59 protein-coding genes, 2 tRNA genes and 3 pseudogenes are annotated in these 54,836 nt (G+C 65.6%); 26 read left to right on the forward strand and 38 right to left on the reverse strand.

Annotation, left to right across the window (positions count from 1 at the left end):
* The 7 genes and pseudogenes from BLT27_RS11405 to BLT27_RS11435 form a co-directional block, all read right to left on the reverse strand.
* Window positions 1-235: pseudogene (locus tag BLT27_RS11405) on the reverse strand (IS5/IS1182 family transposase); the annotation flags it as partial.
* 74 nt (window positions 236-309) lie between these two features.
* Window positions 310-513 (reverse strand): annotated as a pseudogene (tnpA, locus tag BLT27_RS11410) (IS200/IS605-like element ISHal1 family transposase); the annotation flags it as partial.
* A 322-nt stretch (window positions 514-835) separates the two neighbouring features.
* A complete protein-coding gene (locus BLT27_RS11415) occupies window positions 836-1,963 on the reverse strand; it encodes a tyrosine-type recombinase/integrase (protein ID WP_089733980.1) in 1,128 nt (375 codons plus the stop codon).
* Window positions 1,964-2,308: 345 nt separating this feature from the next.
* A tRNA-Glu gene (locus BLT27_RS11420) sits at window positions 2,309-2,383 on the reverse strand.
* A 75-nt stretch (window positions 2,384-2,458) separates the two neighbouring features.
* Complete coding sequence (locus tag BLT27_RS11425) at window positions 2,459-3,700, reverse strand: helix-turn-helix transcriptional regulator (RefSeq protein WP_089733983.1); 1,242 nt, start codon at window positions 3,698-3,700, stop codon at window positions 2,459-2,461.
* A 34-nt stretch (window positions 3,701-3,734) separates the two neighbouring features.
* On the reverse strand, window positions 3,735-4,907 hold the full coding sequence (locus BLT27_RS11430) for a metal-dependent hydrolase family protein (RefSeq protein WP_089733985.1): 1,173 nt from the start codon (window positions 4,905-4,907) through the stop codon (window positions 3,735-3,737).
* A complete protein-coding gene (locus tag BLT27_RS11435; RefSeq protein WP_089733987.1) occupies window positions 4,904-5,269 on the reverse strand; it encodes a YegP family protein in 366 nt (121 codons plus the stop codon). Before BLT27_RS11435 ends, BLT27_RS11430 begins: the two co-directional genes overlap by 4 nt.
* Window positions 5,270-5,662: 393 nt before the next feature.
* Here BLT27_RS11435 and BLT27_RS11440 point away from each other — a divergent pair, with 393 nt between their 5' ends.
* The gene (locus BLT27_RS11440; RefSeq protein WP_089733990.1) at window positions 5,663-6,022 is read left to right on the forward strand and encodes a winged helix-turn-helix transcriptional regulator; all 360 of its coding nucleotides are present in this window, start codon (window positions 5,663-5,665) and stop codon (window positions 6,020-6,022) included.
* A gap of 138 nt (window positions 6,023-6,160) precedes the next feature.
* Here BLT27_RS11440 and thyX read toward each other — a convergent pair whose 3' ends face one another.
* A complete protein-coding gene (gene thyX, locus BLT27_RS11445; protein ID WP_089734184.1) occupies window positions 6,161-6,904 on the reverse strand; it encodes an FAD-dependent thymidylate synthase in 744 nt (247 codons plus the stop codon).
* Window positions 6,905-7,012: 108 nt separating this feature from the next.
* Between thyX and BLT27_RS11450 the strand changes: the two genes are divergently transcribed.
* Together BLT27_RS11450 and BLT27_RS11455 are read left to right on the forward strand one after the other, a co-directional pair.
* Entirely contained in the window at window positions 7,013-7,939 is a 927-nt protein-coding gene (locus tag BLT27_RS11450; protein ID WP_089733991.1) for an HhH-GPD family protein, read from the forward strand.
* Between the two features lie 90 nt (window positions 7,940-8,029).
* On the forward strand, window positions 8,030-8,689 hold the full coding sequence (locus BLT27_RS11455; RefSeq protein ID WP_089733993.1) for an AIM24 family protein: 660 nt from the start codon (window positions 8,030-8,032) through the stop codon (window positions 8,687-8,689).
* Between the two features lie 55 nt (window positions 8,690-8,744).
* Here the strand turns inward: BLT27_RS11455 and BLT27_RS11460 are convergent, their stop codons facing one another.
* Complete coding sequence (locus BLT27_RS11460; RefSeq protein ID WP_089733995.1) at window positions 8,745-9,011, reverse strand: hypothetical protein; 267 nt, start codon at window positions 9,009-9,011, stop codon at window positions 8,745-8,747.
* 127 nt (window positions 9,012-9,138) lie between these two features.
* Complete coding sequence (locus tag BLT27_RS11465; RefSeq protein ID WP_089734186.1) at window positions 9,139-10,428, reverse strand: MFS transporter; 1,290 nt, start codon at window positions 10,426-10,428, stop codon at window positions 9,139-9,141.
* 189 nt (window positions 10,429-10,617) lie between these two features.
* Between BLT27_RS11465 and BLT27_RS11470 the strand changes: the two genes are divergently transcribed.
* Complete coding sequence (locus BLT27_RS11470) at window positions 10,618-11,352, forward strand: helix-turn-helix domain-containing protein (RefSeq protein ID WP_089733998.1); 735 nt, start codon at window positions 10,618-10,620, stop codon at window positions 11,350-11,352.
* Between the two features lie 81 nt (window positions 11,353-11,433).
* Here BLT27_RS11470 and BLT27_RS11475 read toward each other — a convergent pair whose 3' ends face one another.
* Entirely contained in the window at window positions 11,434-13,959 is a 2,526-nt protein-coding gene (locus tag BLT27_RS11475; RefSeq protein WP_089734000.1) for an efflux RND transporter permease subunit, read from the reverse strand.
* Between the two features lie 145 nt (window positions 13,960-14,104).
* On the opposite strand from BLT27_RS11475, the gene BLT27_RS11480 reads away from it, so the two are divergent.
* Window positions 14,105-15,346: a hypothetical protein gene (locus BLT27_RS11480; protein ID WP_089734002.1), complete on the forward strand. Its 1,242-nt coding sequence runs from the start codon at window positions 14,105-14,107 to the stop codon at window positions 15,344-15,346.
* A gap of 12 nt (window positions 15,347-15,358) precedes the next feature.
* On the opposite strand, the gene BLT27_RS11485 is transcribed toward BLT27_RS11480, so the two are convergent.
* Window positions 15,359-15,757, reverse strand: coding sequence for a DUF7975 family protein (locus BLT27_RS11485; RefSeq protein ID WP_089734005.1), 399 nt, complete (start codon window positions 15,755-15,757; stop codon window positions 15,359-15,361).
* Between the two features lie 423 nt (window positions 15,758-16,180).
* On the opposite strand from BLT27_RS11485, the gene gcvT reads away from it, so the two are divergent.
* From gcvT to BLT27_RS11510, 5 genes are all read left to right on the forward strand, one after another.
* Window positions 16,181-17,284 (forward strand): glycine cleavage system aminomethyltransferase GcvT, encoded by a 1,104-nt coding sequence (gene gcvT / locus BLT27_RS11490; RefSeq protein WP_089734007.1) that lies wholly within the window; start codon window positions 16,181-16,183, stop codon window positions 17,282-17,284.
* 2 nt (window positions 17,285-17,286) lie between these two features.
* Window positions 17,287-17,670 (forward strand): glycine cleavage system protein GcvH, encoded by a 384-nt coding sequence (gene gcvH, locus BLT27_RS11495; protein ID WP_089734008.1) that lies wholly within the window; start codon window positions 17,287-17,289, stop codon window positions 17,668-17,670.
* 290 nt (window positions 17,671-17,960) lie between these two features.
* A complete protein-coding gene (gene gcvPA, locus BLT27_RS11500) occupies window positions 17,961-19,301 on the forward strand; it encodes an aminomethyl-transferring glycine dehydrogenase subunit GcvPA (protein ID WP_089734011.1) in 1,341 nt (446 codons plus the stop codon).
* Window positions 19,298-20,716, forward strand: a complete 1,419-nt coding sequence (gcvPB, locus tag BLT27_RS11505; protein ID WP_089734012.1) for an aminomethyl-transferring glycine dehydrogenase subunit GcvPB — start codon at window positions 19,298-19,300, stop codon at window positions 20,714-20,716. Before gcvPA ends, gcvPB begins: the two co-directional genes overlap by 4 nt.
* Window positions 20,717-20,781: 65 nt before the next feature.
* On the forward strand, window positions 20,782-21,372 hold the full coding sequence (locus BLT27_RS11510) for an NADPH-dependent FMN reductase (RefSeq protein WP_089734014.1): 591 nt from the start codon (window positions 20,782-20,784) through the stop codon (window positions 21,370-21,372).
* Between the two features lie 372 nt (window positions 21,373-21,744).
* Here the strand turns inward: BLT27_RS11510 and sod are convergent, their stop codons facing one another.
* The 3 genes from sod to BLT27_RS11520 all read right to left on the reverse strand — a co-directional run bounded on the left by sod (window position 21,745) and on the right by BLT27_RS11520 (window position 23,043).
* A complete protein-coding gene (gene sod / locus BLT27_RS11515) occupies window positions 21,745-22,347 on the reverse strand; it encodes a superoxide dismutase (protein WP_089734016.1) in 603 nt (200 codons plus the stop codon).
* A gap of 252 nt (window positions 22,348-22,599) precedes the next feature.
* On the reverse strand, window positions 22,600-22,767 hold the full coding sequence (locus BLT27_RS19770; RefSeq protein ID WP_175526439.1) for a DUF7838 family putative zinc beta-ribbon protein: 168 nt from the start codon (window positions 22,765-22,767) through the stop codon (window positions 22,600-22,602).
* 45 nt (window positions 22,768-22,812) lie between these two features.
* Window positions 22,813-23,043 carry a hypothetical protein gene (locus BLT27_RS11520; RefSeq protein WP_139172317.1) on the reverse strand — a complete coding sequence of 77 codons (231 nt, stop codon included), beginning with the start codon at window positions 23,041-23,043 and terminating at the stop codon, window positions 22,813-22,815.
* Window positions 23,044-23,469: 426 nt separating this feature from the next.
* Between BLT27_RS11520 and BLT27_RS11525 the strand changes: the two genes are divergently transcribed.
* Window positions 23,470-24,003, forward strand: a complete 534-nt coding sequence (locus tag BLT27_RS11525) for a cob(I)yrinic acid a,c-diamide adenosyltransferase (RefSeq protein WP_089734020.1) — start codon at window positions 23,470-23,472, stop codon at window positions 24,001-24,003.
* Here BLT27_RS11525 and BLT27_RS11530 read toward each other — a convergent pair.
* The 4 genes from BLT27_RS11530 to BLT27_RS11545 all read right to left on the reverse strand — a co-directional run bounded on the left by BLT27_RS11530 (window position 24,000) and on the right by BLT27_RS11545 (window position 28,304).
* The gene (locus tag BLT27_RS11530; RefSeq protein WP_245707730.1) at window positions 24,000-25,169 is read right to left on the reverse strand and encodes a signal peptidase I; all 1,170 of its coding nucleotides are present in this window, start codon (window positions 25,167-25,169) and stop codon (window positions 24,000-24,002) included. The two genes, BLT27_RS11525 and BLT27_RS11530, sit on opposite strands and share 4 nt — an antisense overlap.
* A 78-nt stretch (window positions 25,170-25,247) precedes the next feature.
* A complete protein-coding gene (locus tag BLT27_RS11535) occupies window positions 25,248-26,771 on the reverse strand; it encodes a CARDB domain-containing protein (protein WP_089734022.1) in 1,524 nt (507 codons plus the stop codon).
* A 334-nt stretch (window positions 26,772-27,105) separates the two neighbouring features.
* Complete coding sequence (locus BLT27_RS11540; RefSeq protein WP_089734024.1) at window positions 27,106-27,741, reverse strand: hypothetical protein; 636 nt, start codon at window positions 27,739-27,741, stop codon at window positions 27,106-27,108.
* An 11-nt stretch (window positions 27,742-27,752) separates the two neighbouring features.
* The gene (locus BLT27_RS11545) at window positions 27,753-28,304 is read right to left on the reverse strand and encodes a DUF1102 domain-containing protein (RefSeq protein ID WP_089734026.1); all 552 of its coding nucleotides are present in this window, start codon (window positions 28,302-28,304) and stop codon (window positions 27,753-27,755) included.
* A gap of 440 nt (window positions 28,305-28,744) precedes the next feature.
* Between BLT27_RS11545 and BLT27_RS11550 the strand changes: the two genes are divergently transcribed.
* The gene (locus tag BLT27_RS11550; RefSeq protein WP_089734028.1) at window positions 28,745-29,329 is read left to right on the forward strand and encodes a DUF7344 domain-containing protein; all 585 of its coding nucleotides are present in this window, start codon (window positions 28,745-28,747) and stop codon (window positions 29,327-29,329) included.
* Window positions 29,326-29,826 (forward strand): hypothetical protein, encoded by a 501-nt coding sequence (locus tag BLT27_RS11555; protein ID WP_089734030.1) that lies wholly within the window; start codon window positions 29,326-29,328, stop codon window positions 29,824-29,826. Before BLT27_RS11550 ends, BLT27_RS11555 begins: the two co-directional genes overlap by 4 nt.
* Before the next feature lie 18 nt (window positions 29,827-29,844).
* On the opposite strand, the gene BLT27_RS11560 is transcribed toward BLT27_RS11555, so the two are convergent.
* The gene (locus BLT27_RS11560) at window positions 29,845-30,795 is read right to left on the reverse strand and encodes an MBL fold metallo-hydrolase (protein ID WP_089734032.1); all 951 of its coding nucleotides are present in this window, start codon (window positions 30,793-30,795) and stop codon (window positions 29,845-29,847) included.
* A gap of 308 nt (window positions 30,796-31,103) precedes the next feature.
* Between BLT27_RS11560 and BLT27_RS11565 the strand changes: the two genes are divergently transcribed.
* The 9 genes from BLT27_RS11565 (at window position 31,104) to BLT27_RS19180 (ending at window position 36,600) form a co-directional block, all read left to right on the forward strand.
* Window positions 31,104-31,331 carry a hypothetical protein gene (locus BLT27_RS11565; RefSeq protein ID WP_089734034.1) on the forward strand — a complete coding sequence of 76 codons (228 nt, stop codon included), beginning with the start codon at window positions 31,104-31,106 and terminating at the stop codon, window positions 31,329-31,331.
* Window positions 31,332-31,380: 49 nt separating this feature from the next.
* Window positions 31,381-31,455, forward strand: a tRNA-Val gene (locus tag BLT27_RS11570).
* A gap of 173 nt (window positions 31,456-31,628) precedes the next feature.
* Window positions 31,629-31,865, forward strand: coding sequence for a hypothetical protein (locus tag BLT27_RS11575; RefSeq protein ID WP_139172318.1), 237 nt, complete (start codon window positions 31,629-31,631; stop codon window positions 31,863-31,865).
* Window positions 31,865-32,047 (forward strand): hypothetical protein, encoded by a 183-nt coding sequence (locus BLT27_RS19170; protein ID WP_139172319.1) that lies wholly within the window; start codon window positions 31,865-31,867, stop codon window positions 32,045-32,047. Before BLT27_RS11575 ends, BLT27_RS19170 begins: the two co-directional genes overlap by 1 nt.
* The gene (locus tag BLT27_RS11580; RefSeq protein ID WP_089734038.1) at window positions 32,044-32,430 is read left to right on the forward strand and encodes a hypothetical protein; all 387 of its coding nucleotides are present in this window, start codon (window positions 32,044-32,046) and stop codon (window positions 32,428-32,430) included. Before BLT27_RS19170 ends, BLT27_RS11580 begins: the two co-directional genes overlap by 4 nt.
* Window positions 32,427-34,043, forward strand: a complete 1,617-nt coding sequence (locus BLT27_RS11585) for a DUF7845 domain-containing protein (RefSeq protein ID WP_089734040.1) — start codon at window positions 32,427-32,429, stop codon at window positions 34,041-34,043. The genes BLT27_RS11580 and BLT27_RS11585 overlap by 4 nt, the downstream gene beginning before the upstream one ends.
* Before the next feature lie 387 nt (window positions 34,044-34,430).
* A complete protein-coding gene (locus tag BLT27_RS19175; RefSeq protein WP_139172320.1) occupies window positions 34,431-35,012 on the forward strand; it encodes a hypothetical protein in 582 nt (193 codons plus the stop codon).
* 90 nt (window positions 35,013-35,102) lie between these two features.
* Window positions 35,103-35,579, forward strand: coding sequence for a type III secretion system chaperone family protein (locus BLT27_RS11595; RefSeq protein ID WP_089734044.1), 477 nt, complete (start codon window positions 35,103-35,105; stop codon window positions 35,577-35,579).
* A gap of 271 nt (window positions 35,580-35,850) precedes the next feature.
* Window positions 35,851-36,600 carry a hypothetical protein gene (locus BLT27_RS19180; RefSeq protein WP_139172321.1) on the forward strand — a complete coding sequence of 250 codons (750 nt, stop codon included), beginning with the start codon at window positions 35,851-35,853 and terminating at the stop codon, window positions 36,598-36,600.
* Window positions 36,601-36,773: 173 nt separating this feature from the next.
* Here BLT27_RS19180 and BLT27_RS19185 read toward each other — a convergent pair whose 3' ends face one another.
* The 8 genes from BLT27_RS19185 to BLT27_RS19190 all read right to left on the reverse strand — a co-directional run bounded on the left by BLT27_RS19185 (window position 36,774) and on the right by BLT27_RS19190 (window position 43,553).
* Window positions 36,774-37,256 carry a hypothetical protein gene (locus BLT27_RS19185; protein ID WP_139172322.1) on the reverse strand — a complete coding sequence of 161 codons (483 nt, stop codon included), beginning with the start codon at window positions 37,254-37,256 and terminating at the stop codon, window positions 36,774-36,776.
* Window positions 37,257-37,577: 321 nt separating this feature from the next.
* Window positions 37,578-37,958 (reverse strand): PD-(D/E)XK family putative nuclease, encoded by a 381-nt coding sequence (locus BLT27_RS11600; RefSeq protein WP_089734046.1) that lies wholly within the window; start codon window positions 37,956-37,958, stop codon window positions 37,578-37,580.
* A gap of 160 nt (window positions 37,959-38,118) precedes the next feature.
* On the reverse strand, window positions 38,119-39,327 hold the full coding sequence (locus BLT27_RS11605) for an ATP-binding protein (protein WP_089734048.1): 1,209 nt from the start codon (window positions 39,325-39,327) through the stop codon (window positions 38,119-38,121).
* On the reverse strand, window positions 39,324-40,148 hold the full coding sequence (locus BLT27_RS11610) for a hypothetical protein (protein ID WP_139172323.1): 825 nt from the start codon (window positions 40,146-40,148) through the stop codon (window positions 39,324-39,326). The genes BLT27_RS11605 and BLT27_RS11610 overlap by 4 nt, the downstream gene beginning before the upstream one ends.
* Window positions 40,141-40,722, reverse strand: coding sequence for a DUF8063 family protein (locus tag BLT27_RS11615; protein WP_139172324.1), 582 nt, complete (start codon window positions 40,720-40,722; stop codon window positions 40,141-40,143). The genes BLT27_RS11610 and BLT27_RS11615 overlap by 8 nt, the downstream gene beginning before the upstream one ends.
* The gene (locus BLT27_RS11620; protein ID WP_089734053.1) at window positions 40,719-42,254 is read right to left on the reverse strand and encodes an Env/VP5 family phage fusion protein; all 1,536 of its coding nucleotides are present in this window, start codon (window positions 42,252-42,254) and stop codon (window positions 40,719-40,721) included. The genes BLT27_RS11615 and BLT27_RS11620 overlap by 4 nt, the downstream gene beginning before the upstream one ends.
* 261 nt (window positions 42,255-42,515) lie before the next feature.
* Window positions 42,516-42,905 (reverse strand): DUF8023 family protein, encoded by a 390-nt coding sequence (locus BLT27_RS11625; protein WP_089734056.1) that lies wholly within the window; start codon window positions 42,903-42,905, stop codon window positions 42,516-42,518.
* Between the two features lie 75 nt (window positions 42,906-42,980).
* Window positions 42,981-43,553, reverse strand: a complete 573-nt coding sequence (locus BLT27_RS19190; protein ID WP_217639138.1) for a hypothetical protein — start codon at window positions 43,551-43,553, stop codon at window positions 42,981-42,983.
* Window positions 43,554-43,800: 247 nt separating this feature from the next.
* On the opposite strand from BLT27_RS19190, the gene BLT27_RS11635 reads away from it, so the two are divergent.
* Window positions 43,801-44,049, forward strand: a complete 249-nt coding sequence (locus BLT27_RS11635) for a hypothetical protein (protein ID WP_089734060.1) — start codon at window positions 43,801-43,803, stop codon at window positions 44,047-44,049.
* On the opposite strand, the gene BLT27_RS20420 is transcribed toward BLT27_RS11635, so the two are convergent.
* Entirely contained in the window at window positions 44,050-44,181 is a 132-nt protein-coding gene (locus BLT27_RS20420; RefSeq protein WP_281241458.1) for a hypothetical protein, read from the reverse strand.
* A 502-nt stretch (window positions 44,182-44,683) separates the two neighbouring features.
* Between BLT27_RS20420 and BLT27_RS11645 the strand changes: the two genes are divergently transcribed.
* Window positions 44,684-45,754 (forward strand): tyrosine-type recombinase/integrase, encoded by a 1,071-nt coding sequence (locus BLT27_RS11645; RefSeq protein ID WP_089734064.1) that lies wholly within the window; start codon window positions 44,684-44,686, stop codon window positions 45,752-45,754.
* Window positions 45,755-46,200: 446 nt separating this feature from the next.
* On the opposite strand, the gene msrA is transcribed toward BLT27_RS11645, so the two are convergent.
* Complete coding sequence (gene msrA, locus BLT27_RS11650; protein ID WP_089734066.1) at window positions 46,201-46,848, reverse strand: peptide-methionine (S)-S-oxide reductase MsrA; 648 nt, start codon at window positions 46,846-46,848, stop codon at window positions 46,201-46,203.
* 157 nt (window positions 46,849-47,005) lie between these two features.
* On the opposite strand from msrA, the pseudogene BLT27_RS11655 reads away from it, so the two are divergent.
* Window positions 47,006-48,353: pseudogene (locus BLT27_RS11655) on the forward strand (cytochrome P450).
* A gap of 59 nt (window positions 48,354-48,412) precedes the next feature.
* Here BLT27_RS11655 and BLT27_RS11660 read toward each other — a convergent pair.
* Both BLT27_RS11660 and BLT27_RS11665 read right to left on the reverse strand, forming a co-directional pair.
* Window positions 48,413-49,000, reverse strand: a complete 588-nt coding sequence (locus BLT27_RS11660; RefSeq protein WP_089734068.1) for a response regulator — start codon at window positions 48,998-49,000, stop codon at window positions 48,413-48,415.
* A 161-nt stretch (window positions 49,001-49,161) separates the two neighbouring features.
* Entirely contained in the window at window positions 49,162-49,464 is a 303-nt protein-coding gene (locus tag BLT27_RS11665; protein WP_089734070.1) for a Sec-independent protein translocase subunit TatA/TatB, read from the reverse strand.
* A 115-nt stretch (window positions 49,465-49,579) separates the two neighbouring features.
* On the opposite strand from BLT27_RS11665, the gene BLT27_RS11670 reads away from it, so the two are divergent.
* Complete coding sequence (locus BLT27_RS11670) at window positions 49,580-50,620, forward strand: DNA-methyltransferase (protein ID WP_089734072.1); 1,041 nt, start codon at window positions 49,580-49,582, stop codon at window positions 50,618-50,620.
* Window positions 50,621-50,639: 19 nt separating this feature from the next.
* Here BLT27_RS11670 and BLT27_RS11675 read toward each other — a convergent pair whose 3' ends face one another.
* The 6 genes from BLT27_RS11675 to BLT27_RS11700 are packed head-to-tail and all read right to left on the reverse strand — an operon-like array spanning window position 50,640 to window position 54,511.
* Window positions 50,640-51,365, reverse strand: a complete 726-nt coding sequence (locus tag BLT27_RS11675; RefSeq protein ID WP_089734074.1) for a YIP1 family protein — start codon at window positions 51,363-51,365, stop codon at window positions 50,640-50,642.
* 52 nt (window positions 51,366-51,417) lie between these two features.
* The gene (locus tag BLT27_RS11680) at window positions 51,418-52,020 is read right to left on the reverse strand and encodes a YIP1 family protein (protein WP_089734076.1); all 603 of its coding nucleotides are present in this window, start codon (window positions 52,018-52,020) and stop codon (window positions 51,418-51,420) included.
* A 1-nt stretch (window position 52,021) separates the two neighbouring features.
* The gene (locus BLT27_RS11685) at window positions 52,022-52,609 is read right to left on the reverse strand and encodes a thymidine kinase (protein WP_089734078.1); all 588 of its coding nucleotides are present in this window, start codon (window positions 52,607-52,609) and stop codon (window positions 52,022-52,024) included.
* Between the two features lie 56 nt (window positions 52,610-52,665).
* On the reverse strand, window positions 52,666-53,250 hold the full coding sequence (locus BLT27_RS11690) for an NADPH-dependent FMN reductase (protein ID WP_089734080.1): 585 nt from the start codon (window positions 53,248-53,250) through the stop codon (window positions 52,666-52,668).
* A gap of 58 nt (window positions 53,251-53,308) precedes the next feature.
* Window positions 53,309-54,082 (reverse strand): helix-turn-helix transcriptional regulator, encoded by a 774-nt coding sequence (locus BLT27_RS11695; RefSeq protein ID WP_089734082.1) that lies wholly within the window; start codon window positions 54,080-54,082, stop codon window positions 53,309-53,311.
* A 60-nt stretch (window positions 54,083-54,142) separates the two neighbouring features.
* The gene (locus BLT27_RS11700) at window positions 54,143-54,511 is read right to left on the reverse strand and encodes a 2Fe-2S iron-sulfur cluster-binding protein (RefSeq protein ID WP_089734083.1); all 369 of its coding nucleotides are present in this window, start codon (window positions 54,509-54,511) and stop codon (window positions 54,143-54,145) included.
* Window positions 54,512-54,836 lie beyond the last annotated feature (325 nt).

The following is a 54,836-nucleotide window of genomic DNA, read 5'->3' on the forward strand; positions in this document are numbered from 1 at the left end:
GGAACTCGCCGCGCTCGAGAACGAGCGCGGCTCGTACCCGCTCCATCTCCTCGGCCCAGTCGAGGACTTCTTGGAGCGTTGCGTCCATGTGAAGCCGGAGAAAGTGCAGGACGGCGTGCTTCCAGCCGGCAACCCCGTTGCCGGCTGGATGGCTGATCTGCATTAGCGCAGCATCAGTAAGTTTTCGTGCTATCGAGACAGCTTGTTTAACGAAGCGGAAGAGGACCTTTTGCACAACTGTACTCTCCCGCTTCACTTCCAACGTTCTGACGGCTCGTCCCTACGCCGTCCGTGGATTCAATAGAGCCCTGTGAACAGAATGTGAACGTGGTCGCTCCCGCCGTTGACGTTCTGGATGTTCACGCCGAAGTCCTCGGAGATGTCGCTGGCAATCTCACCGATGCGTTCGGCTATCTCGTCGGTGAGGAGGTCCGCGCGGTACTTTGTGACGGTCACAAAGTGATATTGAAGCGCGTAGACCGTGTGGGACCCTTTTTCGAGGTTGTACTTCATTTGACCGTGCTGATTTCTACATACCCAATTCTAATAAGGATTTGCCGTCGTGGGGTATTCGGCCTGGAACCGACGGTGGAATATAAGACAGTTGTCGGCTTCACGCCCGCCCTAAAGGACGGGATTCTCGCCTTGAAAAAAGATAGTCGTTGCTATGGGGGCGGCGAGCAATCGTCAGATATCCGCCGGGGAGCGTGATGAGTGGGGACATGTGGACTGGAAATTCACAGTGAACGGGCTGACCCACGCACAAATTCTGCAGGCGATAATATTATCGAGTGCATAATGACCCCGATCCAACCGACGCAGTCGGAGGACCGCGTCACCCCATCCGGTCGAGTGCGTCCTGACGGTCCTCAAGGGGGGCCTGATCGTATTTCATGGTGGTCTCCGGACTCTTGTGCCGCAATTGTGTTTGCGCTGCGGCGAGATCTTCCTCCCTGGTCATGTAGGTGCCAGTGGAGTGGCGTATGGAGTACCAGCTCATCTGGCGGTTCTCGTAGTCGATGCCGGCTTCGTCGCAGAGGCGGCGGAGCACGTTCCGGAGCGACGACGAGCCGTAGGTGTTCCCGAAGCGGGTCAGCCAGAGCTTGTCGGTGTCGTCGTACTTGGGGTTGGCCTCGCGTTGTTCCAGCCAGCGGCCGAGGGTCTCTGCAGTGCGGTCCTGGAGGCCGACGATCCAGTGGCCGGTGTTCTTCGATGAATCCTCTTTGGGGATGCGGAGGACGGCGTTCTCTATGTCGACCCAGCTGGTGACGGCGCGTTCGACCTCGATAGGCCGGAGTGCGGCGTCGAGGCTGACCGAGACGATGCTGGGGACCTTCCACCCGTTCGCTCGGTCCCAATCCTCGGCCGTCACCGCTCCTTTCGGCTTCTCGAAACGCTGTGCGAGGTAGGCGTTCCACCGGTCGCGCTCCTCCGCGCTGAGTCCGCTGCGGGCCGGGACGCTGCCGTATTCGAGCGCCGCCTCGCGGATGAGACCGCGCTCTTCGCGGGTGAGGTAGTCCCGTGGCGCAGTCGTCTTGTGCCCGGTGCTGAACGAGATTTCGGGGTCCCACTCGTCTAGGCCGTGCTCGTGTTCACGCCACTTGTACAGCATCTGGAGGGCCTTCTTGCAGTTGTCCTTGTGCGCGTTGCTCTTGTCCTGTCTGGCGAGGTGTCTGAGGTAGGCGTCCGCGTGCTCGTGGGTGACGTTCGTCGTGTAGCCGTTCTCTTCGCTCCACATCCACCGGTAGAACTGGTCCATCCGGTGACTCCGGTTCTTGACCGTGCTGTGCGCGTAGCCGTCCGCTTGCTTCGGGTCCTTGCCAAAGACGAGCAGCCAGTCGAGGCACTGCTCGCGCTGGCTCCGGTAGTCGATCTGCTGGCGTTCGTTGAGGACCTCGGCGGACGGTTCGGTGACGACCGAGATGTCCGCGAGGGGGTTCGTTGCCTCGTCGGCGGACTTCATTGCCGGGCCTCCTGCTGGGAACCCTGTTGCTTGCCCACCCGTTTCACCCAATCGCAAGAGGGCGTGGGTTTGAGCCTATCTAACGTCCTTGCCCTCGAAATATAGCGAATCGCACGAGGGCGAGGGGTTCTGGCGGTCGAAACTATCGGCTTGCCCGTGAGCATGGTTTTGTTTCGTCGTTTTTCACGGACGAAAACTGCCGGACGGGAAGGAGTTGAAAGTGCTCCGTCAGGGATTCGAACCACGGTCGCTCCACTTCGTTCCGCTCTCTGATTCGAATCCCTTCCGTCCGCGCTTCTGTCCGCGAAACCGCTCGCTGTCGTTCGCGGTTTGCGCCTGAAGAAGTGCTCCGTCAGGGATTCGAACCCTGGTCCTTGCCGTGAGAGGGCAAGATGATTGGCCGGACTACACTAACGGAGCCCGTCGTTGCTTCGCATTACCGGGTTATGCTGGTATAATTAAAACCCTTGCGTTTCAGCCTCGCCGTGGGGCGGTTTAGCGTCCGTCGTCCGCGTCCTCCTCGTCCTCGAACGGGGAGCCGACGGCGTCGGGTTCGTGGCCGGCGAGGCTGACGATGTTCTCGCGGCCGACGCGGAGCTTGCTGATGCTGCCGTCGTCCTCCATGTCGGAGAGCAGCATGCTGACCTTGGACTTCGACCAGTCGGTCTCGTCGACGATGTTGGACTGGCGCATCCGGCCACCGTTGTCGTTCAGCAGTTCGAGGACGCGGTCCTCGTCGGTGAGCAGCTCCTCGTCGGGCACGCTCGGCCCCCCGGTCGCCGACGCGGTCGTCGCTCCGGCCTCGTCGGACGGCTCGTCGGCGGTCACCGTAGCGGCTTCGTCGCCGTCGTCGCGACGGCGGAGCCAGACGACTGCGCCGGCGAGGCCGACGAGGACGAGTCCGACCATGACTGGCAGCATCGGGAACGAGCTGTCGGTGCTACCCTGCCCGGGAGTGGTCGCGGTTGCGGTCGTCGGACCGGTGGTCGCCGTGGTCCGCCCGCCGGCGGTGGTCCCGCCGCCATCGTCGGTCGTCGCCGTGGTCGCCGGCTCGGGGGCGTAGACGACGCGCGGGCGCTGGTCGGAGAAGCTGCGCTCGCCCTGCCAGGTGACGCTGTCGCTCCCTGCCGGCGTGGGTGCGGAGAACTCACCGGCCGGGGTGACGTTCTCGAACACGAGCCCGTCGCCCGTGAGGAAGACGAGCGACTGCGCGGGACCGATGTAGAAGCCGCCCTCGAACACGTCCGCGACGACGACACGGTCGCCGGTCGTCTGTGCGAACGCGGTCCAGCGGAAGGACATGGTGACGATGCCGACGTGGCCGTCGAACGTGGGCTCCTCGCTGGCGCTGCGGCGGAACGCCGTCGCGGTCATCTCACGACCCGTCTCGTTGCGGCCGAACGCCACCAGGTTCCGCGCGCGGCGCTCGAAGTTGCTGTACAGCTCGGTCTCGTTGGACTCGAACTCGTCCGCGAACGTCTGGAACCGCTCGCGCTCGGTCTCGTTCGAGAGCTGGCGCTCGTAGCGTATCGCAAAGCGCGCGGAGCCGTTCTCGAAGACGCGGATCTGGAACTGTGTGCGGTCGAACTCCTGTGCACTGCCGAGCGGGCCAGACGCATTCGGGGGGGCGTGGACCGACTCGTTGGGGGCGGGTGCGGCCGCTGTGGCACCGCCGGCGAGCACGACTGCGCTCACCGCGAGCAGGACGAGCGCTCCGACACCGAGTAGCCGACGCATTCGTCCCCCCTTACTCGGGGAGGGATTAAGAACGCTAGGTCCGCGGGTCGAACTGCCGACCCCGTGCGACGACGGTCTCTATCTCCGACCAGACCTCGACGGAGGTCCGCGGATCGTCCGGAAGCAGCACCAGGTCGGCACGCAGCCCCGGTTCGACCTGGCCGGCGTCGACGCCGACGAGGTCGGCGGCGGTCCGCGTTGCGGCCTCGAACGCCGCCGCCGGGGACATGCCGTACTCCACCATCAGCGCGAGCTCGTTCGGGATGTCCGCGAACGTGTTGAACGGGGTGCCCGCGTCGGTCCCCATCGCGATGGTCACGTCCGCGGCGAGCGCGTGCTCGAACGCCTCCTCGAACGCGTCCCGTGCCTCCCGGGCCTTCTCGACGGCGTAGTTCGGGATGGGTGCGTCGTCGGCGTTCTCGACGATGCCGGCGAGCGCGCTCGCGGTCGGCACCCAGTACGTGCCGGCCTCGGCCATCTCCTCGGCGGCTCTGGCGTCCATGAACGTGCCGTGTTCGATGCTGTCGATACCGGCCTCGACGGCGTTCCGGATGCCCGTCGTCCCGTGGGCGTGTGCGGCCGTGGGGACGTTCTTCGCGCCCGCGGTCTCGACGAGGGTCTCGAGTTCGTCGGGTGCGAGCTCCGGCGCGCCGGTGTTCGCGCCCGGCGTGAGGACGCCCCCGGTGGCCATGCACTTCACCACGCCGGCCCCGGCCTTGAGCTGCTCGCGTACGGCCTTGCGCACCTCGTCGCGGCCGTCGGCCTCGCGACCGAACCAGTGACCATGGCCGCCGGTCATCACGACGTTCCGACCGCAGGCGACGACCCGGGGGCCGGGGAGGACGCGCTCGTCGACGGCGGCCGCGGCCTCGAGTGCGATGCCGTCGGGTGCACCGAGGTCACGGACTGTCGTGACGCCCGCGGCGAGGGCGTCGCGGAGGTTGCTGGCCGCGCGGTAGGTCAGGGAGGCGGTCGAGCGGTCCACGTCGCTCGCCGGGTCGGGGCCGGCGTCCATCATCAGGTGGACGTGCGCGTCGACCAGGCCGGGTGCGACGTACGCGCCGTCGGCGTGGATGGTCTCGTCCGCCTCCACCTCGGTGGCGGGTTCGACGCGGGTTATCTCGCCGTCGCGAACGACGACGTCGGCCTCGCGTGCGCCCCGGTGGTCGACGACGGTGCCGCCACGGATGAGGAGCGTGTGGCTCACGCGTCGTCCAGCTCCGTTGTCTCCGCGTCGGTCGCACGCTGCTTGACACGTGCCGCCGCGTCACGTGCGCCGTGCTTGCTCGCGTAGCCCTCGCCGCTGTCGGCGAGAATGCGGCCGTTGTCGCCGACCAGTCGCCAGCGGTACTCGTCGGCCCTGTCGCGGAACACCTCGAAGTGGGTGTCCTCGAACGACGGGACGGCGGCGCCGGGCGCGCGCTCGCGGATGCGTCCGATGGCCTCGCGCGCACCCGACCTGGTACTGTAACCTTCGCCGCTGTCGGCGATGATCTCGCCGTTACTTGCGACCAGTCGCCAGCGATACTTCCCGGCACGGTCCTCGTATAGTTCGAAGGTCGCGACCATACCGGTGGTTCGACGAGGGGTCACAAAAAACTGGACCCGCGCGGGATGACGGATCGCACGGGACGTCCAGTCGACGCGTAGAGTGGTGGTGGTGGATTGGCGTCGGGGTGGTGGTTGGGTGTGCCTCTGACCAGAGTTGCGATGGGGGGTTGGGTGGGGGTCGTCCAGTCAGGGTGGATGGCAGCAGACGAACGGGTAATCCGGGTCTGCCGTCACACCCTATCATCACGTCTGTCCTACACATACATAAAATTACCGCAAAAAATCGCTATTGGTTATCAAACCCCGGTCTGGCGGGGGACCAATGGTCATGCACCGCTCGAATTGCCATTAGATAGAAATAAAAGGAGCGCCCATATAGTAGATACAAGCCGAAACTCGGAGCGTGTTACCATGAGACTACGACAACCCACTGACTTCCTGATACTCGAAGCACTGCAGGCGCAGGGTCGCAACGTCGCGACGAACCTCGCCCACCACACCGACAAGAGCCGCAAGAACATCAACAGCCGACTCCCGGTGCTGGCCGACTACGGTCTCGTCGAGAAGATCGGGCCGGCACAACGGTCCGGGCTCTACGAGATCACCAAGAAGGGCCGCATCGCGCTGATGTACCAGGACAAGTACGACGAGGTCGAGGACTTCGGCTCCCTCATCGAAGGTCCCCACGCGAGCGACCCGCAGCCCGACGGCCAGGGCCAGACGGCGCTCGTCCGCGGCGCCGACGAGGACGAGGAAGAAGACGACGAGTAACGGCGGTTCGAGTCGTTCCGACCCGGAGTGACGACGCAGCTCCCGCCTGACATCCCCCGCGCTCCTGGGTTCGCAGACTCCTGCTCCTCCATCGAGAACCGACGCGAGCGGCCGCGCCGGCCGGTTGCGGGCCCCGCGCTACGGCGCGAGGCGGTTCTTCCGGTTCTTCATCTCCGACTCGTAGTAATCGAACGTGATGGGACACCAGTCGCTCGCGAGGTCGAGCACGCGCTCGGTCATCTCGCGGATCTCCCACTGTGCGTCGGCCGCCGCGCGCATGTCGGCGACGTGCATCAGCATCCGCGCGTTCATCGACATCACCATGTTCACCTTCGTCCCGATGGGCAGCACGAAGCGTGCGTCCTCCGGCGGCATCCCCAGGTCGAGCAGCTCCTGGTAGTCCTCCACCGACTGCCGCACCGAGCGCTGGAACAGCTCCTCGCGCTTCGCGACGGTCTCGTCGTCGACCGTGCCGGTGCGCTGGTTGCGCCCCACCCAGTCGGGGTCGGCGGCGGACGGCGGTGTCACTACCATCGCGCCCTCCTCCACCTCCGCGGGGTCGACGTCGTCGAAGGAGACGTACCGCATCGACTGTACGTCGAAGCTGACGTGGCGATGGCGGGTGATCTGGGCCATGCAGGAACGGCTGATGCCTTCCACCGCGAACGTGACCTGGGGGTGTTCGAACGGGCCGAAGTGGCCGTGGTCGAGCAGGTGGCCGATGAGCGTCTCCTGTTTCTCCTCGATGCTCTCCCCATCGATGCTCTCCATCACCGCCTCGAAGGACTCGTCCCCGACGTACCCGTCGTAGTAGTCGTTGCGCGCCGCCGTACAGATGAGTTCCTCCGGGTCCTCCGTGGCCTCGAGTAGTTGGACCTTCATGCGTTCGTCGTACTGGCTCACTCGACGGAGGATACAAATAGCCCACTCTTCCCCGTGGGCCACCGGAACCACTACCCCTAAACCGCCGCCATCCCAACCGACGAAGAGATGAGCACGTCCGAGGAGTGGACGTTCCCCGCGGACGTCGACCGGGAGGCAGTCCAGAACGCCCTCGTCGAGTGGTACGAGGCCGACCACCGCGAGTTCCCGTGGCGACGCACCGAGGACCCGTACGAGATCCTCGTGAGCGAAGTGATGAGCCAGCAGACCCAGCTCGGCCGCGTCGTCGAGGCCTGGGAGTCGTTCCTCGACCGCTGGCCCACGGCCGCCGCCCTCGCCGACGCCGACCGCGCGGACGTGGTCGGCTTCTGGACCAGCCACTCGCTCGGCTACAACAACCGCGCGAAGTACCTCCACGAGGCCGCTCAACAGGTCGAAGCGGAGTTCGACGGCGCGTTCCCCGAGACGCCCGACGAGCTCCAGGAGCTGATGGGCGTCGGCCCGTACACCGCCAACGCCGTCGCCAGCTTCGCGTTCAACAACGGCGACGCCGTGGTCGACACGAACGTCAAGCGCGTGCTCTACCGGGCGTTCGACGTGCCCGACGACGACCCGACGTTCGAGCGCGTCGCGGGTGGGCTCATGCCGGCGGGCGAGTCCCGCGTCTGGAACAACGCCATCATGGAGCTCGGCGGCGTCGCCTGCGAGAAGACCCCCTCCTGTGACGCCGCGGGCTGCCCCTGGCGCGAGTGGTGTCACGCGTACCAGACCGGCGACTTCACCGCACCCGACGTGCCGACCCAGCCCGAGTTCGAGGGCAGCCGTCGACAGATGCGCGGGCGGGTGGTCTCGGTGCTGAAGGAGTACGACGAGCTCGCGCTCGACACGCTCGGCCCGCGCGTGCGGGTGGACTACTCCCCCGACGGCGAGCACGGCAGGGAGTGGCTCCGCGAGCTGGTGTCGGACCTGGCCGACGACGGGCTCGTCGAACTGGACGAGTCAGACGAGGGCCTCGTGGCCCGACTCCAGCGGTAGCGGTCGGGTCGACACGGCGCACGCTGTTTCCGAGCGTGAAACCGAAGCCGGGTGTTTTCTCCGGTGGCGACCCCAATCTCGGTTGTACTCATGGAACTGGATCAGTTCGTCGAAGCGAACGCCCCCACCGAGAAGGGAGCTGGCTTTCAGAAGGAGACCAACCGGTTACTGCGGGCCACTGTAGACGGGACCCTGCAGATAAAGGCGGGGTCGATGATCGCCTACACTGGCGACCTGACGTTCACCGGGAAGTCGTCCGCGGAAGGCGGAATCGCCGGGTTCGTCAAGGAGGCCGTCTCGGGCGAAGGCACGCCGATCATGGAGGCCGAGGGCTCCGGAACGATCTTCGTCGCCGACCAGAGCAAGAAGGTACAACTCCTCTCGCTGGAGCCGGACGAGTCGGTCTCGGTCAACGGGATGGACGTGCTGGCGTTCGAGTCGACCGTCGACTACGAGATAAGCACGGTCGGCGGCCTCTCAGAGGCCGCGGCGGGCGGGCTGACGAACGTCTACCTGACCGGCCCCGGTGAGGTGGCGATCTCGACGCATGGCGACCCGCTCGTGATGCGGCCGCCCGTCAAAACCGACCCCGACGCGACGGTCGCCTGGAGCGCCGACCTCTCGCCGTCGATCGGGACGAACAAGCTCATCGAGATCGGGCAACAGTCCGGCGAATCGATGCAGATGGAGTTCACCGGCTCGGACGGGTTCGTCGTGGTGCAACCGCAGGAGGAGGGCGGTCAGCTCTGACCGGGCGCGCCCGTGGAGCCGCGCCGGGGCTGGCGAGCCACGGGGCGTCGGCTCGCTACGTCGGGTCGGTCCCATCCGTCGTCGGCAGCGGGACGACCCGGAACACGTAGCCGTCGTAGGCCGCGTCGAGGTTCGACGGACTCTCGTCGTCGGTGTGTTCGCGGCACAGGACGGCCGTCGCCTCGACGGGGCCGTGTCCCGTCTCCTCCTGATAGCGTTCGAGCACCTCGAACGTCGCCGGCTCGTCACAGCCGCGACGGTGGCACCGCGATGGCGACGCCGACCCGTCGTCGCCGCCTCGACGCTCTTTCTTGTCTGTCACGTACGAACTTCGGGGACGAGAGCCAAGAACTCTGTGGTGGTGTACCACTGCACGCGCTGACTTCGACGACGTCCCCGCCGGCTGTGGACCCGCCGCGGGCGAGGTCCGGACCGCCGGTGTGGCTCCGTCAGTCCTCGGCGACCGACCGCCGCGAGGCCCCCGTCGCCGGTGCGGGCGGTTCGTGCGTCCCGAACTCGGGGTGGGTCTCCTCCATCCAGACGTAGACGACGGCGCCGGAGAGGAACATCGACGCGGCGGTCATGTAGAACGCGGCCTCGGCTCCCACGAACTCCATCGAGAGGCCGATGAGTATCGCGCCGACACCGTAGCCGGCGTCGCGCCACATCCGGTAGACGCCCATGCCGGCCGCCCGCCAGGTGGGGTGGGCGGCGTCGCTCGGCACCGTCATCAGGTTGGGGTACAGCAGCGCCATGCCGAGCCCGGAGACGGCGGCGAGGGTGGCCCACGCGAGGTAGCCCTCGACGAGCACCATGCCGAGGACGCCGCCGCCGGCGAGGAACATCCCCGCGACGACCGGGGGCCGGCGACCGATGCGGTCGGCCAGCCCGCCGGTGCCGATCTGGGCGAAGTACATCGCGCTGTGGACGCCGACGACGACGGCGACCGCGTCGATGCCGAGCCCCTGACTGGTCAGGTACAGCGGCACGGCGATCCAGAACAGCGTGTCCACGAAGTTCTCGACGTGGCCGGCCTGCGCGGCCGCGAACAGCGTCCGGTCGCCGTAGGTCGCCCGCTTCAGCACCGCGCGGAACGGGAGGTTCGCGTCGTGGTGGTCGTCGTCGCCCTCCAGTTGTGCGAACTGGAGCGTCTCCCTGACGAGGAACACAGAGGCGAGCAGCGCCAGCACGACGACGACGGCGAGGAAGTAGAACGGTTCGGGCCGGAGGTTCGTCCGCGCCGCGATGACGCCCGTGACCCAGGCCCCGACGGCGACGCCGGTGTAGCCGAACGCCTCGTCGATACCGACCGCGAGCCCGCGCTGCTCGGGCCCCGCCAGGTCGATCTTCGCGTTGATGGCCATGCTCCAGGTGAGCGCCTGGTTGACCCCGAGCAGGACGTTCCCGACGGTGATCCACCACCAGTTGGGGGCGAAGATAAGCACGACCGGTAGCGGCAGCGCGGTCAGCCAGCCCAGCACGAGCACCGGCTTCCGGCCGTACACCTCGCCCCACTTCCCGGCGTAGAGGTTGAGCAGCGACTTGACGAACCCGAACGAGACGACGAACGAGCCGATGACGAGGAACGACTCGACGCCGAGGACGTCCTCTCCCAGCACGGGGACGACGGCGCGCTCGGAGCCGATGGTCAGCCCGGTCGCGAACACGAGCAGGACGTGGAGCGAGAACTGCCCGAGGTGCTCGCGGATGCCCTGCTGGAGGTCGGTCGTCGCTCCCATCGTCACCGACCCGTCCCCCGGTCCGTCCCCGCTGTTCGGTCGTCCGACCGCGGTCGGGCCTGTGCCCATCGACGCCGCACGGATGTCTCGCCTTCGGTCATTCCTGGGTGACCGTACGCCGTATCCGTGGATACGAGTACTGCCGGTCATGACCGGCACCGTCTTGCCCGTCGAGGCCGACCCGTCCGTATGAGCCTCTACCAGTCGTCGTTCCGGGTGCGACACGAGTGTCCGTACCGGGAGCTCTCGGAGCGATACCCCGACCTGACCATCCGCGAGTGGTACCTGAGCGACTGCCAGGTGCTCGAGATCACCGCCAGCGAGGCGCCGACGGACGAGCTCCTCGCGGACATCGAACGGCTCGGCGACGTGCTCCACCGTTCGGTCGACTCGACGGGCCTACACGTCGTCACCCAGTCCTGCCTCTGCTCGCTGGAGGACTCGATCATCGAGCGCTTCGAGTCGCACAACTGCCTCTACCAGCCGCCGACGGTCCACCGACAGGGGTGGGAGCACTACTCGGTCGTCGCGTTCGACGAGGCGGACGTCCGCGCGCTGCTGGGCGAGCTGGACGACGACCGCGACATCGAGCTCCTCTCGAAGACGGCCATCGAGGAGCAACACGTCCCACACAGCATGCTCGCACCGGTCGACCGGCTGTTCGCGGACCTCACCGACCGCCAGCTGGCCGCGCTCCAGTTCGCGCTCGAACGCGGCTACTACGAGCAGCCCCGCGCGGTCTCGATCCGCGAGCTGGCCGATGGAACGTCGGTCGCGCGCTCGACGTTCGAGGAGCACCTGCGGAAGGCCGAGAACAAGCTGCTCACGAACGCGGGACAGTTCCTCCGGCTGGTGACGGCGACCTCGACGGCCGACCCGCTCGGGGTCGAGGCGGGGCCGCAGGCCGGTGGGGCCGCCGACTGAGTGGCCGGGCTGGCCTCCGCCGGAAGGAGAGCCGCGGTCGGCGGCGACCCCGGGGAGACACAGGCCGCGGGCGCTGCCGGCTCAGTCGTCGCTCGGGCCGGCGACGGCGCCGCGGGACACGTCGCTCGTGTGGCCCAGGCGACGCGCCCAGACCAGCAGCATGCTCGGGAAGACGAACACGCTGACGAGGAACGACAGCGAGAGCGCGAGCACGACGAGCATCCCGAACGAGCGCAGCTGCGGGCTGGTGTGGAGCAGGAGCGTGGCGAACGCGCCGCCGGAGGTGAGCGTGCTGCCGAGCAGCGCGCCGCCGGTGCCGGTGACGGCGGTCTGTAGGGCGGTCACGGGGTCGTCACCCCGCGAGAGCTCCTGCGCGAAGCGGTCGCTGATGTGGATGTTGTAGTCGACGCCGAGGCCGACCGCCAGGCTCAACAGCAGCGCGGTGAGCAGCGTCACGGGCGTGTTGGTGACGTACATCCCGGCGAGCACGAGCCCGATGACGAGCGTGATGGGGACGACGGTGAGCACGCCGAGCGTGGCGCTCCCCTCGCTGAGCCGGTAGATGAGCGCGAGCACGAGGCCGATGATGCCGAGCGCGACGAGCATCGTCTCGACGATGCCGTCGGCCATCTGGCCGAGCTCGGCGTTGGAGAACGTCGCCCGACCGACGGCGGTCGCGGTGTAGTCGCCGTCACCCTCGGCGACGTCGGCGACGCCGTGCATCGCCGCGGCGCGGTCGTCGACCTGCAGGCCCTGTTCGACGGGGACGAGCATCCGAACCGTGCGGTACTCGCCATCGGTGCGTTCGACGACCCGGCCGGCCTGCTCGGGGTTGGCCTCGTACAGCGCGTCGTAGACGCCGACGAGGTTCCGGTCGGGGAGCCCGTCACCGTCGGTGTCCGCGTCGGACAGCACCGCGGCGAACTCCTCGTCCTGCGCGGCGGTGCGCTCCATCACGGACAGCGGCGAGACGACGGGGACCGACCCGGAGCGACTGAACACGGCATCGCGCTCGGCCGCGTCGGCGGTCGCTCGCTGCACGCGTTCGAGCGCTGCCGGGTCGGTCACGTCGCCCTCGAGGAGTATCATCGTGTACCGCTGGCTCTCGCTCTCGGCCTGGAACCGGTCGTCGACGTAGCGGTCGTTCTGGTACCACTCGGTCTCGGTTGCCTCCCACGCGAGCGGGCCGGGGAGGTTCGTCTTCCACTCGGCGACGTCCTGCGAGGTCTGGTAGCCCTGCCGGTCGAGGTCGGACCAGGCGGCCGCGCCGCCCGCCCCGGCGAGCACGGCGACGACGATGATCACGGGTGCAGCGACGCGGGCGGCCCTGACGCCGGCGCCGAGCACCGGGGCGAGGTAGCGCCCGCGGCCGAGCGGTGCCTTGCGGCGGTCGAGGCCCACCCGTTCGAGCAGGCCGTCGATGCTGACCTTCAGCGCGGGCACGAGCGTCGTGAACACGACGAACGCGGAGACGACGCCGAGGGTGATGCCGATGCCGAGCTGGCGGATGCTGCCGAGCGGGCTCGTGAGGTTCGCGAGGAACCCGACGGCCGCGGTGATGGTGACGAGCAGCAGCGCGACGCTGACCGAGGAGAGCGAGCGGTACATCGGCTCGCGGATGCCCTCGTCGTCGCCGCGCTGCTCGCGGTAGCGCATGAACACGTGGAGGCCGTAGTCGATGCTCAGCCCGGTGATGAGTACCGGCCCGATGATCATCGTCACGCCGGCGGGGATGCCGAGCCAGCCGAGGATGCCGAACATGCACAGCACGGAGACGACGACGCCGAAGAAGCCGACGAGGACGTCGACGAGGTCGCGGTAGGCGAAGCCGAGCACCGCGAGGATGAGCAGCAGCGCGGCGGGCAGGATGAGCTCGGTGGTGTCGGCCCACACCTGCTGGCTGTATCCCTGCTGGGCGTGCTGGCCGACGGTGAAGAACTCGGCCCCGCCACGCTCGCCGGCCGCCTCGTAGAGGGTGCGCTGGGCGTCGGCGGGCGGGCCGAAGTTGTTCGCGCCCTCGGCGCTCGTGAACGCGAACACCGTCCGACGGCTCTCGGCGGTCGCGGTGCCGGGTTCGTAGCTCTTCGGGAGGAGCCGCAGCGCGGGCGAGCCCTCGGTGAACGTGGCCTCGATGACGGCACGCACGTCGGACTCGCTCGCGGCCTCGAGCGCCGCGACCTGCTCGTCGAGGCTCGCGTTCCGGTCGCCGGCGAGCCGGGTCGCGACGACGTTCTCGACGCCGGTGACGGCACCGTCGCCGGTGAGCGCGCCGGTGACGGACTCGTTCGTGCGGACCTCGCGCTGGTACTCGAGCGAGGCGAGGAGCGACTCCTTCGTCAGGACGTTGCCGTCCGCCGACCTGACGTAGACGTTCGAGTAGGTGACGTTGTTCGACCCCGCGTCGCCGTAGTGTTGCTCGATGTAGTCGGCCTTCTGGGCGACGGTGGTGTCGCCGAAGGCGTCGCTGTCGGTGGAGCTGTTCCCGCCGGTATCGAGCTGCGTGATACCGCCGATGACGCCCGCACAGACGACGAGCATCACGAGGAGGACGATTCTGTTGTGGTCGGTGACAGAGCGGACGACCCTGTCCAGGGGACCCCCAGTCATGGTGTACTCGGAGTGACGGTGGCGTTCCCGGTATAAACACCGCCCCAGTTTCAGAGGCAGAAACTATCTCAAACGTGCTAACGGACCACATGTGGGCGCGTCCGGGCCTGTGGGTTTCTTGTCGCTGGCGGCGATGGAGGGACGCATGTCGAGTGGGACGCAGTCCCTCACGGAACCGGCCGTCCTCGCACACGCGAAGCGACGGCTGTTCCCCGACGACGACGAGCCCGCCTACGCGGTCGCCGACACGCAGTTCGCACAGACGAACTGGGTCGCCGACGCGGCCATCGCGCCCGCGGTGACGGAGACGCTCGCCCCGTTCAACCACGTCCGGGTCGGCTCGGGCTACCCGGACCTCGTCGGCGTCCGGAGCCTCGACTCCGGCCTGCTCGCCGTCGAGCGCTTCGGTGACACGCCGCCCCTGGTTGCCGTCGAGGCGAAGGGCCACACCGAGGCTGCCGGTGTCGATGTCGAGCGCGGTATCGTCCAGGCGTACGACCGGCTGCACGAGGCCAACGCCGCCTACGTCGCCGCCCCCGCCGGAGCCATCTCGCAGTCCGAGCGGACCCTCGCACGCGAGCTGAACGTCGGCGTGCTCGGCGTCGACGTGGACGGGTCGGTCGCGACCCTCGAACGCCCACGGGTCGTCGGCAATCGGGCGGTGGGGGAGGCCACCGCCATCCGCTTCCAGGCGAGTGCGCAGGGCGTCGCCGAGCAGTCGTTCGGCCTGAACCACCCGAAGAACTACCTGGCGTACCCGGTCGCGCTGGCGCACGACGGCGACACCGAGGCGCTGCTGGCCGAGCACGTCGTCGCCGCCACGGACAGCGCACGCGGTGGCGCGTCCTTCCTCGGACTGGTCGAGTCGGACGGCCCGCGGGAGACGCTCACCCCGCTCGGCCGGGAGGTGGTCCGGTTCGCGCGCCGCGAACACGGCGACCTCGATGCCGCGCTCCGACAGTTCGAGGACTGGCAGCGCTCCCGGAAGCGGTTCTACGACCTCGCGCCGCGCTGGGGGCTCGTCGCGCGACGCGTCGTGTTCGACTACCCGGCCACCCAGCTGCTCGTCGAGGAGCTTCAGTGCCTGCACGAGGACGGCTTCCCCGAACCGTCGCTCCCGCAGCTCGTCCGCTACCTGCACGAGCTGCACCCGTCGTTCACGGTCGAGCTGTTCCTCCGCGGCGACGAGTCGGTCCGCGAGCGCGCGCTCACCGGCGATGGCGAGCTCCGCGAGGAACCGCTGTCCGACGGCGCGGTCTACCACTCGCCGACGGTGTTCCAGCTGAAGGCGCTGTGCTACCACGCGGGCATCCTCACCGAACGCGGGGCGGAGCCCTCGCGGCTGGACCCCGGCGAGGACGTCTGGGCGCTGTGCGAGCCCGTCTGACGCCCGGCGACGTCAGACCTCGACGGCCCAGAGCCGGTAGTCCGCGCCCCGACCGTACACCGCGGTGAACACGTCGTCGACGAGCTGTGCGACCCGGTCGTCGTCGGTCCGCACCGTCAGTCGGGCGTGGGTGCCCTCGGCCTCATCGGGGCTGACGAGTTCGTCGATGGTCGCCGACGGGTAGTCACGGACCAGCGTCTTCAGCCGGTCGAGCTCGTCGTCCGTGCAGTCCAGCGCGAGCGTGTCGTCGAAGTACTGCACCCAGGGCGCGCCGTGGCCCTGCTCGGCGTCCGTCTCGTCCGGTGCGGTCGTCAGCGTGACGTACGGGCTCCCGCGCTCGCGGTGGGCGGCGAACGCGTCGACCACGAGTTCGCGGCGTGCGTCCGCGTCCGCGGCGTCGAAGCGAGTCATGAGTCGGGTTTCGGGCAGCGACTGGAAGAACGTGGCGTGTTTCGATGACCGGACTCTCCACCGCGGCGCGCGGCTGGCTCGCGTGCCGAAGGCCGCGAGCCATTCCGCGCGAGGGATGAGCGAGGGAGCTTGCGACTGAGCGAATCGGCTGGGGAGGTCTGAGGTGTCGCGCGGCGGCGGTGGGCGGGACTGAAAGGGGCGGCCGTCTCGACGACGGCAGACGACGCAAGGACCGCAGGCACGAGGACCGCAGCGAGTCTCCCGAGTCGAGACGACCGGGGCTTTCTGGCTGTTCATGAGCGTCACGGAGTCAGGTTCGAACCTGTGCAAGGGTTTGGCGAACCCGTCGCACGGAACCAACGAAACACCAACCGACGGTCCGCGATACGAAAACATTACTTGCCGGCGAGAGAGGGTTCGGGTATGGCCCTCAGGACACCGCCGTTGCGCGGACGCCACGAGGAGGCCGGTGGGTCGTTCACGGACTTCGGCGGGTGGGAGATGCCCGTCGAGTTCGCGGGCATCCGCACCGAGCACGAGGCGGTCCGCGAGGCCGTTGGCATCTTCGACGTCTCGCACATGGGCGAGGTGGAGGTGTACGGCCCGGACGCGACCCGACTGATGCAGCGGCTGACGACGAACGACGTGACTGCGCTCTCGCCGGGCGACTCCCAGTACGCCTGCATCACCGACGGGGACGGCGTCATCCTCGACGACACGGTCGTCTACCGGCGACCCGACGAGGGCGAGACGCCGACCTACCTCTTCGTGCCGAACGCGGGCCACGAGGACTGGATGGTCGAGCGCTGGACCGAGCACCGCGACGAGTGGGACCTCGACGCGACCGTCGACGACCGCACCGAGGACTACGCGATGTTCGCGGTGCAGGGTCCGGACGCGGAGGAGCAGGTGCAGGCGGCCATGGCGAACGGCATCGAGGTGGCGTCGCTCTCGCGGTTCACCGCCACGATGGCGACCGTCGCCGGCACGGAGTGCCTGGTCGCCCGGACCGGCTACACGGGCGAGGACGGCTTCGAACTGGTCGTGCCGTGGGACGCCGCCGAAGACGTGTGGGATGCGTTCGACGGCGCCGAGCCGTGCGGGCTCGGCGCGCGCGACACGCTCCGGCTGGAGGCCGGCCTGCTCCTCTCCGGACAGGACTTCGACCACGAGGAGAACCCCCACACGCCGTACGAGGCGGGAATCGGGTTCACCGTCAAGCTCGACACCGAGTTCGTCGGCCGGGACGCGCTGGAGGCCCAGAAGGAGCAGGGCGTCGACGAGACGCTCGTCGGGCTCCGCCTCATCGACCGCGGCATCCCCCGTCACGGCTACGACGTGACCGACACCGACGGCGAGGTCGTCGGGACGGTCACGAGCGGGACGATGAGCCCGACGCTCGACGAACCCATCGGACTCGCGTACGTACCGACCGACCTGGCCGACCCGGAGACGCACCTGCGCGTCGTCGTCCGGGACCGACCGAAGAAGGCCGTGGTCGAATCGCTCCCCTTCTACCAACGATAACAATGAGTTTCGAGACACCAGACGACCGGAAGTACAACGAATCGCACGAATGGGCACTGCGCGACGGCGGCACCGTCCGCGTCGGCATCAGCGACTTCGCCCAGGACGAACTCGGCGACGTGGTCTTCGTCGAACTCCCCGACGTGGGCGAGGCGGTCACGCAGGGCGAGGCGTTCGGCGTCATCGAGTCCATCAAGGCGGTGTCGGACCTCTACGCGCCCGTCTCTGGCGAGGTCACCGCGGTCAACGAGGCGCTGTTCGACGCGCCCGAGCAGGTCAACGAGGACCCCTTCGGCGACGGCTGGATGCTCGAGATCGAGCTGTCGGACGAGGCCGAACTCGACGAGTTGCTCTCCGCGGGCGACTACGCCGACCAGGTCGCCTGAGTCGGCACCGTGTTCTCGTCGGCGACGAACGAGCGCCGTAGCCGCTGCCTCGTCGACGGGTTTCAGTCCCGGGGAACCGGCGAGCGCAGCCGGGAGCTGCGGTGGCAACATCTGCCGCGAAGTGTGCAGGAACGAGCGCAGAACGCTCAATCCATCGGCGGTTGTATGCAGCTGTGTGCATACTCCGTCGCTCCGAACCACGGTAATCATATGCCAGTAGTCCCAACCGCGTTCCGTGACCCGAACCACGGCCGTGGGACAGCCACGGGCGAGCAGATCAGAGTGACATCATGAGCGGACACCACACACCACAGGGAAGCCCCTTCGCGCCGCACACCGCGACCGACACCGAGGCCATGCTCGACGCCGTCGGCGTCGAGACCGAGGCCGAGCTCTTCGACATTCCGGACAGCGTCCGGTTCGACGGCGAGTTCGGCATCGAGCCACGGAGCGAGCGGGCGATACGCGCGGAAGTCGCACAGACCGTAGAGAAGAACGACGACCTGGTCGAGCTGCTCGGCCGGGGCCACTACAGCCACTACGTCCCCTCGCTGGTGGACCACCTCTCGCTGCGCTCCGAGTTCCTCACCTCGTACACCCAGTACCAGCCGGAGGTCACGCAGGGGTTCCTCCAGGCGCTGTTCGAGTACCAGTCGCTGCTCGTCGAGCTGACGGGGCTCGGCGTCGCGAACTGCTCGATGTACGACGCCGCGACGGCGCTGGGCGAGGCGGCGACGCTCGCCGACCGCCTGCGCCAGACCTCGGGGACGCGCGTCCTCGTCCCCGAACAGCTCGCGGACGGCCGTCGCGAGGTGCTGGCGAACTACGTCGGCGGCACCGACCTCGTCGTCGAGGCGTACCCGATGGACGACGGGAACGTCGACGTCGAGGCGCTCGGGAACGCACTCGACGACGAGGCCGTCATGGTGTACGCGGAGAACCCGACGGTCCGAGGCTGCGTCGAGGAGTCCCTCGAGACCGTCGGCGACCTGGCACACGACAACGACGCGCTGTTCTGCCTCGGCTCCGACCCCGTCTCGCTCGCGCTCCTGCAGGAACCCGCGAGCGTCGGTGCGGACGTGGTCGTCGGCGCGGCCGCCGTCCTCGGCCTCCCGACGAGCTACGGGATGGGGATGGGCCTGTTCGCCACGCGCGAGGAGTACGTCCGGCAGGTGCCGGGCCGGCTCGTCGGCGCGAGTACGGACGACACCGGGCGACGGACGTACACGCTCACCCTCCAGACCCGCGAACAGCACATCCGGCGCGAGCGCGCCACCTCGAACATCTGCACGAACCAGGCGTGGGTCGCGCTCCGGGCGGCCATCCACGCGGCGTCGCTCGGTCCCGACGGGCTGGCCGACCTCGCGACGGAGGCCGTCACCGACGCACAGGAACTCGCCGACCGCGTGACGGAGGTCGTCGGCGTCAAAGCGCCCGTCCACGACCGCCACCACGTCCGCGAGTTCGTCGCCCGCACCGACCAGCCCGCGCCGGCGGTCGCAGCGGACCTCGAGGACGAGGGCTACGCGGTCCACGTGCTCGGCGAGCACCAGATCCAGCTCAACGCGAACGCGCTGGCCGAGGGCGAGGTCGACGAGTTCGTCGACGCCCTCGCGGAGGTGGCGCGATGAACTACGACCAGGCGCGCTGGACCGACGACGACGAGCGCTACGAGCCGCTCCTCAGCGAGAAGCACACCGCCGAGGCCGACCTCGACGACGCGCCGCTGCCGGACGAGCTGACCCGTGATTCCCTGGAACTGCCCGACCTCTCGGAGCCCGAACTCGCCCGGCACTACACGCGGCTCTCGGAGATGAACTACGGTGTCGACTCCGGCCCGTACCCGCTCGGGTCGTGTACGATGAAGTACAACCCGAAGTTCACCGAGGACGTGGCGGCCATCGAGGCCGGTGCGGTCCACCCCGACCGCTCGCCCGAGAGCGTGCAGGGCAACCTCGAACTGCTGTACGACCTGCAGGACTACCTCGGCCGCATCGGCGGGATGGACGCGGTGACGCTCCAGCCCCCCGCCGGTGCCGCGGGCGAGTTCACCGGCGTGCTCGTCGCGAAGGCCTACCACGAGCACAACGGCGACGAGCGCTCGGAGATCATCGTGCCCGAGAGCGCCCACGGCACCAACTTCGCCAGCGCCGCGCTCGCGGGCTTCGACGTGGTCTCCCTCCCCGGTGGCGACGACGGCCGGGTCGACCTCGACGCGCTCGAGTCCGCGCTCTCCGACGAGACCGCGCTCCTGATGCTCACCAACCCGAACACGCTCGGGCTGTTCGAGCGCGACATCGAGGAGATATCGGAGATGGTCCACGACGCCGGCGGCCTGCTCTACTACGACGGCGCGAACCTCAACGCGCTGCTCGGGCGCGCCCGCCCCGGCGACATGGGCTTCGACATCATGCACTACAACGTCCACAAGACGTTCGCGACGCCCCACGGCGGCGGCGGTCCCGGCGCGGGCCCGGTCGGGGTCGTCGGGGAGCTCGCGCCCTTCCTCCCGAAGCCACAGGTCGAGAAGCGCGACGGCACGTACGACCTGTTCGACCCCGAGCACTCCATCGGGAAGGTCCACGGCTCGCTGGGCAACTGGCTCGTGCTCGTCAAGGCGTACGCGTACATCGCCCGGCTCGGCGACCCCGGGCTCGCCGACGCCAGCGCGAAGGCGGTGCTGAACGCGAACTACCTCGCCAGCCAGATCGAGTACGAGGTGCCGTACGGCCCGTTCCACCACGAGTTCGTCGCGAGCGCCGGCGACCAGGACGCAGCCGACGTCGCCAAGCGCATGCTCGACTACGGCGTCCACCCGCCGACGACGAAGTGGCCCGAGATCGTCGGCGAGGCGCTGATGACCGAGCCGACGGAGATAGAGAACAAGACCACGCTGGACCAGCTCGCGGACGCGTTCAACGCCGTCGCCGACGAGGACCAGGACGCACTCGCGGCAGCGCCCGAGCGCACGGCCGCCCGACGCATCGACCAGACCGGGGCAGCGCGTAACCTGCGCCTCTCCTGGCAGGCGCTCGACGACGAGTAACGTCGACCGACAAAAAATATTTTCAGCGAGAATATGCGTTGCTGCCGGCGGTAGCCGCGACCACGATGCCCCGCTCACCGACAGTCGTCGCCCTCTGTGGCAGCCGCCGCGATGCGAGCAAGACCCGGACAGCGCTCGGCCTCGCGCTGGACACGGCCCGCGACGAGGGCGCGACGACCGAACTGGTCGACCTCCGCGAGTACGAACTCCCCGCACTGGACCCGACGACGCCCGACCCGAGTGACGCCGACCGGCTCCGCGCCCGGGTCGCGGCCGCAGATGCCGTCCTGCTCGGGACGCCCAACTACCACGGCTCGTACTCGGGGGTCCTGAAGAACGCGCTCGACTACTGCAGCCGCGACGAGTTCGGCGGGACGACCGTCGGCCTGCTGGAGGTCGCCGGCGGGAGCTTCCCCGGCCGCGCGCTCGACCACCTCCGCGCCGTCGCCCGCGTGCTGAACGCATGGACGCTCCCGGTCGAGGTGGCGGTCCCGCGCTCGCACGAGACGGTGACCGACGGGTCGGTGACCGACGACGACGTGGCCGACCGGGTCCGACGCCTCGGCAGCGACCTCGTGAAGTCCGCTGGCGTCGAGCGGTATCCGGAGACGGCGAGCGCGGCCGCAGGGTCCGCACCGACCCACTGCGAACCATGACGGACCACGGTACGCCCGGCGAACCCGACGGCGTCCGCGTCGACGGCATCGACCACGTCGAGTGCTACGTCCCTCGCGCTGTTCGAGAGCGCGGAGCGCGGCGTCGGGTTCCACCGGGTCGCGTTCCGTATCGACGGCGAGGGCTTTCTCGCCGTCGTCGACCGACTCGCCGACGACCCCGCGGTCGCTGTCGACGGCCGGGACGACGTCCGCGACCACACCTACTCCTTCTCGGCCTACTTCACTGACCCGTACGGCAACCCGTTCGAGGTGACGACGTACGAGTACGCGTTCGTCGCAGAAGCTCCGGGCGTCGACGGCGACAGTCCCTCCGGGTGACGCCGTCGACCGCCGGACGGGGAACCGGTTCGACTACTCGAACAGCGCGATGGCCTCGCCGTAGCGACGGGTCGGCTCCTGCCAGTCGACCACTGAGAAGAACGCCTCGACGAAGTCGCCGCGTGCGGGCCCGTAGTCGTGGTAGTACGAGTGCTCCCATACGTCCAGTGCGAGGATGGGGTGGCTCCCCCAGAGCGCGCCCTGGTCGTGTTTGTCGACGACGACGTTGCGTAGCTGCTGGCTGTGCGTGTCGTAGACGAGCAGCGCCCAGCCGCCGGCGGCCGAGGCCGCGGCCTCGAACTCCGCCTTCCACGCCCCGTAGGAGCCGAAGTCCGCCTCGATGCGGTCCCGGAGCGCGCCCTCGGGTTCGTCGCCGCCCTCGGGGCTCATGCACTGCCAGAACAGCTCGTGGAGGACGTGGCCGGACGCGTTGTGGGTCACGTCGCGGATCGCGTCGGCCGAGCCGTCGGTCGTCCCCGCCTCGCGGTTCGCCGCCAGCGCCTCGTCGGCGGCGTTCCAGCCGTCGACGTAGCCCTGGTGGTGGGTGTCGTGGTGCCAGCGGAGCACCTGTTCGCTGATGTGCGGTTCGAGCGCGTCGTAGTCGTACGGTAGCGGGTCGAGTTCGTGGTTCGCCATTGCAGGCAGTGCTACCGGCGGGAGCGGAATATATGTTAGCTGAAATAAATTTTGGTAACGCGGGCGACGTGCCGGGGGTGGCCGACGCCGGCGGCCCCGCCGGATGTGGGGCGATTTGCTATTGCAACATACAGTTTATAGAGGTGAGAACACGTGTCCGACACGGTCGTGAAGCGCAGGACGCTGGGTCGAAACCGTGGACTCAGTCGTGACTGGTCGAGGCAGCCGCTACGGAGAACACCGGCCGGCGATTCAGGCTTCGCTCGTGTCGACGTTGCCGTTGATCTTCACGAAGCCGTAGTCGCACTCCGTGCAATGCCACTTGACCTTCTCGCCGAGGTGGACGTGCGTGCTCGCGGCACGGTAGAAGGTGACGTCGCTCTCGCAGTCGGGACAGTAGTGTTCCGTCTCCAGGCTCATGCCACTCCGTCCGTGGGGACGGAACTTTATTGATTCGAAGCGCGCTCAGCCGAACAGCTCGTCCAGGTCGACCGCCTCGTCGTCGTCCGACCGCCTCACTCCCTCGGTGCGCTCGACCGACACGCCGTCGACGAATCGGTCGAACGCGGCCGCGTCCACCCCCGATGTCGCGGCCTCCGACTCGGCGTCGGCCAGCGCCATCACTTCCTCGGGCGACTCCTCGGCGAAGGTCTCGAACAGTTCCTCGGGGGCCGCGCGCTGGTCTGGGAGCGACATGGTGTCGTGTGCGGCCGACTCCCACATTAATCTACGTCAGACGTCTGACGTACGAGGGGGCTGCCACGCGCGTTGTCGTCTCAGGACGGGGCAGATCCGCGGCCGGGTCGTGTGGGGTTCGGCGGCCCCGGCGGTCGGTGCGGCTGGAGTGGGCTCCGAACTGGATCGCGATGGCATCGCCAGGGCTCGAACGGCGTCAGGTACGTCTCCAGTTGGCTCGGGCAGGCAGCCGGCTGTGATGCCCGGCGATATCCTCCGTCTCGATGGTTTCGTCCCGATTCGACGAGAGGCGCTCCGTTCGCGGTCGCGGTGGGGCATCCGAACTGGCTCGTCCGACAGGCGTTAAATCAGATACCACGATACAAAATTCGGGCCGTCCGTCCGTTCGCGGCCGGAGTTAAGTAGGTCTCGCCCGAACCACCGGACATGAAGATATACACCGGCCGTGGCGACGACGGCATGACCGACCTGCGCGACATGTCCCGCGTCTCGAAGACGAGTCCGCGGATCGAGGCCTACGGCACCGTCGACGAGCTGAACGCGCTCGTCGGGACCGTCCGCCCGACCGGCCACGACGACATCGACGAGAAGCTCGCCGGCGTGCAGAACCACCTCCACGTCGTGCAGGCGGACTTCGCCAACCCGGAGCCCGACCAGGACGACCCGGCCATCACGGCGGAGCACGTTGACCAGGTAGAGGCCTGGATCGACGCCTACGACGACGAACTCGAGCCGCTCGAGTCGTTCATCCTCCCGACCGGGAGCGAGAAAGGGTCGCGGCTCCACCACGCGCGGACGGTGTGCCGGCGGGCCGAACGGCGGGCCGTGGCGCTGGCGGCGGACGCACAGGCCAACGAGGACGCCATCCAGTACCTGAACCGGCTGTCGGACGGGCTGTTCGTCTGGGCACGAGTGGTCAACGCCCGGGACGGCGTCCCGGAGGAGAGTCCAACCTACTAGCGCCAGCCTCGGAGCCTGCCGAGGACCGACCCGCTCGCGCCATCGCGCCTGCGATCCCTGATGCGCCCCCGGCCGAGTACGGCCGCCCCGGAGATGTAGACGAGACCGCCGAGCAGGGCGTCGATTGCCACGATGGGTGCCCAGGGGTGGACCCGATAGAGCCAGTCGATGGTCCCCCCGGGCAGCACGGCGAGGTAGCGATGTTCGGCGACGAACCGCCGGTAGTAGCCGGTGTCGTCGGCGGCCTGGAGCGTCAGCGTCGCGTTCGCACTGGTCTGCCCGTCGACCCGGAGGTGACCCGGTGAGACATCGACCCCTTCGCTCGCCGGCTCGAGGTAGACGTGGACGGGGACGAGTCCTCCGTTGGGCACCGCGTAGGTGAGGTTCGACGACGCGCCCTGGCGGATGACCGTCGGGTTCTCGGAGTCGAACTCGGCGCTGACGACGCCGTACTCCTGGGTGCCGGCTGGGACGACCATCGCGGCCGTCGCCGCGAGGACCACCAGCAACGCGAATCCGGCCAGGACGAGGCGTGCGGACGTTCCGTCGTCACGACCCGTCGACCGGTCGCGGCGGCGACGGCTGCCGCCCCCCGCCAGGTACCAGTCGACGGCGTAGGCGACGACCGAGAGCGCGAACAGGAGCGTCGCGAGCCCCTGCGTGCCGAGCAGCGAGCGCGTCCCGAACAGCGTCGCAAGCCGTATCTGCGCCGTCTCCAGCGCGCCCTGGAATCCCATGATGACGGTACCAAGGTGGGGAATCACGACCACCTGCCCGTTCACCTGGAGCGCCTTGGCGACGATCTGGGCGTCCTTGACCGGTGGCTCGCCGCCGTCCTGGTCGGTGAACGGGTTGTTGTCGCCCCGGGTGACGTAGCCCTGGTCGGACTCCCCGACGACGCGGTGGGTCGTCAGCCCGCCGCCCTGGACCTCCTCGGCCCGGAAGACGACCACGTCGCCTTCCGAGACGTCGCCCGCGAGCGCCGACGGCACGGCGACGAAACCGTCACCGGGCTCCATCGTCGGCTGCATGCTCCCCGTCTCGACGTAGCTCAGGAGTATCGGCTGTCCGAGCAAACTGCCGGCCACCAGCGAGATGACGAGGACCGCGAGCAGCGCAGCGGCTCCGCGCGAGAGATACCGACGGTACGTGGATACCAGCGTCACTCCCCCGTAGGAACTCTCAGTACCCGCGCACAAAACTTACCGGCCTGACACTCCCGGGTGATCGTGGTTGCTGCGGGTTCAGGGGGTGACCAGCCGCCGGCCCAGCACGACCGCGACCAGCAGTGTGGCCCCGATGACGACCGCGAGAACCGCGAGCGCCGGCTCGGCGGCGTCGGTGTCGACCTGCGGCGGCGAGGGGCGAGCCGGGTCCGAGTCCTCGTCATCCGATGCCGGCGTCCCCGGCCCGTCCTGCTCCGGGGGCCCGTCGTTGGTAGCCGGTGACTCCGCGGTGACGACGACCGTTCCCGCGTCGACACCCCCGACGGCGAGCTCGTACTCGCCCGGCTCGTCGAAGCTGAGGCGTTCGCTGACCGTCGTCGACTCGTTGGCCAACAGCTCGACGGTCAGCGAGCGGACGTGCTCGCCGTCGACGGTGACCGGCACGGTTCGCTCGCCGTCGACCCGTCCGGCGTTCGTCAACTCGGCGGTGACCGTCGCCGCCTCGCCGGGGGCGACGTGGGCCGTCTCGACCCGGGCGTCGGTGACCTCGATGGCCGGGAGTCGCGTCGCGACGACGACGCTCGACAGCCTCGACGCGTTCGCGGCGTAGTGGACCCGCTCCCCGCGCTTGACGACCTCGGTTTCGAGCTCGGTCCAGCCGTCGCTCCCGAGTCTGAAAACGGTCACGTCCTCGGGGTGAGCCCCCCGCCAGTCGAGGTAGTCGCGGTCGACGCTGACGTACACGGTCGCGTCGCCGACCGCGTCGGGCACGCGCTCCCGGTCCAGCTGCACGTAGCCGTCCGCCCGCACGTGGTCGGCTCCGAGCCCGGGCAGCCCGCCGAAGGGCCCCGGCTGGCCGGCCGCGTCGAACTCGACGACGCTCCCGGTCGCCGCGAAGGCGACCCGGTCGAGGGTGACGTTCGCGCCTGCGACGTGCATCCCGTCGAGACCGACCGAGACGCGGTCGTCCCCACCCAGCACCGTCACGCCGCGGCGGTTCGGTGCGGGCGAGGTGACGGTCGTCGTGGTGCCGTCAGACGGCTCGACGGCCGCGCTTCCGTCCCCGTCGTCGGAGTCCCTCGGCTCCGTGCCGGGGTCGCGCTCGCCACCGTCATCGGCGACGACCGCGTTCACCTCGAAGCTGTCCACGACCACGTCGGGGAGCACCTCGTCGGTCGTGACCACGCGTAGCCCCACCGCCAGGCTCTCGTTCGGCGCGAGGTGGACCGCCTGGTCCGCGCCCTCGACGGGCTCGCCCCGCGCGGTGAACGTCGCCAGCGGATGCCCGGACTCGATCCAGACCCGCGCCGTGCTGTCGCCCTCGTTCGTGACGGTGAACACCTCCGGGACGCCCGTGACCGCGTCGTCGTTCGGCCCGTCGCCCGCGACGTTCGGGTTCGACGCGCTCAGGTCGACCGCGAGCTCGTCGTTCTCGTCGTAGTAGGCGTACTGGCCGTTCGGGCCGGGATGCGGTTCGAGGACGATGGACTGGCCGATGTCGTCGCCCTCGGTGAGTTCGACTGCGCCGGTTCCCTGGAGGAGTGCGAGGGCTAGCGTGATGGTAGCGAGGCCCGTGAGGAGGAGTTTGGTGGTGCTACGCACGGCTATCGACCTCCGTGCTGTCTGCTAGTCGCTTTCGGGTTCCCATCCTCCGTACCACCATCGCAAAGACCCACCGGCGGAGTCGAACCGCCGACTCGGATGATGTGAAACAAGGGGATGTATGTTCCAACCAGCCAAGGTTCCAAAGTGGGTGCTTCTCGTTTGTCGAAAGAATCGATATTGAGTTGGTTGGTCGCTCAGTCAGCTTTCGAACAGACTTTCCAATTCGGCGTTTACTGCGTCTTCGCTAATGTCAGTGTCCGAGAGATCGAACGTGACATCAGCCATATCCTCGTACGTCGAGAGGTTCGGTGGTTCGTTTGACATGATCTCCTTAGGGCTGTCTTGCAGTTATCTGAATTTCGTCGCTTACCTCTACTGAACCGATTGCACTGGATGGAACTGCCAGTGCAACGAGATTGAACCGGAGCTCATCGCCAGGACTGAGTCCTTTAATACCGATGAAGGAAACATCCTCTGGGACTGGTATCCCTGGCCAGATAACTCCCCATTCAATATCCACCTCGATCTCGTCCGGGTTTTGTGGTTCAAGGAGCACTGCGAGGGCCCCATCGATGTCCGGTGGGAAAACCTGGCCATCAATATCACCGTAGGCTAACGGTGTCACGGCGACATCGACTTCCTGCGTCCCTTGGTTCTGAATCTTGAAGATGTCACCGATACTGGTGACCGCATTGGTGTTGATACCTTCTCCACCGGCAACACCGCTTCCGATGTTGTTGTTATCGTCGGTCAGGCTGATTGCCAGTGCATCGTTCGAGGTCGTGTCAGCGTAGTTTCCGTTCGGACCATCGCCGGGCTGGATACCAAGATATGCGCTCGCGTCGTTTGCGACGGTGACACTGATGTCACGCTCGGCTTCGACGTTGGAAAACGCACCGGTACCCATTGCTGCCGCACCGCCTCCGGCGAGAGCTCCGAGGCTCAACACGAATTTTCTACGGTTCATCTGTATTACCTCTAACTAGTGGCGTCTGCGTTGAACGTCACCGAATCGAGGAGCTCGTCGCCGTCACCCACACTTTCACCTTCCGTGTCGATCTCGATACTGACAGTGACACTACTACCAGTACTGAGGGTGACTGGATTATTACCACTACCAATCGAGGTTCCGTCGTCGTAGGCGTTACTGTCAGTGTAGAACTTCACCAGACCGCTATTGTCTCCGCTCTTGCTGAGACTGACGTCAACCTCTTGAGTTCCCTGATTCTCGATGACAAAGAGGTCATCAATTTGCGTAACTGCATCGGGGTTGACCCCGTCACCACCAGCACCAGTTGCGTTATTGGAATCCAGGTTGATGGCCAGCGTTCCACCGTTTCCATCGTCGGTCACGTACTCGGAGTTAGCGCCACCGGTCCCTTCAAGCCGAAGGTACGCGCTTGCGTCGTCAGCAACCTCAACGTCGATATTTCGAGTTGCACTCACACTCGTGAACGCCCCGGTACCTAATGCAGCTGCCCCGCCGGCAGCGAGCGATCCGACCCCTGCGATGAACTTGCGTCGTTCCATGGTCGTGTTCTACCTCGTTCGAGCGACCTCACACGAGCGGTCGTCCCCCGGTCCCCCCAGGTGACGCCGGCTCGCACCGGGTCGCTTCACTCGAACCCAATGGGAGGTACCCGTACTGTATTGAGTGACCTGAGCCATATCCGGTAAGGTCTGAGCGAGCAAGCCCTCGGTTCAGACTGGGTCGGAACTTCTCTCTGGCCTGCTCTGAGAGGCTGGTATCAGCTGCCCGAGCAGCCGAACCGGCGGTTACGAACGGGAACCGGCAAGGCATTCCCCCTCATCGACGAACTTCGGCCTCACCCGTCTGAAACCGTCGATATGCACTGATTAATGCACCCGGTACGGTGCTAATTCGATGCTAAACCAACTCCCCGAACCGATAATTTAGCTGAAGAGTGGGACAGTTTTTTATGGTGGTGAGATAACAAATCAGACAACGCATGGGGGTCGCAAAAGCGAAGGGGGACGAGGAGGCGCAGCCATCGACACGCGTCTCCGAGGACGAGCTGTTCGACGTGCTTTCGAACCACCGACGACGGTACGCGGTGCACGTCATGAAACGTGAGGATGCGGGGCGGCTGGAGATCGGGCCGATGGCCGAGCAGATCGCGGCCTGGGAGAACGAGGTCGCGCTGTCGGAGGTGGGTTACGAGGAGCGCAAGCGTGTGTACACCGCGCTCCAGCAGCAGCACCTGCCGATGATGGACGACGCGGGCGTCGTCGAGTTCGACAAGGACCGGGGGGTCGTCGAGCCGACGCCGGCGCTGGCGGACGTGGACCTCTACCTCGACGTCGTCCGGGGGAAGGAGATACCCTGGAACGAGTACTACGTCGGGCTCTCGGCGTTCTCGCTGGCGCTCGTCGCCGGTGTGGGGCTGGACGTGACGCCGTTCTCCCTCCTCCCGGAGTTCGCCTGGATGGTGTTCATCGTGGTCGCGTTCGCCTGCTCGGCGCTGGCCCACCGCTACTACGTCGCCGAGCTGGAACTCGGTGACTCGGAAGCACCACCGGAACTCGACCGATGACGCGCCTCAAGCTGCTGAGCGCCGTGCTCGCCGTGGCGGCAGCAGCAGCGCTCGTCACGGGAAGTGCGGGCTTCTCGTCGGTGAGTGCGGAACGAGGCGTCTCCGTGACCGTCGTCGAGGACGACCAGGCGCTCGTGAACGTCGAGGCCTGCTACACGTCGGCGAGCCCGAACCAGGGGAACCAGTCGCCCGTAAAAGTCAGGGTGACGAACCAGCTCCCGACCGCCCTGACCATCGAGCACGTGAACGGCGAGTCCGTCCCGCCTGGGCGGGAGACGGTCGCGCCGGGCGGGCAGGTGGTGGTCAACCAGGCCTACGACTCGCCGATGTCTGAGGTGACCGTCGAACTCGAGAGCGACGGCGGGACGGGCGTCACGCTGACCCGGACCGTCGTCCAGAAGTCGAACTGTCCGTTCCGGGCGGGGAACGGCGGGAACGAGTCCAACGACGGTGACGACGACGCGGCGGACGACAGCCACCAGAGCGACGACGACTGAGCTGTCGGCTCGTCCCGTTCAGGTCCGCTCGTAGACGATCATCCCGCCGCGCTCGTGTCGCTCGACCTCGCCGCGTTCTTCCAGCACGTCGAGATGGCCGATAGCCTCGCTCATCCCCGAGAACTGTTCGGTCACGGGGAGGTTCTCGAACAGGCCGTGCATCAGGTCGACCGCGGTCATCGGGCCGTCGAGTAGCTCGTGAACCTCAGCAGTGCGGTCCTCGTGTGCGTCGAGTATCTCCTGGATGCGACCCGCCGGGTCGGTGATGGGCTCGCGGTGGCCGGGAAGGAGCCGGTCGTAGCCGGCGTCACGCTGGCGCGCCAGACAGTCGTTGTATCGCGGGAGGATGCGGGGACGCTCACCGCCGGACTCCGTGGGCGGCTGGAGGAACGGGTTCGGAGTGATATCGGGGAGGACGTTGTCGCCGACGAGACAGACCGTGTCGCCGTCGCCGTCCTCGTAGGTGAAGGTCAGCTCTCCGAGGGCGTGACCAGTGACCCCGTCGACGCTGAGTTCGGTGCCCGCGACCGTGACGGTGTCGCCAGCGGCGAGTGTCACGTCCACGTCGACGTCGGGGGCGTAGTTGAGGAACGCCTCGGGCAGCTCGGTCACGGTGTCGGCCGTCGCGGCGGACATCCCGTTGCGCTCGAAGAAGTCGGTGAAGAACTCGCGCTCGTACGCCCAGCGGCCGGCGAAGTCGCCGACGATCTCGGCACAGGGCTCGCTCGCGCACACCGTCGCGCCGCGGTCGGCGAACCGGTGGGCGCTCCCGAAGTGGTCGGGGTGCGGGTGGGTCACGAGCACCCGCTCGATGTCGTCCGGCGTCAGGTCGTGCTCCTCCAGCGCGGTGAGCAACTCGGCCCACGCTTCCTCGCTGTCGGGACCAGGATCGACAAGCGTGCGCCCGGCGAGGTAGGCGTTGATGGGGCCGACCTGGAAGGGCGTCGGAATCGGATACCGCTCGAACATACTCGGGAGTGACCCCTCTCGGAAGTAAACCCTTGGGCCTCGGCGAAAACGGTGGGTCGGCGGGACAGGCAGGAGTGGGTCCCGAAGTGATGCCCACGGGTCCCTGGCGCGTCTGTGCGCGCCTCGTGGCATGAGTTGCTATGGGAGTCCAGACGGCGGCTGTGGCACGGTGTGGATTCCTCGCCGACCGCAGCTTTAGGTCTGCCTAACAATAACAAAAAGCTGCCGGTTTTGGCGAGCCTAAAAAAGACGACTTCTGACCCCCTCTCGGCGACACGTTTATAGCTCGCTCCACCGTACTCTCGTCTATGAACCGGCACTTCAGAGACGCCCGATACCACGCACGACGCACCGCCGAGGAACTCGCCGCCGGCCTCGAGATGGAGCTCGAACCCGTCCGCGAGCGCGTCGGAGCCCGCATCGACGAGTACCGTGGCGTCGAGGAGCCGGAACCCGAGCCGACCCGCACCGAGCGCGTCCGCAGGGTCGGCTCGAACGCCCGCGACCGTCTGGGCGGAATGCCCATCAGCCGGTAGGCTGGAAGGCAACCCTTAAGTTTCGGAACCGGGTAGCGACAGGTGTCGCGGGTTGGTGGTCTAGTCCGGTTATGACACCTCCTTCACACGGAGGAAGTCGGCAGTTCAAATCTGCCCCAACCCACTAAGATTCTCACCGTTTCTGAAGGAAGAGCGGACGCGCTGTAGCGACCGCTCTCGCGCCCGGAATCGGCGGAGTCGGGGTTGGCGATTCTGGCGGTCGAAATCCTATTCCAGTAAGTTCCTTGGCGCGGCCCCTCGCAGTCTTGCGGTTCTCGTATCCGAGAGGTGGTCTGCGTGAGTGCCGAGAGCCAGTTCGGTATCTCGGCCGAGGAGCTTCGGGTCCGCGAGAAGGCCCGCCCGAAGCCGACCACGTCGCGCGAGTTCCGGTGCGACGAGTGCAAGGCTCGTTGCACCCGGCTGACCGAGGGCGGTGAGGCTGGCCATGCGTACTTCTGTTCCCGGCGGCTCCGCCGGACAGGAGCCGAGCGCGAGCGGCCGACGCTGGATGAGCTTGACCGAGGTGACGCGTGATGCCGCGGTGCAGTATCTGCGGTTCCAGCGTCCAGCACCCGCGTGAGAGCGTCTACATCGAGGGGTACGACGACCGTCGCGAGCGGGTTCGCTACTCGATTCTCTGTACGACCTGCCAGCCACAGCACCCGAGGGAGAACCAGTACACCCCGAGGCGGCTCCCGCGAGGTGAGCACCGGTGACGTACAACCGGGAGCTGCGTGAGCGTATCGTCGAGGCCATCGACGAGGATCCCGCGCGGTTCCTTGACCATGACCTGGTCGGGAACGACGACGCGCGGCGTCTCGCCGTCGCGCGTATCGAGGGCATCGACCGACTCCAGGTAATCAACTGCTGGAAGCAGTGCGAGCGGGCGCTGGACCGCGAGACCCGCGAGAAATTGCTGGCGCTGCTGGACCGTCGTCGCGACTACCTGATTGAGCACGGCGAGCGCGGCGACCGACCGCAGCGCGATCCCGAGAGCATCGAAGAGTGGTCGGCCGAGACCGTCCACGTCGACGGCGACGGGAACCCGGTCGAACGCGGGCGAAGTGCGACCGCGAAGCTGCACGAGGTGCGACAGTGACGGGGCAGACGGTGACGCAGCCCCACGAGTTCGAGGCGTACCTGAAGTATCCGCAGTACGGGCTGGGTCCGTACCAGCTGCTCGCGAAGGCCATCGTCGGACGATTCGATGGATACGCCGAGTTCGAGACCGAGATCGACGGCGAGCGCTGGGAGATCCAGTGTAACTACTCGAAGACGGGTATCGCGCCCCGGCCGAGCGACAACATCGCTGGTGAGGCGCTGTACTCGTGGGACATCACGTGCAAGGGTGAGGGACGACGCAAGTTCTCGCCGATCATCGAGCCGCGGTTCCAGAACATGCGCCATCGCGAGAGCGGGGACGAACTCGGGTTCGGGAAACGCTGGTGGACGCGGTTCGGAACCGAGGGCGTCGACGTCGAGCTGAAAGCCAGCAACGTCGAGCCCGAGGAGGTGCCGAAGCTACTTCACGGCATCTTCGACGCGGTCGCGACCCACGCAGGACTGTCGATGAACTCGCGGTACTTCACCGACCAGCCGAGCCCGGCGCACTCGCGAGTGACGGCCTACGAGCGGTACGTCCGGGTGCGACGGGAGATCGCGTCGAAGCTGCTGGCGAGTGGCACGATGATGAAAGCGATGCACCTGCTCGCCGACGAGAAGGGGACGAAGGCCGAGTACAAGGTCAATAACGAGGAGATCGTCGGGTACATGCACCGGCTCTGGGTCGACCCGGAGAGCGCACAGAAACTGATTCCGAGCCACCGGTACGGCTTCCAGTTCAAGCACTACCACCCGAAGCACGTCAAAAGCGACCCCGAGAACCCACTGTATCACCCCAAGATTGGCGTGCTCATCAATCAGGAGCGCAACGGCGGCGATCCCATCGTGTGGCGCGACCTGGAGGACGCCGAGCGCGAGATCGAGGAGACGCTACTGAACTTCCTCGACTGGGGTAGCGTGCCGACCGACCCTGACCCGGGGACGTACGTCGAGGACGACCATTTCCGACCGGCGGCTCGCGAGGAGACGGTCGCGATGTACGACGACCCGACGCCACAGATCGAGGCCGAGCAGGAGCACCTGCTGGTCACGTCGCTTCGGGACATGACGGACGCCGACCTGGACGTGCTCGACCAGCTGCTCACCGACGGCGGTGGGCAGCACTACGAGGAGATCGCCGAGGAGACTGGACGTGGAGTGAGTACCATCTACCGTGCGCTGAAGCGCCTCGGTGCCGTGCTGGAGAACGACGACGGCGTAGTGAGCTTCGCGTCGCGGAAGTTCCACGACGAGCTGAAAGGTATCATCGAGAGCACCGAGCACCAGGTGAAGAACGCGGCCGACCGCGCGGCGAAGATCCTCGGGATGAACCGGTGTCAGGCGGAGTCGTCGGCATTCCAGCTGTGGCTGAACAAGTACGGTGCGGAGGTCACGGTCAACGACGACGGGAGCGTGGAGACGGTGCGTATCGAGACGATGCTGTCGAAGCTGAAGGCGACAGCGAAGCCGCGCATTCAGGACGTGCTCGCAGAGGGCCGGAAGGCGTGGCACAAGAGCGGCTACGACGTGATCGACCTGGCCGGTGCCGAGGTCGTCGCGAAGATCGACGGGGAGCGCGAACGGGGCGTTTTCGCCGCGCTCGCCCGGTAGCGCGGCCCCGAGTAGAGGCATCACTGTCTCGTACCCCTGTTTTCTCCATCTGAGTTGCCTATTTCGGGGTTCGTAGGTCAATTTTGGTTGGTCATCTGGTCATGGCGTGGCTCGTCGAGCTCGAGATCGGGGCGGCGACCGCGCGGGTCGTTCCCGGCGGGCGGGAACATCCCCTTGGAGAGTGTGCCCAAGGGCACAAACAGAAAAAATACTCAGCCCCCGCCCACGCCTCCGCACAACCGTTTGAGCGTGACATTCTTGACGAGGGGGTGTCCATTCGATTCAATTGAGAGCACTATTCCACTACGAAGTCTCCGCTCTGCATTGTCCGATATCTTAATCTGAACCTCTCCACTTTTCTGCCCTGGCTTCTTTAGTTCGGCTGAGATGTTATTTGGAGTTAGCCTGCAGATATGGAGCGTAATTCTAATTCTAATCACGCTCATTATTGGAGTGGTTGATTTTTATTTTACCCACATTGAAGCCCCGAAATCTGAGGTAATATTTAGCTCAAGAGTTGCTCCAGATGCATCACCGCATTCAACGATAGGTGGTGAAATCCAGATGGAATTATATTTCAAGGCGAATAACCGAGGTGACGATAATGCCCATATCATCTCTGCAGAATTAGACTGGATCGAGTTCTACAACGCTCAAGATTCTAAGGATGAGAGACATATTGTGCATTACGAAGAACTTGCAGACTCGGTTTATGGTCAAGAGCCCCTCGTGATTCTACATGAGGGAAGAGATGCAGATGGGAGAGCTCCCATCCAGATTCTACAGGGAGAGTTAGTTGAGATTTTCATAGTAATTCGCATTTTCTCAGTGGGCCACCTCAAGACAGTAAAAGAAGATTACGAGAATGCGAAGGCGCGGATTGTATTCACCGTGCTTGACGGAGAACGGGAGTATACTGTAGAGATAGATAGTGATTCCGTGGATGCATCAAAGTTGGAACCCCCCTGACCGAATTCCTCCGTGCTGATTCAGGCCCCATATACCAAGGGTCGCTGAAGCCAATAGACTAAACACATTATATACTAAATTGTTAGCTACATGGTCGCCTTCTCCGAGGAGAAAATTGAATCTTGGCTTGACGAGCAACGAATCTCAGATTGGACGGTTGTTAGAGAGGAGGGTGGCGAACAGTTTTCGTTCGAGGTTGAATTGCACCATATCCCGGTGGATCTAACGGTATTGGTAGGTCCAAACTCGCTCAACATTATTGGGGGTTTCACATTTGACCCGGAGCTGTTAGCGAATCTGCTGGACCGGAAAGAGCTATGGCATCAATTCCGCACAGAGGCCATGATAGTACTCACGAATGTTAGGGGGTTCTACGCCTTTTTAGATGAGGATTTCAATCCTACGAGCTTTGAGGAAATGAGGCGGATTTCACTTCAGTACTTCATATACCCTGACGGGGCGAGTCAGCATCTGTTCATGAACAGCCTATACGATATGGCGCGTGCGGAGGCATTCCTAATGTGGAGGCCCGAACAGATGGTTAGCGCCCTTGACGACCAAACGTAGTCCTTTCCAACGTCAGTTCAAAAGCCGTGGTTAAGTGGCACTACAGAGTCAATATTCATCTCTCTCGATAGTTATCCGCCAGGGGTCATACGTCAAGAGATCAACTTTCCCGAATATGCACACGAGTCGGTAGGCATGAGAATCAGAACCGCCAGATATTGAGCGACGGGATGAGCAGATAATCTGAGCTCTGTCGTTTTCAAGAATGACTATCCGTCAGCTCAATACCGGAACCAAGAATATATGTGGGCCTCATCTGATGTAGGCGTTAATGGCTACGGGTGATGGAAATCAGGGCTCTTCAAATAATGAAGAAAATTCCAGTAATTGTGAGTCAGAGGCTACTGCAGGCGATGATTCCCAAGATAATCAGACTGAAGAAGATGTTTCTTTGGACTGGATTCAGAATGCCTCCAGTGAAGATTTAGAAGATTTAGCGGTAGAGACCGAGGCTCTTCAGGTAGTCCGCAAAGAGTCACGTGAGGTTCTGTCTGAACGAATTCGTTTATTGAAAGATATTGATGACAAAGCAATGAGGACCGTCAGAACCTCCGTCTTGTTTATTGGTCTCGTCATCTCAGCCGTTCAAGTGAGCGATGGTTCTCTATCAGATGCTTCTGTGGGCACCCTATCATTTCAATTTGGGGTAGGTGGGGTAACACTCTTATTATTGTCAATAATTTCTGGAGTATTTACATATTCTGCATCCGATCCTGATTTTGGAGTAAGTGATGGTCACCGATTTGATGTTATTCAAGGCGAGTATACAGAGAAAGAGTGGTTGTTGTTCCAACTTGTAGAGTACAATCAGTGGATTGGTAATATGCGACAATTAAATAATGACAACGTCGTATTGTTACACCTTACTCTATTTACTGCAACTGCGGGTGTCATTTCTTTACTATTCTCTGTAGTCTTTAGTGTCGGATGGGAACTCGAATCTTTAATTTCACCGGTAATTGTTGCAGTTTTAATTACTCTAGGCGTATTGGCTGTCTTGCGATGGTCGCGTTCAGATTAGTTGATTCCATACGAATGCGAATAATCGAAGCCAATCGTCGGCAGTTTCTGCTTCGTTCATACTTCAGTTGCGGGCGGCGTTTTCGGGCATAGAGAACTCAGAAATGCTGTTTCTCACCTTTTAGTGCTTATCTAAACACCGCCCTTGCGATATTTACATAACTTACGATAAGATTACCAGGGCAAATTTTCTTCTGGTTCATCGACTTTCCCACTCAACATTCTATTCAGTTTATTTGTTGTTAAGACAATTGCAGCATGAGGGGATGACTGGATCATATCTTCGTATGTGAGAAAGTGGAGTTCAGCGTCTGGATCGAATCGCACAATTGATGGTACTTTTTGAGCCACAGAGTGGACACTCTCTGATGAATCATCTATAAACTCATTGGGAATAGTCACTCGATGGTTATCGCTTTTCCCACCTATCTTTCGCCTCCCAACCACATTGAATGGTTTGAATCGTTCACCCTCAAGAGGCTCATCAGATAAGACCACCCAACCATGTCGTTTCTCGTATGACCACCAGGCGTCTGGTTGGGGTGATTCTTCTGGAGGTTTTAGAATACCTAGTTCGAATAGCTCTTCTGGTATTTTAATTCGCCCATGGGAATCAATTCTTGATGATGATAGATATTTCCACTCAGGTTTGCTCATTTATTCACACGCTCAGGTTGTTTGTTCAGAGGTTTGTAAACTATACTTATTTGTATTATTCTCTCCTGCATTACAGCGAGTGTAGATTCTACACTAGGTGTATGCCGTTCCGCTAATATAAATCCAGGCGCATCTAACAGAAGTGTAAGATGGCGCGCTCCCCGAAAACCGGTCGTGAACTGGAACCGGAACGTGGTCACAAGGGTCCGGGAGTGATTAGTGCACTTCGTTCTTGGGGGGAAGAACTTGCAGGACATAACTCTGACTCCGATTCTGAGTCGGAATAACACGCGATACCACCACCGAAGTCTTGGCAGTTCTCTAATCACAGCAGATCTCGCTGAAGCTGATTTTTGCCTTTTCACTGTCTCGATGCCCCCCAGTCGGTGACCAGAGCGATTGGAGTGGCAATCTTGAGGGTCGTGTCATTCGCGTCTTGAGCACTCGAATCTCATCTCCGTGCTCGCGATAGACCACGAACCCGTACCAGCCCCCAGCCTCGCGAAGCTTTTCATGGTACTTGCGGTAGATCTGGAAGTAGCCGGTCGACACCATCGCACTCTTGATTTCGACCGGCGTCCCGTTCTGGAACCGGGCATCGCACCAGCTCGTGTGCTGGCCGTCGAGCACCAGCCCGCGCTCGTCGGCCAGGTACTTCTCCGCGAGCGACCCGTAGCGGCTCGCGTTCGAGGACCGACTCACGCGAACGCACCTCGCGGGCGCGACTGATATATATCACCGAGCCGCCGGGACCGCGCGCGGTCATGGTCACGCGGTCGCTCGACGCGAAGCGAGAGCGCCCGCCCGCGTATGACCGCGGCGGGGGGCGTCGAGTTGTTGGTTGCCGTGCGGGTGCGTGCCGTCATGCGATTGCCTCCTGCACTGTGGCAACCGTGTCGGCGTGCTCGCCGGAGTCGTACTCGTTCCACCTGCGACGGCACCATTCGCCCGAATACAGTCCGTTCAGGCGCTTCTGGGCGATTTTCTCGAACGACAGCGCGTCGTCGCCGTTCCTCGTCTTCTCGTCGACGACGGTCCAGATCGCCAACTCCCGATAGGCGTCTTCTCGGGAGATGTGCGACCCGGATTCGCCCGATTCGCCCTCCTGGCCGTCGTCCCACGACCAGGGCGCGGGGTCCTTGTCGTTGGGCTGCCACATCGAGTCCGGCCAGCCGGTGATTGTCGGCGTGATCGGGTCGACTCCCTCGCGGTTCTTGACCGTCTCGTAGAACCGCGCCACCTTCTTCGACTCCTTCTCACAGACCGTACACAGCTCGCGCACGGCGGGGTGGAGGTCCTTGCCGTCGTGGCCGATGATGACGATAGCACCAGCGAACCTCCGAATCTTGTAGACCAACGTGGCGAGCTTCGTGCTCGCCTCGTGGCCCTGCTTGCCCCGGCCAGCCGCCTGACTGGATGCCTCGTCGAACAGGAACAGCACGGGCCGGGTGTTCTCGGCGAGGATGTCGTCCATCTCCGAGTGCATGATCTCCTTCAGCTGGGCCCAGTTGGACACCCAGCGCACGCGCTCGTGCTCCTCGGCGAGTGTCCGGATGTTCGTGAGCACCAGCGCGTCCTGGTGGCCTTCCTCGACGCGCTCCTCGACCCAGTGCCGGGCGACGAGCGAGCCCGACCGGGTCTTGCCCGTGCCGGGTTCGCCGTAGATGTAGAGCCGCAGGTGCCGCTGGACGGCTATCTCGCGGATGTGCTCGATATCCCGCCAGCCCGAAACGTCGATCTCGTCGTTCTGACTGCCGACCTGCTGGCGGAGATCGACGGCGTCGCCCTGGTCGACCGCGCGGGCGAAGGCTTCGGTCTGCTGTGTGCGCCGCCAGCGTCGATACATCTCGGTGTCGGTGACGCTGCCGGGCCAGTCGCCGTCGATCCAGCCGCGACGATACGCGCGCTCGTAGACACCATGGAACGCGGTGAGTGCCTGCCGAGTCGTCGTATCGCCGACTTCTCCGGCGTGGTTGAGCACGTAGCCGTTCTCGCGCTTGTGACGGCCGTCCTTCCAGTCCTTCGCCTCACTGCTGGCCCACTCGCCGGAGCCGCTTTCCTCGTGGCTCACGGTTCCTCACCACCGTCGGCGACGGCGTCGGTCATCTGGTCATGGTCATTGAGCTGGCCGAGGTCACCCTTCGCCTCCCGAAGCCACTGTCCCTCCTGGTCGGGCGCGGGTGCGTCGGGGAGATCTTCGACTTCGTTCTCCATCTCGTCGATGAGTGCCTGGATCTCCACGTCGGGCGCGACGTTGGCCTTCTCGTCTTCTGCTGCCGCCAGCAGCAGCGTTGCATCGTGGACCTGCGTCGCGTAGCTGTGGACGGTCGACTTGAGCTGGCTGTAGGCCCGTTTCACCCGGTGGTGGTGCTCGTAGATCTCGTCGACACGAGTCGCGGACTCCCACGCCTCTGCGGGCGGGAGGTCGGCCTGCTCACATCCGCGTACTTCGAGTTCGTCGATGTCGTCGTAGTACTCGAAGGCGGTTACGACGGCGTCGAAGGTACCGTCATCGGGCCGGAGCGGGCTGTAGCCGGTGACAGTCTTCTGCTCCCAGAGGTCGGGAGCGACGCCCTTGCCGTCGTACTTGGCGGTCTCGAAGTTGTCCCCATCGACGGTACCGGGGTCGGCAACGCCGACCTTCACCCACTCGTGTGGGTCGAGCCACTTCGCGAGCCTGTCACCGACGGCGTAGGCTGGGATGGCGAGGATGGCGACGGGCGCGGCGAAGTTGACGAGTTCCGGCGGTGGAGAGGGGACGGTCTCGACGGCCCACGCCGCCCACACGCCGAGTGCGAGCACGGTCAGGGTGATGGGAACCTTGTACTCGGCGAGCAGGTAGACGGCGTAGTCCCAGCGGCTGCCGAAGGTGGGGCGGTAGCGGTCACTCAAGTTCACGCACCCCCTGGGGCGGGTTGCGCTTGTGCTTCCATGCAGCGAGCGAGACCATGCAGACGGCGACGCCGAAGCCACCGAGCCAGCCGCCCGTCGACGAGGTCGCGCCGAACGGGTTCGCCGACGGGAGATTGGTGGAGATGACGAACTCCTTCTGGGTGGTCCAGACGGTGATGGTGGAGGCACCGCGCCAGGTCTCGACGTCGAGCACGACGCGCTGGCGGCCACGGTCGAGCCAGACGCGATGCTGGTAGGCGTCCATGTCGACGGCGGCGAGGTCGTCCCCGCCGCGTTCGTTGGCGGCCTTCATCGCACCCATGCTGTCCTGCCAGTTCAGCATCGTCGCGGGCTGTTCGGCGTGCAGCACGAGCACGATCTGGCCGGGCTTCTTCTCCATGTCGACGAGGGTGACGCCCGCGCCGAGATCGGCCCGGACTGTCGAAGTGTTCTGGCCGTCCGGTACCGCCGTTGTCGCGGTCGTGTTGTCCCCGTCTTGTGCGTAGGTTACCCCAGGGACGACACCGACCGTGACGAGTGCAAGCGCGATGACCATGACCGCCGCGGCTCTCACGGCGTCATCACCTCGAAGTAGAGTTTGACGCCGATGCCGACGAGCACAGCAGCGATAGCGAGCATGACGACCCCGCCACCGAGACCGAAGCCTCCTGTGTCGCTTCCCGGCCAGCCGATGCCGCCTCCACCGCCACCGCCTCCACTCGATGCTTCTTCGATGCGAATCTGCTCCTCTTGGCGGAGTTCGATGAGCCGGTCCAGCTTGTCACCGAGTTCGCTGAAGTTGCTCGTGCGGTAGTTGTACCGCTGCATCTGGACCTGCTGAATCTCCGAGCCGTCACTGTCCTCGGCACCGACCAGCGTGAACGGCTCGGTGAGTTCGACCGAGCGATTCGACGCGCTGACGTGGAACATCAGCGAGCCATTCGCGTTCGCAGGGTCGTACGTCGTGTTCACCGTCCAGGCATCGCCGCTGGGCGGCGAGCCAGTCATGAGCCCGGTCAGCGTCTCGCTGCTGTTGTTGGCGGTGAACTCGCTGGTCTCGATGGTCATCGACCCGGTCTGGTTGAGGTCCGGAATCTCTTCACCGGCCTGTCCGAGCGCGGTGACCGCGTAGATGCTGTAGCCCGTCGAGTTCAGGTCGGGACTCCAGCCCATCGCGGTTGCCTGGACGCTCCGGTACTCCTCGATGTCGAGCTCGCCACGCACGTAGCTCCCGTAGAGACCGTTGACGGTCTCGTTGATGTTCGAGAGCATCTGCGTGTTCTGGGACTGCATCTCCTGGACGAGCGCGTCGATCTCGCTTGAGTTGTACGCCGTCGCAGTCTGATTGTCGTACGACGAGTAGAACCGGATGTAGTCGACGTAGTGGTTCTCCTCGTTGACGGTCTCGATGTTGTCGCCCCAGTAGAGCGGCTGGGTGGAGTGGTGGACGCCCGTGTCCTGATCGGTGTAGCCCCAGCTGAACGTGGTCATGTTGTACACCGAGCCGTTCGGGAGCGTCACCTGGGCGTTCGTGTTGTCCTCGGTGAGCGTCCAGTCGTAGCTGGTATCGACGACCGAGCCGAAGCCGTAGACGTGGACTTCGAGTGCAGCCGAGGCCAGCGAGAGGTTGTCGCGAGTTTCGGCGAGATACTCCAGCTCCTGCATCCGCGAGTCACGATACTGGAGCAGGTTCTGGATCATCCGGCTGTAGTAAGCCTCGACAGCCGCGCGAGCCGCGACGCGAGTCTCGGCTTGCGAGCTGTTGTTCTCCAGGGCTTTGAGGGCGGCAACCTCGGCCTTGGTCCAGGCGACAGTGCGGGCGTTTTCGAGCGTGTTGTGGTAGGCGGTGACCGTCGTCTCCTGGTCAGCCTGCATGGTCTCTGCCCGCGACAGGATATCAGCCCGCTCCTGTGCCTTCGAGCCCTGTCGAATCTCGTCGACATCGGCCCAGCAGTCACTGGTGTCGTCGAGCGGGTTGAACAGCCGCACCGTTAGGTCCACACTGTCGCAGTTGTCCGAGTCGGGCGTCGTCGTCGACGCAGACACGGGAGCAACGAGGGTGGTCGAGACGAGCAGCAGCGCCATGACCATGACCTTGGCCTTCATGCGAGGCTCACCCCGAACCCGAACCAGACGAGCGAGCCGACGAGTACGATCAGGAGGAACGTGAACCCGACCAGCCGCGCGGTCGGATTACTCACGGCTCTCACCTCGGTCGGGCTGGTGGTCGATGACTTGCTGGCGGATGCCTGCTTTGGTGACGATTCTCCGAAGTCGTTCGGTGGTCTCGGAGTCGAAGCCTCGGAGCACGATTCTGCCGGGTTCTGAGGGTTGGTGGGTGCTCATGAGTGGGTAGGGTGAGCGGGGTTACTCGACGTAGCTGACGAGGATGGCGCCGCCGGACTGGACCATCGCGAGGATGAACGAGATAGCGTCGATGCCCGCGAACGCACGGACGGCGGGAATCAGCACGTAGGCGGGCACGATACCGAGGGTGACGGCGAGGATGACGAGTTCGTAGTTCTCGTAGCTGCTGCCGTCGATCTCGTTGGTGGCGACGATCCAGACGGTGCCCGCGATGGAGAGCAGGGCGGCGGCGGTCAGCTCCACGCTGGAGGCCGACCAGAGCACGTCGGAGAACGCGAAGTTCCCGAACACGTTTACTTGCATCCCGATGGTCCCGAGGGCGATTGCGCCCATGAACGGGACGAGGATCAACGCTACAACGTCGACGAGGTCGATCTGGTTTCTCGACATGCTGCACGCCAGCCGACTAGGAATTACAATTTAAGTCTCGGCACCGAGCCGCAACGACCCGAAGTCGGAGAAAATTCACTCCGTCTCGTCGATTGCGAAGGTAAGTGTCCACTCGAACTCGGACTGGTTTTCCACTTCCTGATACTCGTTACTGAATGTGTACTCCCCAGCAGGCATACAACGGTCATCGTAGGGACTTCCCCACAGTTCGTAGGTCTGTTCGATTGTCTGCCCGCTCTCTAACTCGTGTTCGTACAGGAGATCGGAGTTCCCCAGACGTGTATCAGACGATGGCTCCCAACAGCTTTTGGACTTCTTCTCTAATCCCGTGTCCGGATGAACCAGCATCCAGCCCCCGTTCTGACTCTCCTCTGTGCTGAATGGTGGGTTGGGGCCAGTGAAAACACTCGAATTGCCAGTTTCGGTGTTTCTCAACACCGTTCGAACCGACGCTGTGGACATTTCGTTGATAGTTGAGCTTACCATCGAAGCGGAAACCTCGATTCCGTCCGGAGGATCGGCTCTCGAATCGGTCAGTGCGATCATCCTCCGTTCGAGTGTCTGTTCTGGACTCCGAGCACTCGAAAGGCAACCGCTGACCGACGCTACCGCGACGGGGACCGTTTGGAGGACACGACGGCGGCGCATATTTCTAATAACACTTGGAATCGGTAAATGCGTTCTCCAAGCTAAAATACCAATCTGACGGACATAGGTTGAGTAACCCCCGTCGAATTGACAGGGACTACTTTCACTGGGCAACAAAATTGCAAGACGACGGTGTCTTGGACCCTCCTTTGAATATTCAGCAATCTCAGCGTTCTCGATTCCAGTTTCACTTTCACCCCGCGCAAGGATTCGGACTTTTACATAAACTCCCCTCAGTGCCGACCGGATGGGATTTCGAATCAATCTCGACGAAAAGTTGGATCGCTGGCGATGGACCTGCCCGAACGGACACCGGAACTGGGAGCCGACGAACAACCATTTCTGGTGTCAGGCGTGCGCCCGGGGAGATCAGGAAGCAGTCTTCCAGGAACTCCACGACAAGCGGACTGGTGAGAACTACCACCGCGACGAATTAGAGCTGGTCACCGAGTGGGGACCGTACCACGACGTGTACGGTGAGGAGGGTGCGCCGTGACTACGCACCGTCTTCCAGTTCCTCGGCGTCGAGGTCGCCCGACAGGTAGTTTCGACCACGTTGCGAGAGCTGGTAGATTCCAGCTTCCTCGTCGTAGTACTCGACGAGGCCGTGGTCACGGAGTGCTAGCATATGCTCTCGAATCGTCTCCCTGCCCCAATCGAGATTCGCGGAGATTAGTCGAGGGGTTAGGACCAATTCGCGGTTCGCTGGCTCGTTCTGGAGCAACTCCAGAATATCCCGGTCAACTGGGGTCATCCATGAAGCCAGCGGTGGGCGCATTGGCAAATACCCCGCATTCGAGCAGTTTCAGCGTTTTCATGCGCAGGGTGAAGAACACTGAACAGTATATTGAACCCACTATACTGTGGGTAAAGACTAAGTCTCTGACCCACAGTGTGATGGGTGACGGGAGGTTCCACGCGGACCCGGTGCTCTCAGAGCACGGGTCTGAACGAAAGTTGCGGGCCCCGATGCTGCCACATCGGGCCCGCGTGGGCTCTCGTAGTTGGAGTACGAAAGCCATGTCAAGCCAAGACAGCGCGGGAGATAAATCCCCGCACGGTAGCGACGAGTCGTATCTGAATCTCACTCTTTCCGGCCGGTCATGGTCATCTGCGGAGGGTTCGGCGTAATGGGTCGACTGGACCCAATCGAGCCGGACGTGGCGATGCAGATGTATATGAGCACCCGCGAGGACGAGCTACGGGACAAGACGCTCACCTCGCAACGGTACCGACTGCTCGCGTTCACCCGCTGGTGCCGCGCCGAGGAGATCGAGAACCTGAACGTGCTCGACGGCCGGACCCTCCACTCGTTCCGGGCGAGTCGACGGCAGGGATTCGAGGACTACGACGAGAAGTACCTGGACGGGTACGACCCCCTCGAACCCCAGACCCTCCACAACCACCTGTCGACCCTCCGGGTGTTCCTCCGGTTCTGCGCGCAGATTGACGCGGTGCCCGAGGAGCTGCCGTCGAAGATCCTGCTCCCGCGCGTCACCGAGAACCAGCAGGTGAGCGAGACGACGCTGGACCCGGACCGCGCCGAGGAGATTCTGGGATACCTGGACCGATACCACTACGCGACGCGGAAGCACCTCACGGTGTTGCTACTGTGGCACCTTGGCTGTCGGGTCGGTGGGCTCCGCGCTATCGACCTGGACGATCTCGACCTGGAAGGTTCGCACCCGAAGGTCGACGGTCCGGCCATCCACATCGTCCACCGACCGGAGCAGGGAACTCCGCTGAAGAACGGCGAGAAGGGTACGCGCTGGAACGCCATCAGCCCCTACGTCGCCCAGACCATCGAGGACTACATCAGCGGCCCCCGGAAGGACGTGCGCGATGACCATGACCGCGAGCCGCTGCTGACCACGTCGCACGGCCGTCCCCAGACGGGAACGTTCCGCAACACCGCCTACGCTGCCTCCCGGCCGTGCTGCTACGGTGAGGGCTGTCCACACGACGAGGACCCGGACACCTGCGAGGCGATGGACTACAACTTCGCGTCGAAGTGCCCGTCGTCGCGGTCGCCCCACGACTTCCGGAGTGGGTCGCTCACGCGGCACCTGCTCGAAGGGACGCCGAAGGACGTGACCCAAGATCGGATGAACGTCTCGGAGAAGGTTCTAGACCGACACTACGACCGGCGAACTGCTCGCGAGAAGATGGAGCAGCGACGGAGGTACCTGCCGGAATCATGACCCGAAAATCGCAGTACGAGATGGGTAGCAGGTGCCGCAATAACCCGTACGTAGAATCCTGCCCCAACCCATTTTCCTGCCGACATCGACGAGGAGAGTAGCGACGAGTCCGTCGGCAGGAGATGGGGTCGGCTGATTTGAACCAGGGAGCGGAACGAAGTGGAGCGACCGTGGTTCAATATCTGCCCCAACCCAGTGAGTTTCTCACCGTTTCTGAAGGAAGAGCGGACGCGCCGTAGCGAACGCTCTCGCGCTCGAAATCGGCGGAATCGGGGTTGGCAATTCGGGCGGTCGAAATCCTATCTCAGTAAGTCACTTACCGCGGCCCCTCGCAATCGGGCGGTTCACGGACTCAGGGGGTGAGTGGGGTGGCACCCGGACGTCAGCTCGATGTCGCGATGTGGACGACCCCCGGAGGTGACCGTCGGGAAGACGCCAGCGACGGTTCAGAGCCGCCGTTCGACCTCGGAGAGCACGGTCGGCGGGAGGTCGAGTCGGGCGAGGAAGGCGCGGCGCTGGCGCTCGTCGCCGTGACCGGCGACGAACCCGTTCAGTCGCGTCGCGACCGTCGAGTCGACGAAGGTGTCGCCGAGGCGGTCGACGAGTTCGTCCCCGAGAACCGGCGTCGACCGGAGTTCGTACTTCTGGTGGTAGTCCTCGGCCGGGGTGACGGCGTCGAGTGGTTCGATGGCCGTCTCGTTCGCGCGGTGGGTCCGGGCGACGATGCGGTCGCGGACCCGCTCAGCGGCCGCCAGCTGCTCGTCGTCGGAGGCCAGCACGACGCTGCGGTACTGGCGCTTGCCCGTCGCGGCGGGGGCGTGACAGTCCCAGAACGTCTCCAGCAGCGCCTCGTAGGACAGCTCGTCGGGGTCGTACTCGACCTGGACGACCTCGGTGTGGTCGCCCAGCGAGTGGTACGTCGGGTTCGGGGTCGTCCCACCGGCGTATCCGACGCGGGTTCGGACGACGCCCGGGAGCGCGCCGAAGCGGGCTTCTGGTCCCCAGAAGCAGCCCGCGCCGAACGTCGCGGTCGCGGTCTCGCTCGGCGGCAGGGCGGCCGCGTCGATGCTCGCCGGGTCGGTTGCCTGGTCCATACGCGGAGGAGGGGCTCGACGGGGTTGGGTCCGTCGACACGGGGTCGCACAGAGCGCCGCGTCCGTCTCGCCGCGGGGTGGACGTTCGACGAGCGGCCCGGTCCGGGCGGGTTCGTCGGGGCGAACGGTCATGTCACTCCGGACCATAGCGGGGGTGATGTCGAAGACGCCACCCGGGCCGAAGGGGCAACCGGTGTTCGGGAGCAGCAGACGCTACGCGCGGGACCCGTTCGCGTTCCTGACGGCGCTCGAAGGGTCGTACGGAAACATCGCACAGTTCGACATGGGGCCGCTGAACACGTACATGATCGCGGACCCGGCCACCATCGAGCGGATACTCGTCTCCGAGGCGGACGCGTTCCGGAAGCCGACGTTCCAGGACGACCCGCTCGGGGACCTGCTGGGCGAGGGGCTCCTGCTCAGCGAGGGGGGAGACCTGGGAGAAACAGCGGGAGCTCGCGACGCCGGCGTTCAACATGTCGCGGCTCTCCGGGCTGTCCGACCGTATCGTCGACCACGCCGAGTCGCTGGTGGCCGACTGGTCGGACGGCGACGTGGTCGATATCGAGGACCAGATGACGCAGGTGACCATCGACGTCATCTGCGACCTGATGATGGGCGGCGAGCTCTCGGCGGCCCAGCGCCGGACCGTCCAGGACCAGCTCGAACCGATCGGTCGTCGGTTCGAACCGGACCCGGTGCGAAGCGCGGTGCCGGACTGGGTGCCGTTGCCGGGTGACGAGGAGTACCGGTCCGCAGTCGAGGAGCTGGACGGCCTCATCGGGGAGATCGTCGCCCGCCGGCGCACGGAGCTGGCGGCCGGCACGGACGGGGAGTCGATGGACTTCCTCTCCATCCTGCTGCGGGCACAGGAGCGGGGCGAGCAGTCGGAGCAGCAGCTCAGGGACGAGATGATGACGATGCTGCTGGCGGGGCACGACACCACGGCGCTGACGCTCACCTTCACCTGGCACCTGCTCTCCGAGCATCCCGAGGCGGAGCGGCGGGTCCACGCGGAGCTCGACGAACTCCTCGACGGCGACCGGTCGTGGATGGAGGTGGTCCGCGGGATGGAGTACACCGAGTGGGTCATCAACGAGGCGATGCGGCTCTACCCGCCGGTGTACGTGATGTTCCGGACGCCGACTCGCCCGTTCGAGGCCAACGGCTACACGGTTCCGGAGGGGGCGACGCTCATGCTCCCGCAGTACGCCGTCCATCGGTCGGAGCGGTTCTGGGACGACCCGGACGAGTTCGACCCGGAGCGCTGGCGACCCGAGCGCGCGGCCGAGCGGCCCCGGTTCGCGTACTTCCCGTTCGGCGGCGGCCCCCGGCACTGTATCGGCAGGCAGCTCGCGCTGCTGGAGGCGCGGCTCATCGTCGCGACGGTCGGCAGCGAGTTCCGCCTGATGTCCGCCGAGGACGGGCCACTGGAGCTGCTGCCGACGCTGACGGCACATCCGGTCGACGGACTCGAGATGCAGGTCGAACGTCGAGAGGACTGACGCCAGGCCACAGCGACGCAGTCACGCAGGGTACCGTCGTCACGCGGCCGGGCCGCCAGTCACCACCGTGTCCGCCCGGGGGCGCGGTTGACCTGCTGGTAGGCCTCCCTGACGGCGTCGAAGTCGTCGAGCGTGCGCCGGAGCTCGGCCTCCAGCTGCTCGAGTTCGTCGCGGAGCGCCCGCAGTTCGGCGGTGGCGTCGAGGACGCCGGGACCGTGTTCGAGCTCGAGGAGCGTGCGTTTGGTGGCGAGCTGGAGGTACCGGCGGAGCTCGTCGCCGTGCTCGCGAGCCGTCAGCTGTTGCTCGATGACGGCGACGAGCTCGTCGGCCTGGATGGGTTTGCAGACGTAGTCGTCGAACGAGAGGTCGAGGATGTCGAAGTCCGGGTCGACCGCGGTGACGACGACCACGGCGGGGTCCTCGTCGCGGCGGTCGAGCCGGTCCATGACCCCGTCGCCGGAGCAGCCGGGCATCCGTCTGTCCAGCAGGACGACGTCGACGCCGTCGAGCTCGGCGAGGGCCGACTCGCCGTCGTAGACGGTCCGGACGTCGTACTCGCTCCGGAGCCAGAGTGTGTACATGTCGGCCAGCTTCTCCTCGTCGTCGACGACGAGGACTGTCGGCTGCTCGGTGTCGTCCCCGGGCATCACTGCCCAGTACGAAGATTGCGACCGTGTTATAAGTTACTGCAGTCGTGGCCGGAAAAACGCGGTGTCGCCGTCTCCACATCCGACGTGGTCGGTGGCGCGGCCGGCGTGCAGCGGTCTCGTGACGGTGCAGTGCCTTGTGTCGTGCTACCGTGCCGAGTTCACGCGAGCGACGCGTTCGTGTCGGTCGCGTCGTCGTCGATTGCGTCGACGGGCGTCTCGATGTGGGCGATGTCCTCGACGGGCTCCGCGTCGGAGTCGGCGGTCGTCGACACTGTGGACTGCTTCGCGGCTTTCAGTTCGTGCTCTACCTCTTCGCGACCCTTCTGGAACTCCCCCATCGCCTCACCGCTGGATCGTGCTAGCTTCGGCAGTTTGTCGGCGCCGAAGAGCAGGATGACCAGCAGGAAGATAAGGACGATCTCCGGGCCGCCGATTCCCCCGATGAACAGCGGTATCATCATAGCTCTAACCGAAGACTGATAGGACGTATGAGTAGATAAACATATCGAGGGTGATACTTGTGCCGCCGGGATGCACAGCTTTACGTCGGAAACGGCGCAACCGAGCGACGACGCGATGGAGACGGAACACGCCTGCACCGTCGGCGACGCCCGCGACATGACGACGCTCGCGAGTGACTCCGTCGACCTGGTCGTCACGTCGCCGCCGTACCCGATGATAGAGATGTGGGACGAGACGTTCGCGTCGCTGAATCCGGCCATCGGCGACGCACTCGACGCCGGCGACGGCGAGCGGGCCTTCTCGCTGATGCACGACGAGCTGGCGGCGGTGTGGACGGAGCTCTCGCGGGTGGTCCGCCCCGGAGGCATCGTCTGTTGCAACGTCGGGGACGCGACGCGCACGCTCGACGGTAGCTTCTCCCAGTATCCGAACCACGCCCGCGTGACCGCCGACATGCGCGAGCTCGGGTTCCGGCCGCTGCCCGACGTGCTCTGGCGGAAACCGACGAACAAGGCGAACAAGTTCATGGGCTCGGGGATGCTCCCGACCAACGCCTACGTCACCCTCGAACACGAGTACGTGCTGGTGTTCCGCAAGGGCACGGAGACCCGGCCGTTCGAACCCGGGGCCGACCGACGGTACGAGAGCGCCTACTTCTGGGAGGAGCGCAACGACTGGTTCTCCGACGTCTGGACCGACCTCACGGGCACGATGCAGGACCGACACGTCGACGACGCCGTCCGGAGCCGTTCGGCGGCGTTCCCGTTCGCCCTCCCGTACCGCCTCGTGAACATGTACTCCGTCTACGGCGACACGGTGCTCGACCCGTTCTGGGGCACCGGGACGACCACGCTGGCGGCGATGCTCGCGGGCCGGGACTCCCGCGGCTACGAGCTCGACGCCGGCTTCGCGGCCGCGTTCGACGACCGGCTGGACGACCTGCCGGCGCGCTCCCGCGCACTGGTCGACGAGCGCCTCGACCGGCACCGTGCCTTCGTCGAGCGCTGTCGAGCGGAGGGTGACACGCTCGGGTACGAGGCCGAACACTACGACTTCCCCGTGCGGACGAAACAGGAACGGCGCATCCGCCTCTACGACGTGACCGACGTCGAGGGGACCGCGGAGGGCTACCGCGTCGCGTACGACCCTCGGTGAGTCACGGCCTCCGTGCCTGTCAGACGAGCGTCGCGAGCACGAGTAGTCCGAGCGGGATGCCGGTGACGACCGCCGCCGCGCCACGAGAGATGTCGGCCTCGACGGCGAGGCCCGCCGAGAGGATGGACAGCTGCCAGGCCGCGGTCAGCAGCGACGCCAGGGCGACGAGCGGCTCGACGGGAGCGATGGCGGCCCTGACGGCGGCCGGTGCGGACTCGAGGTTCGTGATCGTCACGTCCGCGAGCGCGAACTGGAGGATCGCCAGTCCGGCGACGAGCCTGGCGAACTCCGGGACGGCCGCCCAGCCGGCGACCGAGAACGAGCCGGGGAGACTGGTGTCGCCACCGACGAGCAGGCCACCGAGGTACACCGTGAGGCCACCGGCGAGCCAGAGCAGGAACGGCGCGAGGACGACCGTCCCGACGAACTCGTTGGCTGCCTCGCGTACGATGGCGCCCGCGTCGCGTTCGATCTCCGCGGGCTCGTCGCACCCCTCGGTGACGGGCGAGTCGTTCTCGAAGGCGCCGCAGATTCCCTGTGGCGGTCGGTCCGGATTGTCGACCATCACGGTGCCCTGGACGGCACCGGCCAGCATGCCGGACATGACGGTGACGCCGACGGCGAGTGCGATAGCGAGGCCGACGACCGCGAGCGCGGCGACGGGGAGTGTCGAGGCGGTCCCGTGCTCCTCGAAGAAGGCCCGCGGTTCGACCAGGAACTGACGGATGGGGTGGAGGGCGGCCATCACCGGGTCGTTCGGAGACGACCCCTGAAAACCTTCTCTTCTCCCGAACAGGTCAGATGATGTACCACTTCCGGAGCAGGACGCCGATCGCGGCGAACGCCCGGAACCCCATCCCGAATGCGACAGCCGCGGGAACGATGCCGAGGAGAGCAGCCCGCTGGCGACCGAGGTCGTGGCGCACCGTCAGCCCCAGGACGTACAGCCCGATGGCCCAGAGGCCGACCGCGGACCTGACGTAGGGGTTCGGGACGCCCGCGACGACGCAGGGTGCGGTCGCGTAGCAGAGTATCTGGACGGTCTCGCTCACGCCGCCGCGGTCGGGCGCGAACGGCGCGAGCAGCACGGTCTGGACCGCCGCGAGCAGGTGGACGGCGGCCGGCGCTACGAGCAGGACGACGACGCCGAGCCAGAAGGCCGCCGAGAGGTACTCCAGGCCGCCGACGACCGGGTAGACGTCGTCCACGAGCGCGAACCGGACGCTCTCCTCGACGAGCACGACCACCATGGCGAACACGAGGCCGGGGGCCTGGTCCGAGGGCGCGATGCCGTTCGCGAAGAAGCGTCTCGGCCGCGCGAGCACCTCGACCCACGCGCGGACCAGCCCAGCCGGACCGCGCCCACGACCACCCTCCGGGTTCTCGGTCCACTGGGTCATGTCAGTCGCCCCTGAGCGTGTGACAGCTGCGACAGCGCGCCTCGTAGGACTCGTCCGCGCCGACGACGATGGTGGGGTCGTCGCGGTGGGCGGGCTCGCCGTCGACGAACCGCTGGGTCCGCGTCGCCGGCTCGCCGCAGACGGCACAGATGGCCTGCAGCTTCTCGACGTACTCCGCCGTCGCGAAGAGCTGTGGCATCGGCTCGAACGGCTCGCCGCGGTAGGTCTGGTCGAGCCCCGAGATGATGACCCGGCGACCCTCGGCGGCGAGGTGGTCACAGACCGACACGAGCGTCTCGTCGAAGAAGTTGCCCTCGTCGATCGCGACGACCTGTTCGCCGTTGAGGCTCTCGACGATGTCCCAGACGCCCTCGCCCTCGCCCTCGACGGCGACGGCGTCCCAGCTCCGCCCCTCGTGGGAGCCGACGGTGTCCGTGCCGTATCGGTCGTCGAGCGCGGGCGTGAACACTGCCACGTCCTGTCCCGCGATCTCCGCGCGTCGGAGGCGTCGGAGCATTTCCTCGGTCTTCCCCGAGAACATGCTGCCGGTGATGACCTCCACCCACCCGCTGTTCGTGATGGCGTGCATTCGAACGGAACCGCGGGAGCCGTCGATAAAGACGTTACCCTCTCGGGTCGCCCCGACTACTCCGCACCGACGTTCGCCTGGCTCTCGAAGGAGGTGGGATCCGGCTCGATGCTGGCGTACTGGACCGCACGTTCCCCGAGCGTCGCCACGCGCTCCGCGAGCCCGTCGTCGACGAACGTGTCGCCGTCGAACGCATCGTACGCCTGCGGGATGGCCGCCTGGTGCGGGATGACCCAGGCGTTTAGCGCGCGGCAGACGGAGCGGAGGTGCTCGAGCGCGGTCACCGGGAAGTGCCCGCCGGAGACGGCGAGCAGGCCGACGGTCTTGTCCTCGAACTCGTCGAAGCCGCAGTAGTCGAGCGCGTTCTTCAGCGGCGTGGCGTACGAGCCGTGGTACATCGGCGTCCCGAGCAACACGGCGTCGGCCTCCCTGACGGTGCGGGTGAGCGCCGGTGCGTCGCCGGCATCGTCGTCGTCGGCGTCGTACACCGGGAGGTCGTACTCCCGAAGGTCGACGAGCTCGGTGGCCGCGCCGGCGTCCGCGGCGGCCGACAGCGCGTGCTGGAGCGCCCGTCGGGTGTAGCTACCGTCCCTGAGACTGCCACAGAGCGCGATGACGGTCGTGTCGTCGTCGGTGGGCATGAGTTGGGCCACGGCGCCCTGGGTAAAATAGACGGAGGGACACGAACGGCCGGCCGCTTCAGAGCTGTATCTCCGTCGCCTCGGCACGGTAGGACTCGAACGCCTCGCGGAGTCCGGCGACCGCGTTCGGGTTCGTGTTCCGGACGACGACCTGCACGCCGTTATCGGTGTAGATGCCGACGCTCGCCTCCGTGGTGCCGTCCTCGTGGTCGACGAGCATCAGGCCGAGCGGCGGCAGTTCCTCGATCTGGTAGATGGTGACGCCGTCGGCGTCCCCCATGATGTAGTCCGCGTACGTCGTCGCGAGCTCGGTCAGTGCGTCGGCACTGAACACCAGCTCGGTCTCCAGCCCGTCGCGCTGGATGCGCTCGTTGAACGTCTCCACGTAGACGCCGTGGACCGCCGGCGAGACGCCACGCACGCGTTCCGCCGTCGAGACCAGGTCCACCGTCTCCTGCATTGCCTTGTCGGGCGCGTGGATGTCCGACTGTGTCACCTCGCCGTCGACGAACATCGCCGGGGGAATCAGGTCCGGCCGGGGGAGCGTCGAGAGCAACTCGTCCATCCCGCAGATAGCGTCGACCGAGCCCTCGAACTGGTGGAACTGGTCGACGACGAGCCGACCCGGCACCGTCAGCTCGAAGCCCTCGTCGCCCCGGACGACGAGGCCGGCCATCTCCAGCTCCCGGATGGCCCGTCCCACGGTGGAACGGGCGACCTCGCAGTCCGCCGCCAGCTCGGGTTTCTCCTTCGGTTCGTCGTACAGCGACGCCAGAAAAGACCGACGCTTCGACAGTAGCTTCAGTAGTTCGCCAACGTCATCGGCACCCATACTCCCATCGTGACGGCCGATTGGTATACAGATTACGGCATCCCAACGGCCGTCCCGCGGTCACTCGCGGCGGCCCCAGACGAGCTTCTCGCGGTCGAGCCGGACGGTGCAGTCGCCCGTCACCCGGAGCTGGCACGACAGCCGTGGATAGCCGAAGCGGTCGGCGAGCCGGTCGTGCCAGTTCTCGGGTGCCTGTTCGTCGACGAGACGGACGCCGCAGGTGGCACAGAGGCCGCGGCCGCCGCAGTTGAGCCGGCGGGTCGCCCGCGAGTGCGGGGAGAGACCGTGCCGGCGGAGCACGTCGCGCAGGCGTGCGCCGAGCGGCGCGACCAGCAGGCGCTCGTCGCCGCCATCGAGGACGGTGACGTACGCGACCTCCTGGCTGTCGGCGGGCACGACTCCGCCTTCGCCCCGCAGGGTGAAAAGCACACGCAGGGCCGGCCGTCGACCGTGGGTAAAACCGTTTTTTGAGCTTGGGATAGTTGAAAGACCCTCCGACCACAAGCTGGGAGCGTGCCCCGCGGCGCTCCGGCCCTCCGTGCCGAAGCCGACCCCACGTCAGTCGTTGCCACGATGCGTGTCGGTCGCCGATCGACCCGACCCTACCGCCCTGCGTCCGGGGCACTGCCCGACCCGCTGTCCCCCTGATAGGGTCCCCGCAGCTCGCACCCACTTCCCGGTGCGCTGCCCTCCACCTATCCATCTGCCACGCCGGAGGCCCCTGCCCACGAACTCCGGCGGGCTCCGTTCTCAC

Source organism: Haloarchaeobius iranensis (genome assembly GCF_900103505.1).
Taxonomy (GTDB): domain Archaea; phylum Halobacteriota; class Halobacteria; order Halobacteriales; family Natrialbaceae; genus Haloarchaeobius; species Haloarchaeobius iranensis.

Bases quoted from the DNA above. Each gene is read 5' to 3' on its own strand.
- BLT27_RS11415 (WP_089733980.1), bottom strand. From the start codon at position 1,963: ATGAAGTCCGCCGACGAGGCAACGAACCCCCTCGCGGACATCTCGGTC.
- BLT27_RS11425 (WP_089733983.1), bottom strand. From the start codon at position 3,700: ATGCGTCGGCTACTCGGTGTCGGAGCGCTCGTCCTGCTCGCGGTGAGC.
- BLT27_RS11435 (WP_089733987.1), bottom strand. From the start codon at position 5,269: ATGGTCGCGACCTTCGAACTATACGAGGACCGTGCCGGGAAGTATCGC.
- BLT27_RS11440 (WP_089733990.1), top strand. From the start codon at position 5,663: ATGAGACTACGACAACCCACTGACTTCCTGATACTCGAAGCACTGCAG.
- thyX (WP_089734184.1), bottom strand. From the start codon at position 6,904: ATGAAGGTCCAACTACTCGAGGCCACGGAGGACCCGGAGGAACTCATC.
- BLT27_RS11450 (WP_089733991.1), top strand. From the start codon at position 7,013: ATGAGCACGTCCGAGGAGTGGACGTTCCCCGCGGACGTCGACCGGGAG.
- BLT27_RS11455 (WP_089733993.1), top strand. From the start codon at position 8,030: ATGGAACTGGATCAGTTCGTCGAAGCGAACGCCCCCACCGAGAAGGGA.
- BLT27_RS11465 (WP_089734186.1), bottom strand. From the start codon at position 10,428: ATGGGAGCGACGACCGACCTCCAGCAGGGCATCCGCGAGCACCTCGGG.
- BLT27_RS11470 (WP_089733998.1), top strand. From the start codon at position 10,618: ATGAGCCTCTACCAGTCGTCGTTCCGGGTGCGACACGAGTGTCCGTAC.
- BLT27_RS11475 (WP_089734000.1), bottom strand. From the start codon at position 13,959: ATGACTGGGGGTCCCCTGGACAGGGTCGTCCGCTCTGTCACCGACCAC.
- BLT27_RS11480 (WP_089734002.1), top strand. From the start codon at position 14,105: ATGTCGAGTGGGACGCAGTCCCTCACGGAACCGGCCGTCCTCGCACAC.
- BLT27_RS11485 (WP_089734005.1), bottom strand. From the start codon at position 15,757: ATGACTCGCTTCGACGCCGCGGACGCGGACGCACGCCGCGAACTCGTG.
- gcvT (WP_089734007.1), top strand. From the start codon at position 16,181: ATGGCCCTCAGGACACCGCCGTTGCGCGGACGCCACGAGGAGGCCGGT.
- gcvH (WP_089734008.1), top strand. From the start codon at position 17,287: ATGAGTTTCGAGACACCAGACGACCGGAAGTACAACGAATCGCACGAA.
- gcvPA (WP_089734011.1), top strand. From the start codon at position 17,961: ATGAGCGGACACCACACACCACAGGGAAGCCCCTTCGCGCCGCACACC.
- gcvPB (WP_089734012.1), top strand. From the start codon at position 19,298: ATGAACTACGACCAGGCGCGCTGGACCGACGACGACGAGCGCTACGAG.
- BLT27_RS11510 (WP_089734014.1), top strand. From the start codon at position 20,782: ATGCCCCGCTCACCGACAGTCGTCGCCCTCTGTGGCAGCCGCCGCGAT.
- sod (WP_089734016.1), bottom strand. From the start codon at position 22,347: ATGGCGAACCACGAACTCGACCCGCTACCGTACGACTACGACGCGCTC.
- BLT27_RS19770 (WP_175526439.1), bottom strand. From the start codon at position 22,767: ATGAGCCTGGAGACGGAACACTACTGTCCCGACTGCGAGAGCGACGTC.
- BLT27_RS11520 (WP_139172317.1), bottom strand. From the start codon at position 23,043: ATGTCGCTCCCAGACCAGCGCGCGGCCCCCGAGGAACTGTTCGAGACC.
- BLT27_RS11525 (WP_089734020.1), top strand. From the start codon at position 23,470: ATGAAGATATACACCGGCCGTGGCGACGACGGCATGACCGACCTGCGC.
- BLT27_RS11540 (WP_089734024.1), bottom strand. From the start codon at position 27,741: ATGAACCGTAGAAAATTCGTGTTGAGCCTCGGAGCTCTCGCCGGAGGC.
- BLT27_RS11545 (WP_089734026.1), bottom strand. From the start codon at position 28,304: ATGGAACGACGCAAGTTCATCGCAGGGGTCGGATCGCTCGCTGCCGGC.
- BLT27_RS11550 (WP_089734028.1), top strand. From the start codon at position 28,745: ATGGGGGTCGCAAAAGCGAAGGGGGACGAGGAGGCGCAGCCATCGACA.
- BLT27_RS11555 (WP_089734030.1), top strand. From the start codon at position 29,326: ATGACGCGCCTCAAGCTGCTGAGCGCCGTGCTCGCCGTGGCGGCAGCA.
- BLT27_RS11560 (WP_089734032.1), bottom strand. From the start codon at position 30,795: ATGTTCGAGCGGTATCCGATTCCGACGCCCTTCCAGGTCGGCCCCATC.
- BLT27_RS11565 (WP_089734034.1), top strand. From the start codon at position 31,104: ATGAACCGGCACTTCAGAGACGCCCGATACCACGCACGACGCACCGCC.
- BLT27_RS19170 (WP_139172319.1), top strand. From the start codon at position 31,865: ATGCCGCGGTGCAGTATCTGCGGTTCCAGCGTCCAGCACCCGCGTGAG.
- BLT27_RS19175 (WP_139172320.1), top strand. From the start codon at position 34,431: ATGTTATTTGGAGTTAGCCTGCAGATATGGAGCGTAATTCTAATTCTA.
- BLT27_RS11595 (WP_089734044.1), top strand. From the start codon at position 35,103: ATGGTCGCCTTCTCCGAGGAGAAAATTGAATCTTGGCTTGACGAGCAA.
- BLT27_RS19180 (WP_139172321.1), top strand. From the start codon at position 35,851: ATGGCTACGGGTGATGGAAATCAGGGCTCTTCAAATAATGAAGAAAAT.
- BLT27_RS19185 (WP_139172322.1), bottom strand. From the start codon at position 37,256: ATGAGCAAACCTGAGTGGAAATATCTATCATCATCAAGAATTGATTCC.
- BLT27_RS11620 (WP_089734053.1), bottom strand. From the start codon at position 42,254: ATGAAGGCCAAGGTCATGGTCATGGCGCTGCTGCTCGTCTCGACCACC.
- BLT27_RS11625 (WP_089734056.1), bottom strand. From the start codon at position 42,905: ATGTCGAGAAACCAGATCGACCTCGTCGACGTTGTAGCGTTGATCCTC.
- BLT27_RS19190 (WP_217639138.1), bottom strand. From the start codon at position 43,553: ATGCGCCGCCGTCGTGTCCTCCAAACGGTCCCCGTCGCGGTAGCGTCG.
- BLT27_RS11635 (WP_089734060.1), top strand. From the start codon at position 43,801: ATGGGATTTCGAATCAATCTCGACGAAAAGTTGGATCGCTGGCGATGG.
- BLT27_RS20420 (WP_281241458.1), bottom strand. From the start codon at position 44,181: ATGCTAGCACTCCGTGACCACGGCCTCGTCGAGTACTACGACGAGGAA.
- BLT27_RS11645 (WP_089734064.1), top strand. From the start codon at position 44,684: ATGGGTCGACTGGACCCAATCGAGCCGGACGTGGCGATGCAGATGTAT.
- msrA (WP_089734066.1), bottom strand. From the start codon at position 46,848: ATGGACCAGGCAACCGACCCGGCGAGCATCGACGCGGCCGCCCTGCCG.
- BLT27_RS11660 (WP_089734068.1), bottom strand. From the start codon at position 49,000: ATGCCCGGGGACGACACCGAGCAGCCGACAGTCCTCGTCGTCGACGAC.
- BLT27_RS11665 (WP_089734070.1), bottom strand. From the start codon at position 49,464: ATGATGATACCGCTGTTCATCGGGGGAATCGGCGGCCCGGAGATCGTC.
- BLT27_RS11670 (WP_089734072.1), top strand. From the start codon at position 49,580: ATGGAGACGGAACACGCCTGCACCGTCGGCGACGCCCGCGACATGACG.
- BLT27_RS11675 (WP_089734074.1), bottom strand. From the start codon at position 51,365: ATGGCCGCCCTCCACCCCATCCGTCAGTTCCTGGTCGAACCGCGGGCC.
- BLT27_RS11680 (WP_089734076.1), bottom strand. From the start codon at position 52,020: ATGACCCAGTGGACCGAGAACCCGGAGGGTGGTCGTGGGCGCGGTCCG.
- BLT27_RS11685 (WP_089734078.1), bottom strand. From the start codon at position 52,609: ATGCACGCCATCACGAACAGCGGGTGGGTGGAGGTCATCACCGGCAGC.
- BLT27_RS11690 (WP_089734080.1), bottom strand. From the start codon at position 53,250: ATGCCCACCGACGACGACACGACCGTCATCGCGCTCTGTGGCAGTCTC.
- BLT27_RS11695 (WP_089734082.1), bottom strand. From the start codon at position 54,082: ATGGGTGCCGATGACGTTGGCGAACTACTGAAGCTACTGTCGAAGCGT.